The 52,212-nt window shown below is 64.3% G+C and carries 64 protein-coding genes and 1 riboswitch (1 of these 65 only partly in view); of the genes, 30 read left to right on the forward strand and 34 right to left on the reverse strand.

Annotated features, from left to right (window positions below; translation table 11 throughout):
* Positions 1-407 precede the first annotated feature (407 nt).
* Entirely contained in the window at positions 408-2,030 is a 1,623-nt protein-coding gene (locus tag AC0YKC_RS13060; protein WP_488511329.1) for an ABC-F family ATP-binding cassette domain-containing protein, read from the forward strand.
* 9 nt (positions 2,031-2,039) lie between these two features.
* Here the strand turns inward: AC0YKC_RS13060 and AC0YKC_RS13065 are convergent, their stop codons facing one another.
* The 3 genes from AC0YKC_RS13065 to htpG form a co-directional block, all read right to left on the reverse strand.
* Entirely contained in the window at positions 2,040-3,167 is a 1,128-nt protein-coding gene (locus AC0YKC_RS13065; protein ID WP_488511330.1) for a serine hydrolase domain-containing protein, read from the reverse strand.
* A 75-nt stretch (positions 3,168-3,242) separates the two neighbouring features.
* Positions 3,243-3,923 carry a type 1 glutamine amidotransferase gene (locus AC0YKC_RS13070; RefSeq protein ID WP_488511331.1) on the reverse strand — a complete coding sequence of 227 codons (681 nt, stop codon included), beginning with the start codon at positions 3,921-3,923 and terminating at the stop codon, positions 3,243-3,245.
* Positions 3,924-4,046: 123 nt separating this feature from the next.
* A complete protein-coding gene (gene htpG, locus AC0YKC_RS13075) occupies positions 4,047-5,933 on the reverse strand; it encodes a molecular chaperone HtpG (protein WP_488511332.1) in 1,887 nt (628 codons plus the stop codon).
* A 504-nt stretch (positions 5,934-6,437) separates the two neighbouring features.
* Between htpG and AC0YKC_RS13080 the strand changes: the two genes are divergently transcribed.
* Positions 6,438-7,862 carry a coiled-coil domain-containing protein gene (locus AC0YKC_RS13080; RefSeq protein ID WP_488511333.1) on the forward strand — a complete coding sequence of 475 codons (1,425 nt, stop codon included), beginning with the start codon at positions 6,438-6,440 and terminating at the stop codon, positions 7,860-7,862.
* A gap of 36 nt (positions 7,863-7,898) precedes the next feature.
* Here AC0YKC_RS13080 and AC0YKC_RS13085 read toward each other — a convergent pair whose 3' ends face one another.
* From AC0YKC_RS13085 to AC0YKC_RS13095, 3 genes are all read right to left on the reverse strand, one after another.
* Positions 7,899-8,792 carry a hypothetical protein gene (locus AC0YKC_RS13085; protein WP_488511334.1) on the reverse strand — a complete coding sequence of 298 codons (894 nt, stop codon included), beginning with the start codon at positions 8,790-8,792 and terminating at the stop codon, positions 7,899-7,901.
* Between the two features lie 94 nt (positions 8,793-8,886).
* Positions 8,887-10,545: an acyl-CoA synthetase gene (locus tag AC0YKC_RS13090; RefSeq protein ID WP_488511335.1), complete on the reverse strand. Its 1,659-nt coding sequence runs from the start codon at positions 10,543-10,545 to the stop codon at positions 8,887-8,889.
* Between the two features lie 102 nt (positions 10,546-10,647).
* Positions 10,648-11,346: a helix-turn-helix transcriptional regulator gene (locus AC0YKC_RS13095; protein WP_320296200.1), complete on the reverse strand. Its 699-nt coding sequence runs from the start codon at positions 11,344-11,346 to the stop codon at positions 10,648-10,650.
* Positions 11,347-11,466: 120 nt separating this feature from the next.
* Here AC0YKC_RS13095 and AC0YKC_RS13100 point away from each other — a divergent pair, with 120 nt between their 5' ends.
* The 3 genes from AC0YKC_RS13100 to AC0YKC_RS13110 all read left to right on the forward strand — a co-directional run bounded on the left by AC0YKC_RS13100 (position 11,467) and on the right by AC0YKC_RS13110 (position 14,434).
* Complete coding sequence (locus AC0YKC_RS13100; RefSeq protein WP_488511336.1) at positions 11,467-11,871, forward strand: VOC family protein; 405 nt, start codon at positions 11,467-11,469, stop codon at positions 11,869-11,871.
* 161 nt (positions 11,872-12,032) lie between these two features.
* Positions 12,033-13,133: a KamA family radical SAM protein gene (locus AC0YKC_RS13105; RefSeq protein ID WP_488511337.1), complete on the forward strand. Its 1,101-nt coding sequence runs from the start codon at positions 12,033-12,035 to the stop codon at positions 13,131-13,133.
* 425 nt (positions 13,134-13,558) lie between these two features.
* Positions 13,559-14,434 (forward strand): BA14K family protein, encoded by an 876-nt coding sequence (locus AC0YKC_RS13110; RefSeq protein WP_488511338.1) that lies wholly within the window; start codon positions 13,559-13,561, stop codon positions 14,432-14,434.
* Positions 14,435-14,660: 226 nt separating this feature from the next.
* Here AC0YKC_RS13110 and AC0YKC_RS13115 read toward each other — a convergent pair whose 3' ends face one another.
* The 3 genes from AC0YKC_RS13115 to AC0YKC_RS13125 all read right to left on the reverse strand — a co-directional run bounded on the left by AC0YKC_RS13115 (position 14,661) and on the right by AC0YKC_RS13125 (position 16,636).
* Positions 14,661-16,046 (reverse strand): FAD-binding oxidoreductase, encoded by a 1,386-nt coding sequence (locus tag AC0YKC_RS13115; protein WP_488511339.1) that lies wholly within the window; start codon positions 16,044-16,046, stop codon positions 14,661-14,663.
* A gap of 150 nt (positions 16,047-16,196) precedes the next feature.
* On the reverse strand, positions 16,197-16,388 hold the full coding sequence (locus AC0YKC_RS13120) for a hypothetical protein (protein WP_434722032.1): 192 nt from the start codon (positions 16,386-16,388) through the stop codon (positions 16,197-16,199).
* Positions 16,389-16,429: 41 nt separating this feature from the next.
* Positions 16,430-16,636, reverse strand: a complete 207-nt coding sequence (locus AC0YKC_RS13125) for a hypothetical protein (protein WP_320296194.1) — start codon at positions 16,634-16,636, stop codon at positions 16,430-16,432.
* Between the two features lie 195 nt (positions 16,637-16,831).
* Between AC0YKC_RS13125 and AC0YKC_RS13130 the strand changes: the two genes are divergently transcribed.
* From AC0YKC_RS13130 to AC0YKC_RS13160, 7 genes are all read left to right on the forward strand, one after another.
* Complete coding sequence (locus AC0YKC_RS13130) at positions 16,832-17,272, forward strand: hypothetical protein (RefSeq protein ID WP_488511340.1); 441 nt, start codon at positions 16,832-16,834, stop codon at positions 17,270-17,272.
* A gap of 158 nt (positions 17,273-17,430) precedes the next feature.
* Entirely contained in the window at positions 17,431-17,787 is a 357-nt protein-coding gene (locus AC0YKC_RS13135) for a hypothetical protein (protein WP_434722034.1), read from the forward strand.
* Positions 17,788-17,853: 66 nt separating this feature from the next.
* On the forward strand, positions 17,854-18,090 hold the full coding sequence (locus AC0YKC_RS13140) for a hypothetical protein (RefSeq protein WP_434722035.1): 237 nt from the start codon (positions 17,854-17,856) through the stop codon (positions 18,088-18,090).
* Positions 18,087-18,413 carry a hypothetical protein gene (locus AC0YKC_RS13145; RefSeq protein WP_488511341.1) on the forward strand — a complete coding sequence of 109 codons (327 nt, stop codon included), beginning with the start codon at positions 18,087-18,089 and terminating at the stop codon, positions 18,411-18,413. The genes AC0YKC_RS13140 and AC0YKC_RS13145 overlap by 4 nt, the downstream gene beginning before the upstream one ends.
* Positions 18,410-18,685 carry a DUF1488 family protein gene (locus tag AC0YKC_RS13150; RefSeq protein WP_488511342.1) on the forward strand — a complete coding sequence of 92 codons (276 nt, stop codon included), beginning with the start codon at positions 18,410-18,412 and terminating at the stop codon, positions 18,683-18,685. Before AC0YKC_RS13145 ends, AC0YKC_RS13150 begins: the two co-directional genes overlap by 4 nt.
* 81 nt (positions 18,686-18,766) lie before the next feature.
* Positions 18,767-18,949, forward strand: a complete 183-nt coding sequence (locus AC0YKC_RS13155; protein ID WP_488511343.1) for a hypothetical protein — start codon at positions 18,767-18,769, stop codon at positions 18,947-18,949.
* 95 nt (positions 18,950-19,044) lie between these two features.
* The gene (locus AC0YKC_RS13160) at positions 19,045-19,194 is read left to right on the forward strand and encodes a hypothetical protein (RefSeq protein WP_488511344.1); all 150 of its coding nucleotides are present in this window, start codon (positions 19,045-19,047) and stop codon (positions 19,192-19,194) included.
* Positions 19,195-19,501: 307 nt separating this feature from the next.
* Here AC0YKC_RS13160 and AC0YKC_RS13165 read toward each other — a convergent pair whose 3' ends face one another.
* Entirely contained in the window at positions 19,502-19,750 is a 249-nt protein-coding gene (locus tag AC0YKC_RS13165; protein WP_320296187.1) for a DUF982 domain-containing protein, read from the reverse strand.
* Between the two features lie 104 nt (positions 19,751-19,854).
* Between AC0YKC_RS13165 and AC0YKC_RS13170 the strand changes: the two genes are divergently transcribed.
* Entirely contained in the window at positions 19,855-20,016 is a 162-nt protein-coding gene (locus tag AC0YKC_RS13170; RefSeq protein WP_434722039.1) for a hypothetical protein, read from the forward strand.
* Positions 20,017-20,201: 185 nt separating this feature from the next.
* On the opposite strand, the gene AC0YKC_RS13175 is transcribed toward AC0YKC_RS13170, so the two are convergent.
* Positions 20,202-20,636 carry a hypothetical protein gene (locus AC0YKC_RS13175; protein WP_320296186.1) on the reverse strand — a complete coding sequence of 145 codons (435 nt, stop codon included), beginning with the start codon at positions 20,634-20,636 and terminating at the stop codon, positions 20,202-20,204.
* Between the two features lie 262 nt (positions 20,637-20,898).
* On the opposite strand from AC0YKC_RS13175, the gene minC reads away from it, so the two are divergent.
* From minC to minE, 3 genes are all read left to right on the forward strand, one after another.
* Positions 20,899-21,813 carry a septum site-determining protein MinC gene (minC, locus tag AC0YKC_RS13180; RefSeq protein WP_320296185.1) on the forward strand — a complete coding sequence of 305 codons (915 nt, stop codon included), beginning with the start codon at positions 20,899-20,901 and terminating at the stop codon, positions 21,811-21,813.
* Positions 21,814-21,919: 106 nt separating this feature from the next.
* Positions 21,920-22,735: a septum site-determining protein MinD gene (minD, locus tag AC0YKC_RS13185; RefSeq protein WP_042638294.1), complete on the forward strand. Its 816-nt coding sequence runs from the start codon at positions 21,920-21,922 to the stop codon at positions 22,733-22,735.
* Complete coding sequence (minE, locus tag AC0YKC_RS13190) at positions 22,732-23,004, forward strand: cell division topological specificity factor MinE (protein ID WP_042638296.1); 273 nt, start codon at positions 22,732-22,734, stop codon at positions 23,002-23,004. Before minD ends, minE begins: the two co-directional genes overlap by 4 nt.
* A 403-nt stretch (positions 23,005-23,407) precedes the next feature.
* Here the strand turns inward: minE and AC0YKC_RS13195 are convergent, their stop codons facing one another.
* From AC0YKC_RS13195 to AC0YKC_RS13210, 4 genes are read right to left on the reverse strand one after another with little or no spacing between them, the layout of a single operon-like run.
* Entirely contained in the window at positions 23,408-25,180 is a 1,773-nt protein-coding gene (locus AC0YKC_RS13195) for an ABC transporter ATP-binding protein (RefSeq protein WP_488511345.1), read from the reverse strand.
* Positions 25,177-26,208 (reverse strand): glycosyltransferase family 2 protein, encoded by a 1,032-nt coding sequence (locus AC0YKC_RS13200; protein WP_434722042.1) that lies wholly within the window; start codon positions 26,206-26,208, stop codon positions 25,177-25,179. Before AC0YKC_RS13200 ends, AC0YKC_RS13195 begins: the two co-directional genes overlap by 4 nt.
* 40 nt (positions 26,209-26,248) lie before the next feature.
* A complete protein-coding gene (locus tag AC0YKC_RS13205; protein ID WP_488511346.1) occupies positions 26,249-27,358 on the reverse strand; it encodes a glycosyltransferase family 2 protein in 1,110 nt (369 codons plus the stop codon).
* Positions 27,355-28,497, reverse strand: coding sequence for an acyltransferase family protein (locus tag AC0YKC_RS13210; RefSeq protein ID WP_434722044.1), 1,143 nt, complete (start codon positions 28,495-28,497; stop codon positions 27,355-27,357). The genes AC0YKC_RS13205 and AC0YKC_RS13210 overlap by 4 nt, the downstream gene beginning before the upstream one ends.
* Positions 28,498-29,008: 511 nt before the next feature.
* Here AC0YKC_RS13210 and AC0YKC_RS13215 point away from each other — a divergent pair.
* From AC0YKC_RS13215 to AC0YKC_RS13225, 3 genes are all read left to right on the forward strand, one after another.
* Positions 29,009-29,896, forward strand: coding sequence for an EamA family transporter (locus tag AC0YKC_RS13215; RefSeq protein ID WP_320296180.1), 888 nt, complete (start codon positions 29,009-29,011; stop codon positions 29,894-29,896).
* A gap of 375 nt (positions 29,897-30,271) precedes the next feature.
* A complete protein-coding gene (locus tag AC0YKC_RS13220) occupies positions 30,272-30,760 on the forward strand; it encodes a hypothetical protein (protein WP_488511347.1) in 489 nt (162 codons plus the stop codon).
* Positions 30,761-31,130: 370 nt separating this feature from the next.
* Positions 31,131-31,637, forward strand: coding sequence for a hypothetical protein (locus tag AC0YKC_RS13225; RefSeq protein ID WP_488511348.1), 507 nt, complete (start codon positions 31,131-31,133; stop codon positions 31,635-31,637).
* A 137-nt stretch (positions 31,638-31,774) separates the two neighbouring features.
* Here the strand turns inward: AC0YKC_RS13225 and AC0YKC_RS13230 are convergent, their stop codons facing one another.
* From AC0YKC_RS13230 to AC0YKC_RS13240, 3 genes are all read right to left on the reverse strand, one after another.
* Complete coding sequence (locus tag AC0YKC_RS13230; RefSeq protein WP_434722047.1) at positions 31,775-32,419, reverse strand: response regulator; 645 nt, start codon at positions 32,417-32,419, stop codon at positions 31,775-31,777.
* Positions 32,416-33,819 (reverse strand): sensor histidine kinase, encoded by a 1,404-nt coding sequence (locus tag AC0YKC_RS13235; protein ID WP_488511349.1) that lies wholly within the window; start codon positions 33,817-33,819, stop codon positions 32,416-32,418. The genes AC0YKC_RS13230 and AC0YKC_RS13235 overlap by 4 nt, the downstream gene beginning before the upstream one ends.
* 424 nt (positions 33,820-34,243) lie before the next feature.
* Entirely contained in the window at positions 34,244-34,540 is a 297-nt protein-coding gene (locus AC0YKC_RS13240) for a hypothetical protein (RefSeq protein WP_320296175.1), read from the reverse strand.
* A gap of 574 nt (positions 34,541-35,114) precedes the next feature.
* Between AC0YKC_RS13240 and AC0YKC_RS13245 the strand changes: the two genes are divergently transcribed.
* Entirely contained in the window at positions 35,115-35,258 is a 144-nt protein-coding gene (locus AC0YKC_RS13245; RefSeq protein WP_488511350.1) for a hypothetical protein, read from the forward strand.
* Between the two features lie 19 nt (positions 35,259-35,277).
* Here the strand turns inward: AC0YKC_RS13245 and AC0YKC_RS13250 are convergent, their stop codons facing one another.
* The 3 genes from AC0YKC_RS13250 to AC0YKC_RS13260 form a co-directional block, all read right to left on the reverse strand.
* Positions 35,278-35,433 (reverse strand): hypothetical protein, encoded by a 156-nt coding sequence (locus AC0YKC_RS13250; RefSeq protein WP_434722051.1) that lies wholly within the window; start codon positions 35,431-35,433, stop codon positions 35,278-35,280.
* Positions 35,434-35,589: 156 nt separating this feature from the next.
* Positions 35,590-35,967: a YkvA family protein gene (locus AC0YKC_RS13255; RefSeq protein ID WP_488511351.1), complete on the reverse strand. Its 378-nt coding sequence runs from the start codon at positions 35,965-35,967 to the stop codon at positions 35,590-35,592.
* Positions 35,968-36,026: 59 nt separating this feature from the next.
* Positions 36,027-36,209, reverse strand: a complete 183-nt coding sequence (locus AC0YKC_RS13260) for a hypothetical protein (protein ID WP_036258067.1) — start codon at positions 36,207-36,209, stop codon at positions 36,027-36,029.
* A 255-nt stretch (positions 36,210-36,464) separates the two neighbouring features.
* Here AC0YKC_RS13260 and AC0YKC_RS13265 point away from each other — a divergent pair, with 255 nt between their 5' ends.
* Entirely contained in the window at positions 36,465-36,614 is a 150-nt protein-coding gene (locus AC0YKC_RS13265; protein ID WP_140831573.1) for a hypothetical protein, read from the forward strand.
* A gap of 54 nt (positions 36,615-36,668) precedes the next feature.
* Here the strand turns inward: AC0YKC_RS13265 and AC0YKC_RS13270 are convergent, their stop codons facing one another.
* Positions 36,669-37,004 carry a hypothetical protein gene (locus AC0YKC_RS13270; RefSeq protein ID WP_320296171.1) on the reverse strand — a complete coding sequence of 112 codons (336 nt, stop codon included), beginning with the start codon at positions 37,002-37,004 and terminating at the stop codon, positions 36,669-36,671.
* Positions 37,005-37,142: 138 nt separating this feature from the next.
* Positions 37,143-38,078, reverse strand: coding sequence for a GNAT family N-acetyltransferase (locus tag AC0YKC_RS13275; RefSeq protein ID WP_488511353.1), 936 nt, complete (start codon positions 38,076-38,078; stop codon positions 37,143-37,145).
* Between the two features lie 379 nt (positions 38,079-38,457).
* On the opposite strand from AC0YKC_RS13275, the gene AC0YKC_RS13280 reads away from it, so the two are divergent.
* Together AC0YKC_RS13280 and AC0YKC_RS13285 are read left to right on the forward strand one after the other, a co-directional pair.
* Positions 38,458-38,715, forward strand: coding sequence for a metal-sensing transcriptional repressor (locus tag AC0YKC_RS13280; RefSeq protein WP_320296169.1), 258 nt, complete (start codon positions 38,458-38,460; stop codon positions 38,713-38,715).
* A gap of 8 nt (positions 38,716-38,723) precedes the next feature.
* The gene (locus tag AC0YKC_RS13285; RefSeq protein ID WP_488511355.1) at positions 38,724-40,064 is read left to right on the forward strand and encodes a cation diffusion facilitator family transporter; all 1,341 of its coding nucleotides are present in this window, start codon (positions 38,724-38,726) and stop codon (positions 40,062-40,064) included.
* A 54-nt stretch (positions 40,065-40,118) separates the two neighbouring features.
* On the opposite strand, the gene AC0YKC_RS13290 is transcribed toward AC0YKC_RS13285, so the two are convergent.
* Positions 40,119-41,066, reverse strand: coding sequence for an EamA family transporter (locus AC0YKC_RS13290; protein ID WP_488511356.1), 948 nt, complete (start codon positions 41,064-41,066; stop codon positions 40,119-40,121).
* A gap of 222 nt (positions 41,067-41,288) precedes the next feature.
* On the reverse strand, positions 41,289-41,693 hold the full coding sequence (locus AC0YKC_RS13295) for a VOC family protein (protein ID WP_488511358.1): 405 nt from the start codon (positions 41,691-41,693) through the stop codon (positions 41,289-41,291).
* Positions 41,694-41,795: 102 nt separating this feature from the next.
* Here AC0YKC_RS13295 and AC0YKC_RS13300 point away from each other — a divergent pair, with 102 nt between their 5' ends.
* A complete protein-coding gene (locus AC0YKC_RS13300) occupies positions 41,796-42,428 on the forward strand; it encodes a TetR/AcrR family transcriptional regulator (protein WP_488511359.1) in 633 nt (210 codons plus the stop codon).
* 85 nt (positions 42,429-42,513) lie between these two features.
* Here the strand turns inward: AC0YKC_RS13300 and AC0YKC_RS13305 are convergent, their stop codons facing one another.
* The 3 genes from AC0YKC_RS13305 to AC0YKC_RS13315 all read right to left on the reverse strand — a co-directional run bounded on the left by AC0YKC_RS13305 (position 42,514) and on the right by AC0YKC_RS13315 (position 44,199).
* Positions 42,514-43,140, reverse strand: a complete 627-nt coding sequence (locus tag AC0YKC_RS13305) for a hypothetical protein (RefSeq protein ID WP_488511361.1) — start codon at positions 43,138-43,140, stop codon at positions 42,514-42,516.
* Between the two features lie 6 nt (positions 43,141-43,146).
* Positions 43,147-43,887: a CbtA family protein gene (locus AC0YKC_RS13310; protein ID WP_320296163.1), complete on the reverse strand. Its 741-nt coding sequence runs from the start codon at positions 43,885-43,887 to the stop codon at positions 43,147-43,149.
* Positions 43,888-43,989: 102 nt separating this feature from the next.
* Positions 43,990-44,199 carry a CbtB domain-containing protein gene (locus AC0YKC_RS13315; protein ID WP_112100494.1) on the reverse strand — a complete coding sequence of 70 codons (210 nt, stop codon included), beginning with the start codon at positions 44,197-44,199 and terminating at the stop codon, positions 43,990-43,992.
* A riboswitch (adenosylcobalamin (AdoCbl) riboswitch) is annotated at positions 44,199-44,344 on the reverse strand. (Overlaps the previous gene by 1 nt.)
* An 84-nt stretch (positions 44,345-44,428) precedes the next feature.
* Here AC0YKC_RS13315 and AC0YKC_RS13320 point away from each other — a divergent pair.
* Together AC0YKC_RS13320 and AC0YKC_RS13325 are read left to right on the forward strand one after the other, a co-directional pair.
* A complete protein-coding gene (locus AC0YKC_RS13320; protein ID WP_488511362.1) occupies positions 44,429-45,004 on the forward strand; it encodes a histidine phosphatase family protein in 576 nt (191 codons plus the stop codon).
* 145 nt (positions 45,005-45,149) lie between these two features.
* Positions 45,150-45,422, forward strand: a complete 273-nt coding sequence (locus AC0YKC_RS13325; RefSeq protein ID WP_488511363.1) for a PilZ domain-containing protein — start codon at positions 45,150-45,152, stop codon at positions 45,420-45,422.
* Between the two features lie 229 nt (positions 45,423-45,651).
* On the opposite strand, the gene AC0YKC_RS13330 is transcribed toward AC0YKC_RS13325, so the two are convergent.
* Positions 45,652-46,176 (reverse strand): DUF6428 family protein, encoded by a 525-nt coding sequence (locus tag AC0YKC_RS13330; protein ID WP_488511364.1) that lies wholly within the window; start codon positions 46,174-46,176, stop codon positions 45,652-45,654.
* A gap of 42 nt (positions 46,177-46,218) precedes the next feature.
* Here AC0YKC_RS13330 and AC0YKC_RS13335 point away from each other — a divergent pair, with 42 nt between their 5' ends.
* The 3 genes from AC0YKC_RS13335 to arsC are packed head-to-tail and all read left to right on the forward strand — an operon-like array spanning position 46,219 to position 47,700.
* The gene (locus tag AC0YKC_RS13335) at positions 46,219-46,569 is read left to right on the forward strand and encodes an ArsR/SmtB family transcription factor (protein ID WP_320296159.1); all 351 of its coding nucleotides are present in this window, start codon (positions 46,219-46,221) and stop codon (positions 46,567-46,569) included.
* 34 nt (positions 46,570-46,603) lie between these two features.
* Positions 46,604-47,296, forward strand: a complete 693-nt coding sequence (locus AC0YKC_RS13340; protein WP_320296158.1) for an MIP/aquaporin family protein — start codon at positions 46,604-46,606, stop codon at positions 47,294-47,296.
* A complete protein-coding gene (gene arsC, locus AC0YKC_RS13345; protein ID WP_434722062.1) occupies positions 47,293-47,700 on the forward strand; it encodes an arsenate reductase (glutaredoxin) in 408 nt (135 codons plus the stop codon). Before AC0YKC_RS13340 ends, arsC begins: the two co-directional genes overlap by 4 nt.
* Positions 47,701-47,708: 8 nt before the next feature.
* Here arsC and AC0YKC_RS13350 read toward each other — a convergent pair whose 3' ends face one another.
* A complete protein-coding gene (locus tag AC0YKC_RS13350) occupies positions 47,709-48,227 on the reverse strand; it encodes a GNAT family N-acetyltransferase (protein WP_434722063.1) in 519 nt (172 codons plus the stop codon).
* Between the two features lie 46 nt (positions 48,228-48,273).
* Between AC0YKC_RS13350 and AC0YKC_RS13355 the strand changes: the two genes are divergently transcribed.
* Positions 48,274-49,467: an MFS transporter gene (locus AC0YKC_RS13355; protein ID WP_488511366.1), complete on the forward strand. Its 1,194-nt coding sequence runs from the start codon at positions 48,274-48,276 to the stop codon at positions 49,465-49,467.
* Positions 49,468-49,789: 322 nt separating this feature from the next.
* Here AC0YKC_RS13355 and AC0YKC_RS13360 read toward each other — a convergent pair whose 3' ends face one another.
* The 4 genes from AC0YKC_RS13360 to AC0YKC_RS13375 form a co-directional block, all read right to left on the reverse strand.
* Positions 49,790-50,740, reverse strand: a complete 951-nt coding sequence (locus AC0YKC_RS13360) for a S1/P1 nuclease (protein WP_488511367.1) — start codon at positions 50,738-50,740, stop codon at positions 49,790-49,792.
* 207 nt (positions 50,741-50,947) lie between these two features.
* Positions 50,948-51,232, reverse strand: coding sequence for a hypothetical protein (locus AC0YKC_RS13365; protein ID WP_040980340.1), 285 nt, complete (start codon positions 51,230-51,232; stop codon positions 50,948-50,950).
* Positions 51,233-51,314: 82 nt separating this feature from the next.
* The gene (locus AC0YKC_RS13370) at positions 51,315-51,728 is read right to left on the reverse strand and encodes an MAPEG family protein (protein ID WP_320296153.1); all 414 of its coding nucleotides are present in this window, start codon (positions 51,726-51,728) and stop codon (positions 51,315-51,317) included.
* A 58-nt stretch (positions 51,729-51,786) separates the two neighbouring features.
* Positions 51,787-52,212 carry the 3' portion of an SRPBCC family protein gene (locus AC0YKC_RS13375; protein WP_320296152.1) on the reverse strand. It continues 60 nt past the right edge of the window, so the window shows 426 of its 486 coding nt (coding positions 61-486); its start codon lies beyond the right edge, outside the window — the gene reads right to left on this strand; its stop codon occupies positions 51,787-51,789.

The following is a 52,212-nucleotide window of genomic DNA, read 5'->3' on the forward strand; positions in this document are numbered from 1 at the left end:
AAGCACTGGCTCAGAAAGGCCGCAAGTCGCACGGTCGAAACCGTCTGCCAGGCGATCGGACAGATCCTCAACGGTGTCACACCGATCGAGTGCTCAAACTACTTCGCAAACTCTGGATATGACCGGTGGTAATCCCATCCCGCTCTAGCTTCACCTCTCGGCTAAATTTGCGTCTTCCGGGCATCAGTCCCTCTTAGGACTGTCCCTTATACCTCTGTCTCAATTTTGGGGTGCACTCCAGTAGGCAGTAGGCAGTAGGCAGTAGGCAGTAGGCAGTAGGGTTACGTCGAGGCCGCGCAGCGATGAGGGGTTCCCTTATTCGGCGCATTCGCTTATTGGCCCTACTCCCTACTCCCTACTCCCTACTCCCTACTCCCTACTCCCTACTCCCTACTCCCTACGAGCCCATGATCCGCCTTGAAAATATCGGCAAGCAGAACGGCCGACAGATCGTCTTCATCGAAGCCTCGGCCGCCTTGCAGAAGGGCGAGAAGGTCGGGCTGGTTGGCCCGAACGGCGCCGGCAAGACGACCTTGTTTCGCATGATCATCGGCCAGGAGCAGCCGGACGAAGGGCAGGTCGCGGTCGATCGCGGTGTCACCATCGGTTATTTCAGCCAGGATGTCGGCGATATGGGCGGCATGAGTGCCGTCGCTGAAGTCATGGAGGGCGCCGGGCCGGTGAGCGCCGTGGCGGCCGAGATGCGCGAGCTCGAGCACGCCATGGGCGATCCCGAGCGCGCCGACGAGATGGATCAGATCATCGAGCGCTACGGCGAATTGCAGCACCGTTTCGAGGAGCTCGACGGTTATGCGCTCGACGGCCGGGCGCGCGAGGTGCTGGACGGCCTCGGCTTCAGCCAGGAGATGATGGACGGCGACGTCTCAAAGCTCTCCGGCGGCTGGAAGATGCGCGTCGCGCTGGCCCGCATCCTTTTGATGCGGCCCGACGTCATGCTGCTCGACGAGCCGTCAAACCATCTCGACCTCGAAAGCCTGATCTGGCTGGAGAAATTCCTGAAGGACTATGACGGCGCGCTCTTGATGACCTCGCACGACCGCGAGTTCATGAACCGCATCGTCAACAAGATCATCGAGATCGATGCCGGCGCGCTCACCTCCTATTCCGGCAATTACGAATTCTACCAGGAGCAGCGCGCGCTGGCCGACAAGCAATTGCAGGCGCAGTTCGAACGCCAGCAGGCGATGCTGGCCAAGGAGATCGCCTTCATCGAGCGTTTCAAGGCGCGCGCTTCTCACGCAGCTCAAGTGCAGAGCCGGGTGAAGAAGCTTGACAAGATCGACCGCGTCGAGCCGCCGAAGCGCCGCCAGACGGTGACCTTCGAGTTCCGGCCGGCGCCGCGCTGCGGCGAGGACGTGGCGACGCTGAAGGGCATCCGCAAATCCTATGGCAACCGTTCGATCTATTCGGGCCTCGACTTCCAGATCCGACGCCGCGAGCGCTGGTGCGTGATGGGCGTCAACGGCGCCGGCAAGTCGACGCTGCTGAAGCTGGTCGCCGGCGCCTCCGAGCCGGACACGGGTACCGTCGCGCGCGGCCCGAGCGTCAAGATGGGCTATTTCGCCCAGCACGCCATGGAGTTGCTCGATGGCGAGCGCACCGTCTTCCAGACGCTTGAGGATAATTTCCCGCAGGCCGGCCAGGCGCCGCTCAGGGCTTTGGCGGGCTGCTTCGGCTTTTCCGGCGACGAGATCGAGAAGAAGTGCCGCGTGCTCTCGGGCGGCGAGAAGGCGCGGCTGGTGATGGCGCTGATGCTGTTCGATCCGCCCAATTTGCTGGTGCTCGACGAGCCGACCAACCACCTCGACATCACGACCAAGCAGATGCTGATCGAGGCGCTGTCGCAATATGAAGGCACGATGCTCTTCGTGTCGCACGACCGCCATTTCCTGGCGGCGCTGTCGAACCGCGTGCTGGAGCTGACGCCCGAAGGCATCCACACCTATGGCGGCGGCTACACCGAATATGTCGCCCGCACCGGCCAGGAAGCGCCGGGGCTGAGGAGCTAGGGACGTAGCTCAAAGCGCGTCGTAGACGGCGTCGATCAGGGCCTTGCGGCGCGGGTCCACATCGTCGAACCCCACCATGCGGTTGGTGACGTAACCGAACCCCACGCCGGCGTCGGGGTCGGCGAAGCCGATGGCGCCGCCCCAGCCGGTATGGCCGAATGCTTGCGGCGATGCGCGGCCGGCATAAACAGGATCCTCGATCTGAAAGCCGGCAGCGAACGCGGCTGGCAGCGCGAAGCTGTCATCCATGCCGCGAAAGCGCGGCATGGCGGCTTCTTCGATGGCCGCGCGGCCAGTCAGGGCCTTGCCCTCAAAGGTCCCGCCCGCCGCCATCATGCCGTAGATACGCGCCAGCGCAGGCGCCGTGGACTGGCCGTTGCCTCCCGGCACCTCGGCGGCGCGCCAGGCGCGGTCGTTGGGCGCCAAGGCGCGGGGCGTTGGGTTGTCGCATGCGTGGGGAAAGGGCGAAGCGCGCACGAAGTCGACCCAATCGGAGGTCTTCGGCCCCTCGATCATCTCGGCGGCCCGGGAGTCCTCGGCTTGGGGCAGGCCGACATGGAAATCGGCTCCAAGCGGATCCGCGATCTCTTCCGCGATGAAGCGGCCTATGCTGCGCCCGTCGACACGCCGCACCAACTCGCCGGCAAGATGGCCGTAGCTTAGGGCGTGGTAGATACAGCGGCTGCCGGGTTCCCATAGCGGCGCCATGGCGGCAAGCGCGTCGATATAAGGCGTCCAGGCGAGCATGCCTGCCTCGTCCATCGGCACGGCGAGACCGTTCAGCCCTGACCGGTGCGACATCACCTGGTCGAGCGTGATGCGCTCCTTGCCGCCGACCGCGAATTCCGGCCAATAGCGCGCGACCGGCGCGGCATATTCCAGCTTGCCGCGCTCCACCAGCATCGCGATCGCCAGCGCCACGACGCCCTTGGTGGAAGACCAGACATTGACCAGCGTGTCGCGCCGCCACGGGCGGGTGCGCGCGGCATCGGCATGGCCGCCCCAAAGGTCGACGACGGTCTTGCCCTCGGCCACGACCGAGACGCCGCCGCCATGCTCGAGGCCTTGCGCGAAACACCAGGCGAACGCGTCGCGCACCCCGGCAAAACGCGGATCGCAGACACCCTCTATGTTCATAGGCAAAGTCCTACTATGTGCCGAAGGATGAAGCCGTCGAGACCGTCGCGGCTTGACGCGATGTCACAAGGCGCCTCAGCCGAACAGCTTCGTCACAAAGCCGCTGAACCAGGCAAGTTGCGCCGCGTGGTGGGCTTCCATCAGCCGGTCCTGTTCGTCCCGGTCCTGCGCGCCGAGCGTTCCGTAGGGCGCGCCTTGCCGGTCCTGCCAGCGCCGGAAACCCGGCGGGCCTTGCTCGGCATGGAACTGCAGCGCATAGGTCTTGTCGCCGATCCGGAACGCCTGGTTGGGGAAGGTCTCGCTCGAGGCGAGGTGCACGGCGCCCGCCGGCAGGGCGAAGGTATGGAAGTGGTTTTGGGGCAGGAAGAGCGGCCGATCGAGGAAGTCGCCGGCTTCGGCCGTTGGCGCGATCTCGAAATAGCCGAACTCCCTGATGCCGCTTTCCACCGGCCCGACATCGGCGCCGAGGTGCCAGGCGATCTGCTGCGCGCCCTGGCAGATGCCGAGCAGCGGCAGGTCGTTCGAAAGGCAGTGCTCGATGAGCGCGGCCTCGTGGTCGAGGAATGGATGTTCGTCGGTGTCGAAGACGTTGAACGGGCCGCCATAGATCACGGCCCCGTCGACAGCGTCGAGATCGATCGCCTCGCCCTTGAACGGCATTGCGGTCGTGACCGCATGGCCGTTGGCCATGAGGGTCGTCTGGACATGGTCGTCGCCCGGTTCTTCCGAGTGCCTGACGAGAACGATGCGCTTCATCGGGAGGCTCCTGCCGCTCACTCCACCGGGGAATACCCGATACAGCTTAGCGGCCTGTCGGAAATGTGCCAGCGCCCAGTTACGGCTGGACGCCGGCAAGCCGCTGAAGCGCTGCGCCGGGGCTCACCCCTTCGCCAAGCCGCGATCGATCAGCCGGGCAAGGCGCGCCGAGAAGGCCTTGGCGTCGGCCGGCTTGTCGCCGTCGAGCACCCGCGCTTCGTCGTAGAGCAGATGCGCGGCGTCTTCCTTGAACGCCTTTTGGTCGTCGCCGAGCTTTGCCAGCGCCGCGACGCGCTCATGGCGCGGGTTGATCTCGAGGATCGGCTTGGCGGCCTTGTCGAGCCGGCCGGCGGCGTTGAGCAGGCGCTCGAACTGGCGGTCGGGGCCATGCTCCGGCGCGACCAGGCAGACGGCACTTTCGGTCAGCCTGTCGGAGGCTTTCACGTCCGACACCTCCTCGCCAAGCGTCGTCTTCACGAAGGCGAGGAACGCCGCGATGTCCGATGACGTCTCGGCATCCGGCTTCGCCGCATCCTCGGGCAACGGGACATCGGCAAGCTCGGCCGCGCCCTGCGTCACCGACTTGAACGGCTTGCCGTCGAATTCCGGCGTCATCGTCACCCAGAAACTGTCCACAGGATCGGTGAGGAGCAGCACCTCGACACCGCGCGCGCGAAAACCTTCGAGCTGCGGCGAGGCCTCAAGCCGGGCACGGTCGTCGCCGGCCATGAAAAAGATCGCCTTCTGGCCTTCCTTCATCGCCGCCACATAGTCGGCAAGGCTGCGCCAGCCTTCGCCCGAAGCGGTCGAACGGAAGCGGGCAAGTTTCAGCAACTGCTCGCGCCGCTCGTAATCCTCATAGAGGCCTTCCTTCAGCACGACGCCGAAGTTTTCCCAGATTTTCGCATAGGCTTCGGCATTGTTTTCGGCGAGTTTCACGAGGTCGCCGAGCACGCGGTTGGTCACGCCCTTGCGGATCGCTGCGAGCAGTGGGCTTTCCTGGATCATCTCGCGTGAGACGTTGAGCGGCAAGTCGGCCGAATCGACCAGCCCGCGCACGAAGCGCAGGTAGCGCGGCAGCACGTCGGCGTCGTCGGTGATGAAGACGCGCCGCACATAGAGCTTCATGCGGCCCGTGCGGTCCTGGTCGAACAGGTCGAACGGCCGCGATCCAGGCACGAAGGCGAGCACGCTGTATTCCTGCCGGCCTTCGGCACGGAAATGGATCGTGGAAGCCGGCTCGTCATACTGGCCGGCGATGCTGCGGTAGAAGTCGGTATATTCCTCGGGCTTGATCTCGCTCTTCTGCCGCACCCAGAGTGCCGTGCCGTCGGCGATGTCGCGCGGCTCGGCGCCGGGTTTTTCGACAAGCGTGATCGGCACCGGCACATGGCCCGACTGCGTCTTCGCCAGGCTATCGAGCCGATAGGGCGTGGTGTAGGAGGAAGCGTCTTCCATCAGGTGCAGCACGACTCGCGTGCCGCGCTTGGGCGCCGCCTCGAGCGGCGCCGGCGCGATTTCGTAAGTGCCCTTGCCGTCGGATGACCAGCGGAAGGCCTCGTCGCTGCCGGCCTGGCGGCTGATGACGTCGACCCGGTCGGCGACCATGAAGGCCGAGTAGAAACCGACGCCGAACTGGCCGATAAGCTGCGTGTCCGCCGCCGCCTTGCCGGCCTCGACGCGCTCGATGAAGGCGCGCGTGCCGGAGCGCGCGATGGTGCCCAGTGCCTCGGCCATCTCGTCGCGGCTCATGCCGATGCCGTTGTCCTCGACGACAAGCTCCTTGTTGTCCGGATCGGCGGCAATCGTGATGCGCGGCTTGGCGTCGTCACCCAAAAGCTCGGGCCGGCTCACCGCCTCGAAGCGCAGCTTCTCGCAGGCATCCGCCGCGTTGGAGATCAGCTCGCGCAGGAAGACATCCCGGTCCGAATAGACCGAATGCACCATCATGTGCAGCAGCCGCGAGACGTCCGCTTCGAATGTCCTGGTTTCCGTTTTCTGATCCGTCATCTCGACTTTCCCAAATCTCCACTCTGCCTGACGCGCCAGGGCGTTCAGGATCTCATCCCACGATTGTTCAATTATCTCGCGGCCCGCGCGGGGCCGGCTTCGGCAGGACAATATCGGGATGGCAGGCGAAGGCAACAAGAGGCGGCGAGAGGTAAGTGGAAAGGCCGACTCCATCGAACGCTCCACGGTAGGGTCGATAGGGGAGCTCTGCCTTTATGCTCATTTGTGGCTTTTAAAGTCTTCGCATCGGTCATGTGAATGATGACAAGCAGCTCATTGTCTTTCTCTTTTGCGGCGCGTGGTTTCAGCCCATACCCTGAGAGAAGATTGAGATACGCCAGGAGCGGAAGAGGGGATCACTTGGCGGCGGATCCGCATAAGATTGGGAGCGGCGATAACCTTAATTTCGGTTTCTTTTACAGAGGCTTTCCGAGCGGAAGGTAAAGGGATAAATTAGCAATTCGTTAAGTACGACTTGGGGGCAAGCGTAAGGGATGTGCCGTGATGAATTTCAAGTCTCTGATCAAGCGGGCCGAGGACGTCGATAAGGAATTTCAGGAACTCCAATCGGATCTGGCGGAAGCATTCGAGGACGTTCTTGCCGATGAGGAAAAGGCACCGTCGGAGGACGATGCCGTTGCCGGTCAGGAACTGGTGGCAAGCGACGAAAATCCACCGCCTGAACAGCAGCCCGACGCAGCTCCATCGCGGCTGACGCCGCATACCCAGACGCGGCTGGCCGCCCTGGAGGCCGTTGCCGGGCTTTTCCGAGATGGGCAGGGGCATCTGCAGGAGATCGAGGCGAAGCTTGCCGAGATCGCGACCGCGCATCACATGACGCGTGAGGTCCTCAACGTCTTCCATCGCGACGTGTTGCGCTCCAACGAACTGGAACTGGCAAACCTCGCTCTCACCACCGAGCACAAGACGCTCTCGGAACAATTGCTCGAGGCCGGCCGTAGGCAGCGCGAACGCGACGGCGCGGCCGAGGCCTGGCAACAGCGCGAGGCGAGCCTCGTCCAGGACCGGGAGCAACTGCGCTCGGCGCTTGCTGCCGTGCGGCTGGAGCTGGTCGAGACGGGCAATGAGAGCGCCAGGCGCGAGACCGAGTTCGGCGAGATCGTCAAGGCTCTGACGACCAAAACGGTAGAACTCGACAGACGCGGCGCCGAGAACAAGCTGCTGCGCGAAAAGCAGGTCGGCCTATCGGTCGATCTGGAGCAGGCGCAAAAGCGCGAGGCGGAGGCCCGGCACAAATTCGACGAGTTCGCGGCAACCCACGCCAGCGAAACCGCCCATATCGCCGAGCTGATGGCCCAACTCGGCAACCATGAAAAGGAAGAAACCCGACTGCAGAAGACGCTGGAGGCGACGCAAGCCAAGCTTGCCGAAACAGCCGAAGCGGCGCGGATCGCCGAAAGCGACAGCACCGCCGAATTGGCGCGCAGCCAGGCGGAAATGCGCGGTTTGCGTGCCGAGATCCGGGAATTGCAGTCGCGTCTGGATCAGGTCTCGTCCGCTAACGGCGAAGCCACGGCCGAGATCGTCGGGCTCAAGGCGCAGTTGAGCGATGCCGTCACCGAACGCCAGATTGCGGAGGAAAGGCTGGCCGTTCTCAAGGAAGAGAGCGAAGCCGACAAGAAGAGCCTCTCGGTGGTCAGCACCAATCTCTCACAGCTTTCGATGCAGCAGGCGTCCGAGCAGATCCAGCTCGATATCCAGAAGCAGGAATGCGAGGATCTGCACGCCGAGGTCGAAGCGCTCAATGCCCGCATCCGGGAATTGCTGCCTTACGAGCGGCTGCACCGGGTGACGGACGCCAGATCGCGCAAGGATGCCGCGCCTCCGGCCAACGGGATCATCGCGGAGGCGGGACGTCCCGCTCCGCGGCGTGTCCCGCGACGGAACCTGCGCGCCAACGCGAGCTGAGAAAAACCGCCGCGTACCTGTAACCGGTCTGGCGGACTATTTGCCCGCCATGCCGTCGGCAAGGTCCTGCGCCTGCTTGAGCAGCGCCGGAAAGGACGGATCGCCGGGCAGGCGCTTTGCCATGCAGGCGCGGTAGTCGGCATCGCCCTTTTCCCAGGCGGCGTTGGCGGGGTCGGAAGCCGAGCCGTCGTCCTGGTTCGCATCCTGATCTGTCTGCTGGGCTTTCTGCGCGGCGGCGTCCGCAGCCGCCCAGATCGAATCACATTCGGCGATCTTCGGCACCGCCGGCGAAGCGGACGCCTCGGCGATCAGCACGCGGTCGCCTTTGACGACCGCCACCACGACGCGCTGGTCGTAGATCGGCCCGATGTCCTGTGTCCAGCCGCCGAGCCGGGCAACCACCGCATCGGCGCCATCGGGCTTCTTCAGTGAAAAGTCGAGCGTGCCGGCGAAGGCCGCGTCGCTGCCGATGGCCTGGGTGTAGAAACTGTCGAGCTTCAGCGCCGCGCCGATATCGGCGGGCAGCTTGAAATCCGCTTCCGCTTCGGCCGATTTGGATTTCAGCCAGCGCTCGGTCAGCCCGCGTGTCGAGGCGACGATGCTCGGGCTGTCGTCACTCTGGGCATATCGCAGCCCGTCGAGCATGCCGTAGCCGATGTCGGAGGAGTTGAGGCTTTCGATATTGTTGACGCCGGTCGAGGGAAAACCCTTGACCGACAGCGGGCCGAGGATGGCGGCCAGGCGCTGCTGCAGATCGGCAAGCGCCTTTTCGTTCTGGGCATCGATAGTTTCGATCGCCGTGTTGGCGTTTGCCTGCGCGGTGATATCGGCAATCGCCTTGTCGCGTGCGGCGATATAATCGTCTTCTGGCGAGGCGGCGAGCGCCGTGCCGCCCGCCAGTGCAAAGAGAAGCGTTAAGACCAACCGCATGCTGCAACCCCAAGATTAGCGATCAAGAGTCCCTGGCAGCCATCGCCCGACTTGGCGGCTTTTGCGTGGCGGAAATCAGGGCTGCGGCAAATCTTTATTCCGTCTTGCGCTTCTCCACCTCGGCCTTTCTCAGCAGGAACCGCTGGATCTTGCCGCTCGGCGTCTTCGGCAACTCGCCGACGAACTCGATCTCGCGCGGATAGGAATGCGCCGACAGCCGCTTCTTGACATGCTGGGCGAGCTCTTCGGCGAGCGCCTCGCTGCCCTTGAAGGCAGGCGCCAGCACCACGAAAGCCTTGACGATCTCGGTGCGCTGCGGATCGGGCACGCCGACCACCGCTGCCTCGTTCACCGCCGGATGCTCGATCAGCGCGCTCTCGACATCGAACGGCCCGATGCGGTAGCCGGACGAGGTGATGACGTCGTCGGCCCGGCCGATGAAGGACACCGAGCCGTCCGGCTCGTATTCCACCGTGTCGCCGGTGCGGTAATAGCCGCCGGCGATCGCCGGCGTCTCCGCCTGGTGATAGCCGCCGAACCAGCGCAGCGGCGATCTGGCGATATCGACGGCAAGCACGCCCGGCTGGTTGGGGCCGAGTTCGTTGCCCGCATCGTCCAGCACCACCATGCGGTAGCCCGGCATGGCGAAACCGGCGGAGCCCGCGCGGACAAGATGCTTAAGCCCGTGATGGTTGTTGACCATCATGCCGTTCTCGGTCTGGCCGTAATGGTCGTGGATCGGCGCGGCGAGGTTGGCGTCGAACCAGCGGATCACTTCCGGGTTGAGCGGCTCGCCGGCGCTGCTCACCACGCGCAGCCTGCCTTTGACGCGGGCCGCCGCCTCCGGCCCTTCCGCCATCAGCAGGCGATAGGCCGTCGGCGAGCCGGCAAGGCTGGTGACGCCGAGGCGCTCGATGATGTCGTAGGTCGATTTGGCGTTGAAGGCGCCTTCGTAGGAGGTGGTGGCGATGCCCAACTGCAGCGGCCCGGTGATGGCGTAGTAGAGCCCATAGGCCCAGCCGGGATCGGCGATGTTCCAGAAGATGTCGTCGGGCGTAAGCCCGATCGCGTGGCGCATATAGGCGCCGAAGGCAATGAGCGCGCTGAGCGGCACCGGGACGCCCTTCGGGTGCCCGGTCGTGCCGGAGGTCGACATCATCATGAACAGGTCCGAGCCCTTGCGCATGACCGGCTCGCAGTCGGGGGAGGCGGCTGCAATCGCCGCGCGGAAGTCGATATCGCCGGCGGGCAGCGTGTCGCCGGGGCCAAGGATGGTGGCGATGCGCGGACGGTTCTCCACCTCGTCGAGCTTGCCGCGATTGGCGGGGTTGGTCACCACCAGCTTCGCCTTGCTGTAGCTCAGGCGATGCTCGATGGCCTTCGGCCCGAAAGCGGTGAACAGCGGCTGGTAGACCGCGCCGACGCGCCATGTGCCGAGGATCAGCGCCACCAGCTCGGGAATGCGCGGCAGCATGCCGGCAACGACGTCGCCGGGGCCGACGCCGAGCTCCTTGAGCATAGTGCCGACGCCGCCCGACATATCGGCCAGATCATCGAAGGAGTATTCCCGCAATTCGCCGCCGGCTGAGATCGCGCGCAGCGCCAGCCTGTTTTGGCTGGTGTAGCGGCCGCAGCATTCGACATAGGCGTTGATGCCGGTGGCGGGATCGCCGTGAAGGCGCGCGATCTCGTCCTCGATGCGGAATTGCGCAACGGCATCCTCATAGCGCGGCCGCGCTTGCGTCCTAGTCATGGCATCCTCCCTCGGCGGTGGATCATCTCCCCAAGATCGCCGCTGGGAGAGATTGCCTGAAAAGAGGGCGCTGGTCGATTGCGGCGAAAGTCGGCCCCTGGCTCAAGGCAGACGCACCCCTTGCGCCTGCATGTGCCGTTTCCAGCGGTTGCGCAACTCGGCGGGACGGCAGCCGATACGCTCGTCGAGAAAGATCGCGGCGGATATCCGGTCGGTGCGGAAATGGCGGAAATCCTGGCGCAGCTCGCACCAGGCGGCGAGCAGGCGCACCGTCTCGGCATAGCCGATCATGGTCGGCCAGATGACGCGTTCGCTCTCTTCGTCGCGTTCGTTGCGGTAGCGGATCCGGATCTTGTGACCTTTGCGGATCGATTCTCGCGCCCGCGAAATATCCAGCCCGTCCAGCAGGCTCGCGCGGCTGAGCGGCGCGCCGACGGTTGGATTGCTGACGAAGGGGCGCAGCCGCTCGGGCACGACGGTGGCAATCTTGGCGATCAGGTCGCGCGCGGCGCTGGCCAGCACAGCGTCGCCCTTGTCGGCCACCCATTGCGCGCCGAGCACCGCCGCTTCCAGTTCGTCCGGCGTCAGCATCAGCGGCGGCATGTCGTAGTCGCGGTCGAGCACATAGCCGAGGCCGGCCTCGCCTTGGATCGGCACGCGCTGTCCGATGAGATCGGCGATGTCGCGATAGACCGAGCGGCGCGAGATTTCGAGCTCTTCGGCAATCTGGCCGGCGGTGATCGGCCGGCTCGATCGCCGCAGGATCTGGATGATCTGGAACAGTCTGTCGGCACGGCGCAAGGCATGTCTCCTGTTGCCACTATGGTGGCAGCAGGCCTGGTCCACAAGTCGGGGCAGGGCGCCTGAACGGGCGCGTCCAGCCGCGGAGATGTCCGTCGGCCAGCCACGGAGAAGACTTGGATGAATTTCGTTTCGACCCGCATCATCACCGCCGACGTCAAGCGGCTCGTCGCCTTCTATGAGACGGTCACGGGCATCAAGCTCACGCTCTACACCGAGGATTTCGCCGAGCTCGTCACGGGAGCCGGCACGCTGGCGATCGGCAGCACGCGCACGCTCCGGCTCTTCGGCGACGACCACGTCGCGAGCCCCGCCGAGAACCGCAGCGCCATCATCGAGTTCCGCGTCGCCGATGTCGATGACGAGTACCGGCGACTGGGCGATTTCATCGACGGCGCGCTGGTGCAGGCGCCCACCACCATGCCCTGGGGCAATCGCTCGCTGCTGTTTCGCGATCCCGACGGCAACCTGGTGAATTTCTTCACGCCTGTGACGGCGGAGGCGATTGCGAAGTTTGAAAGGTGAGGGTGTTCCAAGTAAGAGCCGGCGCCGAAGCTGCCAATCTCCCCCAAGAGAGGGAGATGTCCGGCAGGACAGAGGGTGCGCGAAGGAACGCGGCGTAACGTGGTAAGCGGTTGACCACATCGACCATCCGGCCGATAGGGACGGCGAACCAGAGAGCCGCAATGACCACCGACCTCAAACAACCGGCCCCCGACGCCGCCTGGCAGGACGACATCCGCGCCGGCGTGCGCCATGTCCGCGACCTGGCGTCCCTGCCGCTCTCGCCGGCCGAGCGCGCCGCCGCGCAGGAAGCCGCGGCCGCGCACAAGGTGCGCGTGCCAAAGCCCTATCTCGACCTCATCGACTGGAACGACCCAGCCGACCCGATCCGCGCCCAGGTGATCCCATCGCCCGACGAACTGGTCGCAGCGGAGGGCGAGCTCGACGATCCGATCGGCGACCACGCCTTCAGCCCGGTGCCCCGCCTGACCCACCGCCATGCCGACCGCGTGCTTCTGTTCCCGACCTATCAGTGCGCCGTCTATTGCCGCTTCTGCTTCCGTAAGGAGTCGCTGACATCGATCGGCCGCGGCTATACGCTCGAGGCGCTGGAGCCGGCGCTGGCCTACATCGCCGGGCACCCGGAAATCCGCGAGGTGATCCTGACCGGCGGCGATCCGCTATCTCTGCCCGACAAGGCGCTGGCCGAAATCCGCGCCCGCCTGGAGGCGATCCCGCATCTCAGGCTTCTGCGCATCCACACCCGTGTGCCTGTGGCGCTGCCGTCGCGCATAACGGCTGGCCTGGTCCAGGCCTTGCAGGGCCGGCTGATGGTAACGGTGGTGACCCACTTCAACCACGCGCGGGAAATCACACAAGCCACAGAGGCGGCCTGCCGTACCATGCGGCAGGCGGGCTTCGTGCTGCTCAACCAGAGCGTTCTGCTCAAAGGCGTCAACGACAAGGTCGAGATGCTGGAGGAGCTCTGCCGCGAGCTGATGTATCGGCTCGGCGTAAAACCCTATTACCTGCACCATGGCGACCTCGCGCGCGGCATGGCGCACCGCCGCACAACGATTGCCGAAGGCCAGGCGCTGGTCGCCGAGCTGCGCCAGCGCCTCTCCGGCATATGCAACCCCACCTATGTCATCGACCTGCCGGACGGCGGCGGCAAGGTGCCACTGGCGGCGAGCCATATCGAGGGCCGAGACGGCGACACCTGGGGGATCAGAGGCCAGGACGGCAGGGTGCGGGAGTATACCGAGGTGGTGGTGGACTCATGAAAGGAGGGCCGGGCCCCGCTAGCAAGCGGCCCGACAGCTCTGTTTCGGGGGAAGGTGCTGGGTGCCGGGCCTAACCGGCGGCATGAACGCTGGCTAAACAAGCATGAATCCGACCCGTCGATGCCGCGCCATGTGAACGAAGTATTTGCTGTTCCTTCGTTCGGAGGATGCGGCGGTCCAGGAAAAGTTCGACACTGACGATGATCCTGTTGGATCATCGTTGATCCTGTTGGATCATCAAAAAGTCTACACAGTGAGAGTCCCCTGCCAGGTGCCTTCCTGGCGATCCTTGGGCCCCGCCTGCTTCTCCCCGGAGCACGCGGGGCCCTCCCGTTCAACGCGGCCTTGTCGCAACATTGCCCTCTTCCTGTGGGAACCGGGTTCCTCGCCCTGCATTCTATGAGCGGGAACTGAAGGAGCGTTGCGTGAAGGCTTTGTTGGGAATTGCCGGCGGCTTCGTGCTGACGCTCATCGTGTTTGCCAGCGGGCTTGCCTTCGCCACCTGGCTGCTCGCCGCCAAGCCGGTGCGCCAGGCAACGCCCGCGATCGGCGTTTCCGAGCTCTGGACGAAGGATGCGCAGCCGGTCGATCAGCAGAAGCAGAACCTTGAACGCATTCCCGCCCGGCAGCTTGCGGCTGCACCCGCCAAGACTGGCGACAAGACTGGCGAACCGGCCCCAGGCCAATCGATCAAAACGGATAGCGGAGCGCAGACCACCGCGCTCGCAGCGCCGGCGCCTGCTGCAGCGCCGCGACTGCAGCCATTGCCCGACGTATCTGGCCCGGGCCAGCCCACGCCCGATGCCGGCGCGGCCCAGCGGCCGGCGACAGTCGACCAGCAGGCCGAGCCGCAACTGCCCGTTGCCCATCTGCAATGGTGCGCCACGCGCTACCGCAGCTACCGCCCGGCGGAAAACAGCTACCGCTCCTATGGTGGCGAGTTGCGTCCCTGCATCTCACCCTATTACGACCCTGGCGGCGACCGCACTGCCTCGACCGGCCAGAACGATCAAGCCGACGATCAGGCAGCAGCGAACGATCGCCAGAACGCCACCACCGACGACTGGACGAGCGATGATCAGGCCGAGATGGAAGGCTACGCCCCATCACGCGGCGGCTACGCCACAACCTATGGCGGCCCGCCGGAAGAAATCTCGCCGGAGGCTGAGGCCGCCCAGGCGTCGGGCCGCGCTGTCTCGGGCGACCACGTCGATTACTGCTTCAGCCGCTACCGCTCCTACGATCCGCAAGACAACACCTACCAGCCCTTCGACGGCGGCCCACGCCGCCAGTGCGAGTAGGGGAGGAGTCGCGTTTCTGAGATGCTGGCGCGAGGCGCCCCCTCTGTCCTGCCGGACATCTACCCCGCTTGGGGGGAGATTGGCAGATCCGACGCCGCGCTCACCTCTGCAGCGTCGGTGATTGGCGAAATCCGGCGTGACATCCGATCTCCCCTCTTGTGGGGGAGATGGTCGGCAGATCAGAGGGCGCGCTGTCCCGCCAGCCTCTCGCGCCAACCCGCCAATATCACCCCACAACCTTCCCGGGATTGAGGATGTTGTTGGGATCGACCAACTGCTTGATCGCCTTCGCCAAATCCTGCTTCACGGGATCCGCATGCCGCTCATAGGCGTCGCGCTTGTCGAGTCCCACGCCATGCTCGGCCGAGAATGAGCCGCCGGCCTCCCGCAGCCCCTCGTAAAGCACGTCCTCGATCGCCTCGTGCCGCTCGCGCGAGACAGGGCCATCGCAATTGATCGATATGTGCAAATTGCCGTCGGCGAGATGACCGTAGACATAAGGCGCGTAAGAAGCGTCGACCTGCTTCAGCCCCGCCTCGATGCGCGCCACGTAGGCGTCCAGCCCGCCGCCGGGCGCCGATACATCGAAGGAGGGCGCCATGGGATGCGCGCGCTCGATCTGCTCCGTCTCCTCGCGCAGCCGCCACATCGCGGCGGCTTGCGCCTCGGAGCTCGCGACCAGCCCGTCGATGATGCCTGCCTCTTCCCAGATCGCCGCCAGCCCGTCCTCGAGCGCGTGTCGCGCCGCCTCGATATTATCGGCGCCGAGCCCCAGCACCAGAAGGCACGGCGCCTCGAGCGGCAGGCTGCCCGGCGCATAATTCAGCGCCCGCTGCATCAGCGAGGCAAAACTACGCCACAGGATTTCGGCAGCGGTGAGCCGGGCGCTGGTCGAGGCCAAGAAATGCCGCACGATGCGCTGCGCGCTGGCCGCATCCGGCACGCCGACAAGCGCGGTGGCGCTGGCCCCGGCCACCGGGTCGAGCCGCACCGCCACGCGTGTAACGATGCCGAGCGTGCCCTCGGCGCCGATAAAGAGATGTTTCAGGTCGTAGCCGGCGCTGGTCTTCAGCACCCGGGTGAGATCGGAAAACACCCGCCCGTCCGGCAGCACGGCCTCCAGCCCGAGCACGCGGTGGCGCATCGTGCCGTTGCGAAACGCCATGATGCCGCCGGCATTGGTGGAAACCATGCCGCCGATGGTGGCGCTGCCGCGCGCGGCAAGGTCGATGCCCGGGTCGAGCCCATGCTCAGCCGCCGCTTCCTGCAGCGCCCCCAGCGTCACGCCCGCCTGCACGATCGCCACGCGCGCGAACGGGTCGATCTCCTCGATTTGGTTGAGCCCGCCGAGGTCGCAGATCACCTGACCCGCCGAAGTCGCCGCCCCGCCCGCCAGCCCCGTGCGCCCGCCCTGCGCGACAAGGCTGACGTCGTGCTCTGTACAAAAACGCACCAGGGCCGCGGCTCCCTCGACATCGCGCGGCCGCACCAGCGCCGAAGCGCCGAAATTGCGGGGATCGAAGCCGGGATCGCGGGACGCGAGCGCGGCGGCGTCCCAGACTGTGGCGTTGGGAAGGGCGGCGCGGAGGGAAGATAAAAGGCCGTCGCTCACGCTGGCGGACTCCTTCTGAAGCTGAGCCTCCAACCTATAGAGGCGGTGGCGCAGTTGAGCCACACTCGGACAATGATTGCAGGGCTAAATTTCGCTCGTGCCAGCCGCGCTGCTTGGATTGCGGTGTGGCAACTTTCGCATCGGCGCGGATCAGGATGTTCTGCCGGCCTGTTCGCGCCTTTGGGCGTCCTGGCTATTCAGCTTGGCAACAAGCTTTTCGGCGCGCCGCGTCCTGATTCCAACCGTCGGCTTCTGCTCGAACTCGGCAGGTTGGCCGGTAAAGACATCGAAAACGGTCCAACTGTTCGGCTCGTCCATCCTCAGTGCGTAGCGGTTTGCCATGCTTGCATCCTTCTGGTCTCGCGCCGGCTAGACGAGCCCGCTCAGGCCCGTAGGACAAATACCGACGCCAGCACAGCTGCAATCCACAGCGCAACATAAAGCGTCAAGGCGAGTCGTCCGTGTGCGAAAAGCGCTCCGCGCATTGTCTCCGCGGCATTTTCCATGCGTTTCGATCTGGCCGGCTTCACCGCGGCCTGAGGCTCCGTCGCGCCAAACTTGCCAAAGCCACGGGAGATCCGCTTGGCCATGGATACGACCTCGAATGTTGTTGCAATGCCGGAAGTGGAGAGCGGAGCGCCGGACGACCACATGGCCGCTATGTGCTCGAATTTCTCGATGGCCTTTTCGGGACAGGCCTGTCGTCCTATAGACGGCTTTGGATGTGGCGGATAGGAGTGAAAAAATAATTACAGGGAAGCCCAAAAATATTTGGGTGAAATAATTTGAAGATTTCAGCGCTTACAAATCGATTTACCGCTGTTTCAGGCCCGGATTTGGGATTTCTATTTATCCGGGAAAAAAATATTAGGCGTGTAAGTCTTGCTTTGAGCGCAATTGAGGCGCATACAAAAAGTGTTGATTTGGTTGAGTTTGGCTTTCGCCCCGTCGGAGCCGCGCCAATCCTTTCCGAATTTTCGATAGCGAAGCGTTGCGTCGTTCCGGCGCGGCAGCTTGCTCGTTTGAACCCTGGAACGATGCAGGGCGCTGACCACGGATGTACTGGCAGCACCGAAAACCGTTCCAGCGGTTCGACCGAAATAATGCGGAAATCCATCCTGGCATGTTTTCACGGGAAAGCTGCAATCGTGGCCATTCGCATCGCGTCGTTCGTCGCTTCGGCTCTGCCGCTTCAGACGGGCCGCAACCGCAGGGTATTTTGCTGATCTCGACGAAAAGGCCTGGAAGGGTCTTTCCCGCGCCGCGCAACGCGGCCGCTTTCATTCACCTGCCGGCGATCGTCCGCACTGTGGGGCTCGCACGGTAAAAGTATCGATCAACCGGCCTCTCTCGAGGCGGCGCTCGATGACGACCGGAGACAATCATGACAAGCCTTATGCAGCGCAACACACGGCCGATACGGCACGGCGCCCCGCCGCGGTTGTTCGACATCGGACAGGCGGTCCGTCTGAAGGGAGATTTCCGGACATCGACCGCGGAAGTCTACCACGTCACCGGCACGCTGCCGCCAAAAGAAAACTCGCCGCAATACCGCATCCGCAGCGACACCGAACCGCATGAGCGGGTGGTGACCGAGGACAGGCTGGAATCGGCCGGAACCCCGGCGTCGGACCTCGGCCTGATGCTGATCGAAAGGACGTTCGGACATGGCCAAGGGACAGCAGCGCTCCAATCGCGAGGTGAGGAAGCCAACGCAGGAAAAAGTTCCGACCAAGCCTGAGAGCCCGTTCAATCAAGGTACTGGCCTCAGCGCGAAGGGCTCGATGCCGTCGCGCGGCGGGTCTCGATGAAGGTCGTGATCGAATTCTATCGCACGCGCCTCACCGACGACGCGCATGCCGTCATCGGCCGCGAGACGGTGCTGGCAACCGATCTCGACGATGCAATCGAGATCGCGCGGCTTCTGGCGAGGACGCTGAACATGCCGCAGTGGCCGGACGCGGTCACAATCTCCGAAGCGGACGGTGCGGCGCTTTATTCGGAGATTATTGCCGCGCAGGAACGCGAGGAAAGACCGGTATGAACAGCCCCATGACCAACGGCGGAATCGAGGCGGGTCACAAGGCCGTATCCGGCTGCTCGCAAAGCGATGGAGGCCTGTCAGCCTACGTCTTCAGGGATCGTCAATACGGCCGCCGCGTCGAAGCGGATCATTCCTGGACGGTCTACCATGTCTTCACTGGAATTCCAGCGCATGTCGACGGCACTCCGATGGTCGGGCTAACGCGTGCGCATGCGACGAAGAGCATGCTGGATCTCAACCGTCGCAATGTCGAGGCTCGAAAGGAATGGAACAGAGCCCGGCCGGCAACTGAATATGCCGAAATAAGGGTGGGCAACCCATGACGCTCGCCTTTCCAAATCCCAGCCGGAGCTTCGATCAAACGCGCCGCGCCGTCTGCTTCATTGGCCATGACGGCATGTTCCAGGTTCGCTTCTTCGTCGAGGTCGAGGCCCTTGGGACATTTAACGACAATGCTGGGGGTGGGGAAACGGCCGAGACAGCATACCTTTCGGCATTCGACGCCCTGCGCAGTTCCATCCAGGACGCCGCCAGCAAAGCATATGCGCGCGAGCGCCGAAACTCCTACACGCTCACTGCTTCCGGCTTCCGATAGGCAGGAAGCCAATATCGCACGAAAGAGCACGCAACCGCGAATAGCCTTAGCCCTTGGCTGCTATAAGAAAGGATAATGCTGATGCGTTCCATGAAAACTCCCGAGGCGCCGCCGGCCGCGATGAAGCCGAGCCTCAGGCCGTCAAGCATCATGTCCGCGCGGCTGACCATCAGGAAGGACGAAGCAGCAAGGCGCAAGCTCGCTGACACCGACGGCACTGTGCGGCGGGCACGCCAGATCGCAGAACGCAATCGCCTGATTTGACGTACGGCCACCGACAAGTGTCTCGGGAGCTGGCTTTCCCGGTCCTAGGCATGTCCAATCCCAAGGCGTTCATGCCCTAACCCGGGAGAAATACCATGGCGATAAAGCCCAACTATCGATACGAGCGCAGTCAACGCGACAAGGCGAAGGCGGCAAAGAAGGAAGCCAAGCTCGCGGCCAAAGTGGCGAAAGAGAAGGTAGCGGAGCAGCAAAGCGAGCGGGAGCAGAGCACTGATAGCGGATAACGTCGCGTTAGGCCGGCCGGCCTTGGAACCGAAAATGACAAAACGAGAGTCGGATCACTTCGAAATCGATGTGGAATGCCCCCGGTGTCGGCACCAGGCGAAAACGCGCGTGGGCTGGATCCGTGCTCACACCCAGATGGAGTGCGAAAATTGCGGCGAGATCATCGACATCGAAAGTAGGAATTTCAGAGCACGCGAACAGCCTTAAAGCATGTCTCCCGAAAGTGGGGCCCGGTTTCGGGACAAAGACATGCTTAAAATCAAAAACTTAAAGCAGGTAGCGTGATCCATTTTCACGCGAGCTGCTTTAAGGCGTCACAAGAATGGCCGCCTCGCGGGCTGCGGCAATGAATGCCTTGCGCGCGAATGAAGCTGGTCGGCGTCCGCTGTTTGTATCTGTGCAGGCCTGAATGGCTGCACGGTGCTTATCGCTTCGCTTGCCGCGCCATCGTCGCAGCAGGAAGTCCAGGCAGGCGGCCGCATCGCCGATTGCCTCCTGTCCGCCGGCCGGATCAGCGATGATCGTTACCGGCTGGTCGAATTTTTCATTTGCCATCACTGCGCTTAGGCCGGGGCGCGCAACATAGCAAGCGCCTTTGTTTCCTGTGTGGCCAGTGGAACCGCTGAAAATGAGAGCCGTTGAGTATCAAGGGGTGCCTTATGGCGAACGATTACGGTCAGCCGCTTGACGAGATTGTCAAGCGGCTGATGAAGCAGACGGGCATTACCGAGGCTCAAGCGCTTGAGCTTGTCTATCGTGTTGGCTTGAATTGGCCGTCTCTCGTTAGACAGGCGAAGGCGCTTAAAGTCGGGAAATCATAGCAGCGTCTCTCGGGGTGCGCCTGGAATTGAATGCGCGAAGCAGATGCTGAAAATTGTGATGCGGCCCGCGACAAAATTAGTCGCGCCGTTTCGTTGGCGATTCCGAGCCCTGACGCCGGTACCCTAGCCGTCCACTGCGACCTCTTCAGAGGTTCGATCGCATCGGCAATTCGGTTCCCTAATTCCTAACCCGCCCAGATCGAGCATCCCACCTTCTGCCCCGTAGCCGCGTCCCGCGTCGCTTTCGCGAACACCCGCCGCAGCCCAACCCTGTTGGCCTTCACTTCATCGCTGGCGAGGTAGGTCGGATCGCCGATCTCCCAGTGGTAGCGTGTGTTGGCCGGCGCGCGCCTCCAGGTGAATTTCGACAAGTAGGCCACCTGTCCCGGCGTGGTGTCGGCGAAACGACAGTCGATGGTCGCCGGCATCAGGCCTTTCGCGCTCATCGCATTGACGACCTTGTCGGCGTCGGCCGTCGCCAGCCATTGGTCGATGCCGCTCGTCTGGTATGCGTCTATGCCCCTCGGCTGGTGCGTCATGCACCCGGCAAGCAGCATCAGCGCGGCCATTGTCGCAATTGCCTTGCCTGCACGCTTGCTGTCTTCCCGATCGATGCCCATTGCCCGTCTCCTTGTCCGAAAGTATGGAAAGTCCCGGGCAAGAGGATGGTCCGCGCGCACCGCTTCGTATATTAGCCGTTTCACATGCTTGCGCTGTCCGGCCCTCAGGTCCTGGGCGGATCGCGGGTGAAGGCGGGCGCTGTGACCGCGCCGCCACAGAAGTTAGCCGCGTCAGCCGTTAACGGCTCCGATCCCCAAAATTAACCTTTTGTTAACCATTCGCCCGGCACCCTTTAACCATTGAGTAAGGATTCGCTTGGACGTGACCTTCGCCGCCCCTTTGCACAACAAATCGATCCGCTTTCGCGCCCGCTCATTCGTCGCTTTCACGCTGACGCCGGAGGCGCCGATCGCCGACTGGCTGGAGGGGTTGGATCACTGGATCGCCAACTCGCCTGGCTATTTCAACGGGCGCCCGGTGGTGCTGGATCTAAACGTCCTGCAGCCGGGGCCGGAGGAGATTGGAGCGCTTGTCGGCGTGCTCGGCTCGCGCGGCATCCGCGTCTATGCCGTCGAGCTTGAGGGCGCCGAGCTCGGGCCTGAATTGCCGCCGTTGCTCGCCGGGGCCAAGGAGGCGACCGCCGAGGGGCTGCTGGGCCGGGCCGCACGCAAGGCGCGGGCGGAAGAGCTGGAAATGGCCGTCGCCGAGGAGCGGGCGCAGGTGGCCCAAGAAACTATCCAGGCGGCGGCGCCTGCCGAGGTTCTGCAGGCCACCGGCGATGAGCCGGTGGACCCCGAACTGGCAAGGCTGGAAGCGGTCAGGATCGAGCCGGCCCTAACCGAACCGGAAAGGCCCGGACAGGCCGAACCGGAAAAGCAAGGGCAGGGCGCGGTCCCGGCGCCTTCCGCCGGCACGCTGATGATCAAGGCGCCGATCCGCTCCGGGCAGTCGGTCTTCCATCCGCATGGCGACGTGATCGTGCTGGGCTCGGTCGCATCCGGCTCGGAGATCGTCGCCGGCGGCTCGATCCATGTCTATGGCACGCTGCGTGGCCGCGCGATCGCCGGCTCGGAAGGCAATATTTCGGCGCGCATCTTCTGCCGCAAGAACGAGGCCGAGCTGCTCGCCGTCGACGGCTGGTACACCACGGCCGAGGAGATGGAGGGCGTCTCGCGCGGCAAGGCCGTGCAAGCCTTCCTCGACAATGATGCGCTGTGCGTGGTGCCGCTCGGCTGAGTTTTGCGTCGCAAGCTTCGGACCGGTTTCGCGTGCGAGGCTGACAAAGAATCCCGCCGTGCCCGGCACGGCCAGAGAATAAAAACCGCCAATGGAGGCTGGATATATGGGCAAGGTAGTCGTGGTCACTTCGGGCAAGGGGGGCGTCGGCAAGACAACCTCGACGGCCGCGCTCGGCGCTGCCGTGGCCAAGACCGGCAAGAAGGTGGCGCTGGTCGATTTCGACGTCGGCCTGAGGAACCTCGACCTCATCATGGGCGCGGAACGCCGCGTGGTGTTCGACCTCGTCAACGTCATCCAGGGCACGGCGAAGCTGTCGCAGGCGCTGATCCGCGACAAGCGGCTGGAGACGCTCTACCTGCTGCCGGCCTCGCAGACGCGCGACAAGGACGCGCTGACCGAGGAGGGTGTGGCCGAGGTCATCGCCCGGCTGCGTTCGGTGTTCGACTATGTCTTCTGCGACAGCCCGGCCGGCATCGAGCGCGGCGCCCAGCTCGCCATGCGCTTCGCCGACGAGGCGGTCATCGTCACCAACCCGGAAGTGTCGTCGGTGCGCGACTCCGACCGCATCATCGGCCTGCTCGACGCCCGCACCATGAAGGCGGAGCAGGGCGAGCTGGTGCAAAAACACGTGCTGGTCACCCGCTATGACGCGGCGCGCGCCTCGCGCGGCGAGATGCTGTCGATTGACGACGTGCTGGAGATACTCTCCACGCCGCTGCTCGGCATCATCCCGGAAAGCCAGGATGTGCTGCGGGCCTCCAATCTCGGCTCGCCCGTCACGCTCTCGGAACCGCTCAATGGTGCCGCAAAGGCTTACCTCGAAGCGGCAAGACGCCTGGAAGGCGAGGACCTGCCGGTGGTCGTCCCCTTCGAACGCAAAGGCTTCCTCGACCGGCTTCTCGGAAGGAGGGCCGCATGAGCATCCTCGACCTCTTCAAGCGGCGCACCAGCGCGCCGGTGGCGCGCGAGCGGCTGCAGCTGCTGCTCGCCTATGAGCGCCAGAGCCGCGGCCAGCCGGATCTCGTCTCCATCCTGCGAGAGGAGATCATGGCGGTCATCGCCAAGCATGTGCAGATCGACCAGGACTACCTCCAGGTCTCGATGGACCGCGGCGCGACGATGTCGACGCTGGAGATCGACATCCAGATCCCCAACAAAAGCGCCGCGCCGCTCGCCATGGCGGGGTAGGACTTGGGTTCCTCGCCCTCGCCAAAGGCGGGGGAGAGGTGCCCCGCGCAGCGGGGCGGAGAGGGGACCTACGACGTTGGCGGGTTTCCTCCGATTGCTTTCCAGGGCCGGCGCGTTTCCGTGACTGGCGTGACTGGTCGGCCGAAGGGCTGATTGCTACGTGGTTCCCCCAATCCGTCGCTGCTTCGCAGCGCCACCTTTCCCCCCTCCGGAGGGAAAGGAAGGGGGCGTTGCTGGACGGAGCGTTGACGACAAAAAGCTTGGCGCCTTTCCTCTACCCCGTCGATCGGGGGAGAGGTGGCTCGGCGAAGCCGAGACGGAGTGGGGGTCGACCAGCGCGGCATAAGAAATGCATGCGCCAAGCTGCCATGCACGCTTGAAGCGCCGCCGTCCCGCACGCCCCTCACTCCGGCCTGTACAGCTCATCCATGCTGCGCGCCGCCAGGTCCGCGAACGGCGCCTGCTTCTTCACCCGTCCATGCTCCAGGATCACCAGATCGTCGCAGAACGAGATCGTTGAGTGGTGGTGGCTGATGACGATCGTCGTGCGGCGGCCGGCGCGCGATTTCAGCGTTTCCACGATCGCCGCTTCCGACAGCCCGTCCACCGCGTTGGTCGCCTCGTCGAGGATCAGGATGTCGGGATCGCGCACCAGCGCGCGGGCGAGCGCGATGCGCTGCCTTTGTCCGGCCGACAGGTTGACGCCGCGATAGCCGACGACCGTCTGGTAGCCTTGCGGCAGCCTCTCGATGAATTCATGCGCCTCGGCAAGCTCGGCGGCGCGCCGCGCCTGTTCCATGCTAGCCATGTCCTTGCCGTAGGTGATGTTGTCGAGAATGGTGCCGTCCACCAGTTCCAGCTCCTGGCTGGCCAGGGCGATATGCGCCCGCCATGCGACCGGGTCGATCTCGCCGAGCGCCGTGCCGTCGACGAGGATCCGGCCCTCGTCCGGGTCGACGAAGCGGCAGAGCAGGTTGACGATGGTGGTCTTGCCGGCGCCGGAGCGGCCGATCAGCGCCGTCGAGCGACCGCTTCGGATGTCGAAGCTTGCGGCATGCAGCACCGCCGCGCGCTGCTCCTCATTGGCATAGCTGAAGCTCACACCCTCGAAGGCGATTTTTTCGCTCAAGGCGGCGAAGGCTCGGCTGCCTTGCGGGGGAGCCGGCTTGTCCGTTGGGTCGAGCAGCCAGGTCACCTCTTCCAGCGAGCCGGAAAGCCCCTGCAACTGGCTCCACGTCATCTGCAGCGCCCGCACATGCGGCTGCAGCCGGTAGAGCAGGATGAGGAAGGCGGCCACCAGCGGGAAGCTCAGGCCCACGAGCCAGGCGCCGATCACGACCGCCAGGAACAGCATGGCGTGCAGCACTTCGGTAAGCGGTCCCAGCGCGCCCTGGCGGTTGGCAAGCTGGAAGGCCGCCCGGCGCACGCTGTCCGACGCCGTCTCGAATGCCGCCTTCTCGCGCGCTTCCTGGCCGAAGATGCGGATCAGTCGGCCGGCATGCACCAGATGCAGCATCCGCGAGGCCAAGGCGCTGTTGCGCGCGGCAACGCTTCGGCTCGGCTTCCTCAGATGCGCCGACAGCGCCATATGCGCCATCTGCACCAGAGCCAGCCCGAGCATCACCAGCAGCGTCATCTGCCAGGAGAGCAGCATCAGGAAGACGAGCAGGATGAGCGCCGCCGAGGCGCTGACGATCGAGCCCAGCATCGCCTGGATGGCGTCCGACGCCCGCCAGGATTCGCTGGAGATGATGTTGAGCAGCCGCCCGGGGCTCTCCCTCAGGAAGAACGTATAGCCGACCTCGAGCAACCGCCCGGCGAGCGCGCCGCGGATCGCCTGGCTGGCCTTGCCGTAGATATGGGCGGTGAGCACCGAATTGGCGAAGGCGAGCAGGTTCTTGAGCAGGATCGAGCCGAGGATCGCGGCCGCGATGGCGATCAGCCGCTCGCGCTCGCCAAGCCCTGCGCCGACCTTCTGCAACAGGGCCGAGAAGCCCGCCATGCCGGCGGTGTCGCCATGCCCCATGATGATGCCGAGCAAAGGGATGATCAGCCCGATGCCGAACCCTTCCAGCGCCGCGCTCGCCAGCCCGAGCGCGACGACGATCGGCAGCAGGCCGAGCTGCCGGCGGCCGAGCGCCTGGCGCAGCATCGACAGTGTCGGGCGCTCGGTCATCGCGCGCCGGCCTCCGCGCTGGCCTCGGGCGTTTCCTGGGCGCACCGCGCGTGTCGCGGCGGCCGCCTGGCCAGCACCAGAAACGCGAATTTCGCCGCGCCCGCGAGGTTCATCAGAACGATGGGCCAATGCGATAGCCTGAGATCGCTATCGAACCTCGGGCCGCCGGCAAGCTCGCGCAGAGCGGCGCGTGCGGCCCAGTAGAAATGTCGCAGCAGCCAAGGCGCGTGGCCGATGTGCTTGAGGCAGAGCGCGCCGTTGCCGAAATGATAATCTCGGTGCAGCCGGTCGATCGCTTCGCGGTCGCGCCGGCCATGATGGTGGAAGATCGTCATATCGGGCACGTACTCCACTGCCACGCCGGCAAGCATGGCACGCACCAGATAGTCCGTGTCCTCGGCCGAGCGCAGCGCCCCGCCGGCGCCAAAGCGCTCGTCGAAGGGACCGATCAAGGCGGCGACCTCGCGGTGCATGGTCATATTGCAGCCCAGCACGAAGCCGCCCGGATGGACGGCGGGCGTCAGTCGCTCGCGTTTGTCGCAGCGCTTGATGGTGAAGGGCAGGTCGCGTGCGTCGCCGATCTCGACGCGGCCGCCGCGGATCAGCCATTTCTCGCCGTTCGCATAGTGCCGTTCCAGGTCGACGAGGTAGTTGCCGTCGAGCCGGCAGTCGTCGTCGACGAACACCAGCACCTGCCCGCGTGCCCGCGCCAGCCCCGCATTGCGCGCTGCCGCCAGCCCGGGCCGCGGCTCCGAGACTGCCGTCAGCGCGATGTCGGAGGTCGCGGCGGCCGCCGAAATGTACTCGGCCGTGCCATCGCAAGAGCCGTTGTCGACCACCACCAGTTCGGCCGCGAAGGCCGGATGCGCCCGGCAGGCGGCGCGGATCGAGTCGATGCAGGCTTGCAGCACCGCGAGGCGGTCGCGCGAGCACACAATGAAGGAGACCTGAGGCCGCTGCCCCGGCCAGGAAGGGACGGGCAGGGCGGGGCGAAGATGCCGAAGCAGCGGGTGACGCTGATCGCTCATGGCGAGGCCTCGGCGTCAAGACGTTGCAGGACGCCCGTTCTCATGCCGTCCCCGTCCTGTAGGGTGCGAGCACCGACGCCTCCGGCGCGGATTTGAAGCGGTAGGCCACCCAATCGGCGCGCTTGCCCGCCCACATCGAGGCCTGGCTCAGCCAGGGCGCCCGGACGCCGGGGCTGAGCGCATATTTCTCGCGGCGGCGGATCACGTTCCATTTCCCCGTCAGCGTCAGCAATTCATGCGACAGCGCCGGCTGTTCCTCGTCGTTGACGAGTTGGTAGAGGAAATAGAACAGGTTGAGCGCGCCGGCCTCGAAGCCCGGCCTCGTCGTATCGGGAAGGGCGGCGATCCGCTCCTCCAGGGCACGGATGAAAGCGGCTGCCCGGGCCACGGTGTCGAAGGTGACCGTCTCGCCGATGGCGCATAGGCTCCGGCCGTCTTCCGTCAGCCCCTCGCTCTCGAGATTCTCGCCGACAATCTTGAGATGCGTGCGCCGCATCTCCTTGCCGTGCATGCTGGTCACGCTGCCGGGATGGACGCGGTAGACCAGCAGGCTCTCGGGCATCAGCGCCGCCGGATAGCGCTCGGCCAGCCGCCGGAAGAGGTCGAAATCCTCGGCATGCCGATAGAGCTGGTCGTAGTGGAGATCGACCTCGGCGATGACCTTGCGGTTGTAGACCACTGTCGGGTGCATGAAGATGGTGAAGAATTTCGACAGCACGGGCAGACCGAGGCGGAACACCGGATCGAGCCGGCCCGGGGCGATGCGGCCGTGCAGCAGCGTATCCACGAGCGCGCCGCAGAAGCCGAGCTCCGGCCGCGCCGCAAACAGCGCCGCCTGACGCGACAGCCGCCAGGGATAGGCGAAGTCATCGGCGTCCATGCGCGCGACGAGCTCGCCCTGCGCGACCGCCAGTCCCTCGTTGAGGCTGGCGACGAGGCCGCGGTTCTCGCGTGAGATGATGGAAACGCGGCTGTCGTCCCTGCGGCAACGTTCGAGGATCTCCAGCGACCTGTCGGTCGATCCGTCGTCGATGGCGATAAGTTCGATCCGGTCGTAGTCCTGCCGCAGGATCGACTGCATCGCGGCGGCCACGTAGGGCTCGGCATTGTAGACCGGCAAAAGCACGGAGATGAGGGGCGCTGCGGTCATGGTCGGCCCCGGTCCGTCGGCCGCAGGTCGAGTGCCGGGGCGGTGCCGAATCCGCGCGTCTCGCTCGCGCCGCGCCGACGCGAGGGCGCGACATAGGGAAAATAGCGCTTGAGACCGTTGAGTGGCTTTTCGAAGAACACCCAGGAGAGCGAGGCGACGACCAGCGTGGCGGTGCCCGCGACAATGAACCGCCCCGGCCCCTGCTCCGAGACGTCGACCGGGATCCATGACTGTGCCCTGACGGTCAAGGCGAGAAGGATCGAATGATAGAGGTACACGCCGTAGCTGATGCGGCCAAGCGCTAGCAGCGGGGGGAACTCGGCCAGCCGGCCCAGCGTGCCGCGCAGGCCGTTCGAGCACGCGGCGACGATAGCCAGCATCGGTACCAGCGGCAGCACCTGCACCAGCGTCCAGCGTGGCCACTCCCAGGCGGAATTCGCTGGCCCAGGATCGGACCAGACGACGAACAGGAACATCGCGGCCAAGACCGGCCAGCCGAGCCGCATCCACTTCGGCGCATCCGCGCCCCTGGCGCGGCGGACGGCAAGCAGCGCGCCGCAGCCAAGCGCATCCATCGAGGCCGGCGGCAGCAGGTCGCGAGCGAGCGCTGGGTTGGCGGCGATCGGCCAGTAGAACCGGTAGGCGAGCGAGAAGGCGATGACGGCGATGGTGATCGCCTCGAGGCGCTTGCGCGGCGCCAGAAGCACGATCAGCGGCCAGACCAGGTAGAACTGCTCCTCGATGCTCAGGCTCCAGAAATGGCAGAGCAGCCAGGGCGTCCAGTCATTATGCCGCGCATACCAGAAATTCGAGAGGTAGAGCGCGTGCCAGGCGAGCGAGGGCCTGGATTGCTCCGAGGCGAGCCACACGAGCCCCAGCACCGCGAAATAGGGCGGGAATATCCGGATCATGCGTCTGGCATAGAAGGAACGCAGCGCCGGCCCGACCTCGAACAGGGAGGCATCGCGCGCCTCCAGCAAAAGCCGGGTGATCAGGAAGCCGGAGAGTACGAAGAACAGCCTGACCCCGAGATGGCCGACGAAGGACGAGCCGCCGGCGGCGAGGAGATGCGAGTAGAGCACCAGCGTCACAGCAATGGCCCGCAATGCGTCCAACTGTATGTCGCGCGCGTTCGCCATCGGCGGCTTCCGCTGCGCATCGTGCGGGACGCTGTCGCTGCGGCTCAGCGGAATGCCCATCGGGGTCAACGTAACGGCATCCTTCACTGCATAACCGTCAAGGGTTTCTCGCGGTCCATATTGCAGCGCAACACAAAATGCTTATGGCTTTGAAATAAATATGTGATGGATAGAGGCGGGGATAATATTTGCCAGGTGAAAATATTCGCTGAGATGCCCAATGGTCCCATATGTTTATGGGCAGTTGGTCTGATTTTTTGAAAAGCACTTATCGCTGATGGTGTTGATAAATTGGTCGGCAACCAGAGCGAGAGCGTTGGAAATATCAAAACTGTCGGCTTTGTACCTCGCAAATCTATTCGAGGATCCGCGAAAAGAATCTTGAATTTCAAAGCTTTGTGCGCTGCAGCGGACGGATGCCTTGTCCCACTATCCGTCCGCTCGTGCCTCACGACAGCGCGACCGCCAGGCTTTATCTCCCGCGACACGCGGGCAAGGGGATGGAGAGAAAGTGACGTCGACGCCAATTGCAAAACCGGAGACCCCTGTCGGCGCCATGCCGGTGCTTGGCCTGCTCGGCGCAATGCTCTCCGTGCAGGTCGGCGCCGCCTTTGCCAAGGGGCTGTTCCCGGTTCTAGGCCCGGAAGGCACGACCATGCTGAGGCTCGCCATCGGCGCGCTGATGCTGGCGGCGGCGCTGAGGCCCTGGAAGGTGCTGCCGTCGCGCCGGAACCTACCCTGGCTCGCCGCCTACGGCATCACCGTCTGCGCCATGAACATGTTGTTCTATGCCGCGCTCCAGCGCATTCCGCTCGGCGTTTGCGTGGCGCTCGAATTCACCGGGCCGCTGTTCGTCGCCACGCTCGGTTCCAGGCGCCTGCTCGACCTTGTCTGGGTGGCGCTGGCCGTCGTCGGCATCGTGCTTTTGTCGCCTTTTGCCGGCATCAGTCGCGGGCTCGATCCGATAGGCGTGGCGCTCGCGCTGGCGGCGGGCGCCTGCTGGGGGCTCTACATCATCTTCGCGCAGAAGGCCGGCGCCGAGCTCGGCGTGCGCACCTCCGCCTATGGCATGGCGATCGCCGCGGTGCTGGCGCTGCCTTTCGGCTTCAGCGCCGCTCAGCCCTATCTCGCCGACCCGCACATCATGGCGGGCGCCGCCGTGGTCGGCCTGTTTTCAAGCGCTCTGCCCTTCTATCTGGAAATGCTGGTGCTGGCCCGCATGCCGGCCAAGGTCTACGGCATGCTGGTATGCCTGGAGCCGGCGGGCGGCGCGCTGACCGGCTTCTTGTTCCTGCATGAGAAGCTCAACCTTGTGCAGTGCACAGGCATCGCCGCAGTCATTGCCGCCGCCTTCGGCACGGCGGTTGCAGCACGGCGGCCGGTGGCTTTGCCGGCCTGAATCCATCTTCCGAACCCGGGTGGTTCCAGGAAATTGGCGAACGGTCAGGCCCGGCGCCTTGCCCGTGGCCTTCCGTCCGGAACTGCTTGAAAACAAGAGGTGCTGGTTCGCCGTTTCCTTGAGGCCTCGCAATGCCGTGGTCGTTAAGGGATTGGTCGGCTTTGGAAAAACACCGCTGCGGTGGCAACGTCCGACCGCATCCGGTGGTTGAAATAAGACTTAGGTCCTATAATAAAATTGCAATAGGTCCGAGTGGACAAGACAAGGGTCGTGGGCCACTTCCTTATGCCTTGCTGATTGGGGATGCTTATCATGCGACATTGCCGGTGGGGTAGTTCGGCCGACGGGCTGAAGGGCTGGCATGGGGAGAACGGAATGCACGCATCGCGCGTGGGCTGCAGGCTAGTCTTGCCGGCGCTGGCTGCGTTGGCGCTTGTCGTCACGCCTTTCAGTCTCTCCATCGATGGTCTCGTTGTGACCAAGGCCTATGCCGGCAAAGGCGGCGGTGGCGGTGGTAATGGCGGTGGTGGTGGAAACGGGAACGGCGGCGGCAACAGCGGGAGCGGTGGCGGGAATAGCGCCGGAAACGGCAACAGCGGTAACGGCAATAGCGGCAACGGTAGCAAGAGCAACAACGGCGCGAGCGGCGCCAGTGCGACAAGTACCGGGGATGTCGATAGCCATGTGAACGCCGCTACCGGCGACAAGGTCGAGGCCACCAGCAACAGCATCCAGGTCACGCACCGCAATGGAATGAAGGAGACGATCGAGAACGGCCGGTTCAGGATGGAAGACAAGTACGGACGCACCATCGTCGACCGCATGGCTACCATGGTCGATCTCAATCGCCTGAAGAATTTGTGAGACAAAGTTTGTGAGAGCGAGGTTTTATCCGGATTAGATCTTAAGGGACCGAAGGTCAGCGCTGCAAAATCAGGTTGCCACCTTTTGCTTCGTCTCTACGGTCCTGATCGTCTTGCGGTAGAACCTGGCTACTCACCTTACCCCCGCCTTCGTGCGGGGGTAATTTTTTGCGCGGCAAAGCTTAGCCGCTGCGACATTGGTCAACGATGGCGCCGGAAATGGTCCGACTGGCCGGGGCATGGGTCGTGGGCCGCTTTTGTCGCCCCGTCGGATGTGAATTCCTGCCCGGGTCAGGACACCGGTTCGGCCTTGGCTGCGCCGTGAGCGGAACTTCGGCCATGCCGAGGTGGAATCGGAATGAAGAGAAGATATGCGAAACCGCCCCTTCAGCAGGCTTGCTTGGCTCGGGCTGCGTGTGCTTGGCGCGCTGGCGCTGACCTTTGCGCCATGGCACGTCACCTTTGATGGCGCGCTGAGGATTACCGCCGCCACGGCCGATGCCGGCAACGGCAACAGCGGCGGCAACGGCAGTGGCGGCAATTCGGGTTCCGCCGGCGGCTCGAATGGCGGCAACAGTGGAAACAGCAATGCCGGCGGCAATTCCGGCAACAGCAATGCCGGCGGCGGCAACCCCAATGCCGGGCCGGGCAACAACAGCGGCAAGGGCAATACCGATCCCGGCGGCAAGAACAGCTACACCAATGCCGCGACCGGCGACACGCTGTCCATCGATGGCGACAAGATCACCGTCGTTCATCGCAACGGCATGAAGGAGCAAGTCCAGAACGGCCGTTTCGAGATGACGGACGCGCAAGGCCGCACCATCATCGAGCGGCAGGCGACGGAGGAGGATCTGTCGCGCCTGCTGAATCTGTGAAGGGATCAGAACTGGGAACTGACGAACTGGGGAATTGAAGAATTGAAGAATTGAAGAATTGAAGAGGGAACCTCGTTCCTCAGTTCCTCAGTTCCTCAGTTCCTCAATTCTTCAGTTCCCCAATTCCCCAATTCCCCTCAATTCCTTTCCCTCGCCTCGTGCATCAGCAGCGCCGCCTCGGTGCGGTTGCGCACGTTGAGCTTGGCCAGCACCCTGGTCATGTGATGCTTGACCGTCTTCTCCTGCAGCGACAGCCGGGCGGCCACCTCCTTGTTGCTCAGCCCCTCCGCCACCAGTTTCAGGATCTCGGCCTCGCGTCCAGTGAGTTGGCTGAGCGGGTCGGGCTTGCTGCCGGTGGGCTGCAAAAGGTCGGAAAGCAGCCTGGCCGAGAGGCTCGGCGATACGTAGCTCTGGCCGTTCGCGACGTCGCGCAGGATCTCGGCCAACGCCTTGGAGCCGACGCCTTTCAGCACATAGCCGCGTGCGCCGGCCTTCAGCGCCTGGGCGACGTCGGCATTGGTCTCCGAAACCGTCAGCATGACGATCTTCTGCTCGGGCATCGCTGAAAGGATGCCGGCCAGCGCGTTGAGGCCGCCGCCCGGCATGCTGATGTCGAGCAGGAGAATATCGGGCGTGCTGGCGCGCGCCAGCCTTTCGGCGTCCTCGGCGCTGGCGCCTTCCCCGACAAGTTCGAAGCCGCCGATCTCGCCGAGGCTGCGCGCCACACCCTCGCGAAACAGGGGGTGGTCGTCGACTATTGCAATGCGGATGGATGTGCTCACGGTTGCTCCTCGACAGACAAGCTGATCACCAGTCTTGTTCCTCCCGGACCGGACAGCGTCTCGAACTGTCCGCCGATGCTTTCGATGCGTTCCCTCAGGCCCGCAAGCCCAAGGCCCTCGCTTCTGGCCGGGTCGAAGCCGGGACCGGTGTCCAGCACCTCGACCAGGAGTTTGCCGCCCTTCGTCGTGGCCTTGACCTGCTGGCCCTTGCCCTTGCCGTGGCGGTAGGCGTTGTTCAGGCCTTCCTGCACGAAGCGGTAGATGCTGATCTTTTCCGAGGTGCCGAGTTCCGGCAAGCGCTCAGGCAGAGTTAGCAACACATTGGTGCTGGTGCGGCGCTCATGCTCGCTCACCGCCAGCCGCAGGATGTCGGTCACGGCCTGCGTCTCGATCTGCGGCAGCACCAGCCCGTTGCAGATGCCGCGTATCTCGCGCATCGCTTCGCCGAGCGTCTTGTGTATGCCGGCGATCTCCGCCTCGCGCAGCGTGCTCGACGTGGCCGGATCGACCAGCACCGGGCTGTCCATCCTGAGCGCGGCGAGCGCCACCAGCTGCGCCGGTCCGTCATGCAGGTCGGCGCCGATGCGCCGCAGATACCGCTCGTTGATGGCGGTAGCGCGGCGCGAGGCGCGCTGCACGCGCTGGCGCAGCGACGAGTTCTGCGCCAGCGCGGCCTGTAATTCGGAAACCTTGGCCTCGAGCGCTGCCTGCTGCGTGACGATGGTGCGGCTGCCGCGGAATACGATGCCAGAGAGCAGGGCAAGCGCCGTCGCCGTGGCGCCTGCCACCACCAGCCAGCTCCCCAACAGGGCCGAGTGCAACGATTCCTCGAAATCGCCGGACAACTCGTAGAATTCAGACACGGCCACGACCTCGCCCGACCAGGGTTCGCGCACCGGGTTGTAGATCTCGAGCAGCGGCACCCCCATCGACCGTTCTTTCTCGTCTTCCTCGTCTGCGAGCCTGTTGGAGTTGTATTTGACCATGACATTGCCGGCGAAAGCGGCGACGAGATTGACGTTGGGCGTGATCCGCCTGCCGATGATGCTGGCGTCCTTCGAGTAGAGAATAGTGCCGTCGCGCCGCCACAGCTTGAACGACACCAGCCTTTTCCCAAGCGCACCTTGGCCGAGTGTCTCGTCCAGCGCCCGCTTGACGGTGTCGTCGAGCTCCTGGCTCTTGCGCATGTCAGGCAGCAGCGGCGCGATCACGCTGTCGACATAGAGCGCGGTGGTCGCGGCGGCATTGTGCATGACGCCGTCACGGATCTGCGACGTGACCCACAGTCCAACCACGAGCATCACGGCCAGAAGGCCGATGCCACCCGCGATCACGAACTGCCAAGCCAGCGAAAGCCTGCTCCAGATTCGCGCAAGTCGCTTCAAATATCTCCCGAACATCGGCCCTGTTCACCCACCCGCTTGCAAGATTATAGGCGAGGGAAGGCAATTGCGACACCGACCTTGGTCCGTGCCGATGGGGGAAGGTTAATGGCGGGCGGCTTGCGCGCTCGCCAACGGGCAGGCGCTTGGCTTCGCAAGCGGCGAGGGTGGCGCTCCCGAGCGGCAAAAGCCCGCGTCATTCCTCTTGGCGGAGAAGACGCGGGCCGGCTGCCACCTGAAATTACAAATGGTTTTTGCGAGGCCAACACAACCACCAATCGAGCTTCGGGTCCATACCAAAAGACGTATAACTTGCAAGATACAGCGCCACGCCGCCGATGCCTCGGCCCGAGACGGTGTTCTTATCGGCCGTTGTAGGTGCAGACATATAGCGGCGGACCTGCCGGATGGACGGCTTGCAAACCCTGTTCGCATCGGCAGGTCAGGCCCGGCAGAAGACGCGGACGCGGCGGCAAAATTTGCCCCCAAAAGAAGTCAGGACCAGGATGTTGATGGGTCGAACAGCCACCGCATATACATGGGTATGCATGATGAGCTTCACCCGGTTCTTGGCAACGTTATGGACGCCGGCACAAAAAAGCAAAAAAGAAACCAGCGGCTGTCGGTTTTTGAGCTCGAGGCTCTGCGGGAAGCTTTCAGGCAGTCCGTTCGCGACAACGACGTTGGGGAAGCGGAATGGGCGCAGCACGCCGAGCTTTTCGTCAAAAGAGCGCTTCAAAAAGGCAGCCGTCTAACGCAGGCTTGAACGGCCGGGCGTAGAGCAATTCCAGGAAAAGTATGAGCGGATAGGTTCGGCGTCTTCGCCGTAGCCTTCCGTCCGGAACTGCGGCATCACGCTTCCAGCCGGTCGGACCATTGCGCCGGCGCATAGGACCTCAGCGACAATTGCGGGCGCAACGGGAAACGGACACGTTATCCCTGCGCCGGCTCTCCCCCCAAGGAAACCCAATGGCCGGCGCTTTAGCCCGGCTTGTCTGTCAAAGAGCCGTACTCTTTTACCGCCAAGGCAAGCCGGGCTACCCCAACCGCCGATTCGGTTGGCCCTCGCTCGATGCTGCTTGAGAGACGGCGCAAATTAAACAAATACGCATGCGGTGCGGTGATTGTAGCGCGCAAAAATCCTGGCGCGTCACCCTCAAACAGGGGGCGCGTTATTATGGAGCATCCGATCCTTCACTTTCGACGGAACGAAAGGCAGGGCAAGCGCGTTTTCCGCCGCTATGTCGAGGATACTTGACCGTCACAAGGCCGAAAGGCCTTCTCAGGTTACCGAGGCCGAGCGTCTGGCACGCGTGCAAAAGAATGCCAGGCTGAAGCAGCTTCGCACCCACGCTTCGTGGCTGGTGCTCGATCCGCAGGCTCACTTTCAGGAGGAGATCGACTGTTCGGCGTTGCTCGGCGACATGTCGATCCGAAAGGTCGTCCGCGATGGCTGAACCCTTGCTGCTTTCAGCCTCAGGCCGCCTTCAGCCCGGTATCCTCGCGCGATATTTCGACCAGCCGCGCGATCGCCCATGGCGCCATCAGCGCAAAGAACGCCGTGACATCGAGAAAGATCGACCGCGCGAGGTCGAACCCGCTGTGGTCGTAGCAGACTGCGAACTCCATCACGCCTGATCCCTTGTTGACCCCACCCATTGCGCATGTCGTTTCACGCGCTCGATGAGCATGATCCTGATTTGCAACAAATACAAGTGGACGCTAATTTAGAGGTGTATATCTATTGATGTGCTCCTCACACATGCGAGGCCACGCTGGCTGAAGCACCTAAGCCTTGGGCCAGAACAGCCGGGCGAGCCCCAGCGCCGCCAGCACCCAAAGCGTGATGATGAAGGCGAGCCCGGCCTTGCTCACCGGCTTCTCGCGCCGCGTGGCCTCTTCGCGGAATTCCTGCATCAGATCGGAGGGGACCAACTTGACCGCGAGCATGATGCCGACAGGCACGATCAGCAGGTCGTCCAGGTAGCCGATGATCGGGATGAAATCCGGGATAAGATCGATGGGGCTCAGCGCATAGGCAGCGACGGCGCCCGCGGCGGCTTTTGCATACCAGGGCACACGCGGATCGCGGGCTGCAATCCAGAGCGCAACCACATCGCGCTTGATCTTGCGCGCCCGCCGCTTTGCCGCATCAAGGATAGACATGCCGCTTATATATGGGTGCTTGGATCGTCAGGCCATTGGGCTGTCGATGGCTCGGCCTCTCAGGCGCAATCCTTCAACTCGACCACCTCGACGCCGAGGCGGAAGGCCTGGCCATCGGCATAGGAGCGCGCATATTGCTCGGCTTCGAATGGAAAGATGAGCGTCGTGCCGTAGGCGGTAACGCGCACCGTCCACTTCTGGCCCCTGACGAGTTCAACGCCGTGAAGCTTCGCCGTAACCATCTCACCCTCCTCAGATCCGGCACTCCAGCGACATCCGCATAACGTCGCTAAAGTCATTTGAATACAAATAATCCGACTTAATCGTGTCGTTACGGTGTCGATTCCGACATTGGGTCGTTTGCGTCCGTGAAATGGTTCACCGAGAGCGGCGCTTTTTTTGCGGCCGGCCCCCAAGCGGACGGGATGGCTAGCCTGGAACCGCGACGGCCCAGGCGGGTTAGGTTCATGATTCACATGGTTCACAAGGAGATCGCCATGATCCGTAAGCTGAAATCCGGCGAATACAGGCTCTATTCGCGCAAAACCGATCCGAGAACCGGCAAGCGCCGCAATCTGGGCACCTTCAAGTCGCGCGAAGCTGCGGAAAAGCACGAACGCGAAGTGCAATATTTCAAGCGCCATTAGGCGCCTGAATTTGCCAGAACGCGACGGGCGCGAGGGAAGGGCCGAGATCCCTGTTCACCCATGCGGTGTCGGCGGGGTGCGCGGGCGAGGGTGGCCAGGCACGTTGGAGCCGATATGATCGAGGTCACAACGCCGCGTCACCATCTCGACCGACTTGGTGTCGACGGTCACCCGTCCCAGCACCTGCACGGTCGTGCGTCCGAGATCCTCATCGATATGCACGACGTCACCCTCGAGTCTGAGCTTGTCGCCCGCCTTGGCATTGGGCTCGACCATCGAATATTTATGGCTGTCGCCGTCGAGCCTCAGCGTCACGCGGTCGCCGGTGCGTTTGACCACCGTGGCGATGACAGCCACCCTGTCGCCTATCTCCACTGCCGGCCGTGTCATCTCGGCCTCCTTTCCGCCCCGTGCGGCGTCTCATCCGACGGAGCCGGCTGGCGCCACGCCGAGTGCCGGCAGCCGCTGAAATAAACGGCAAAACAAGCATTTGGTTGCCGCCGACTGCCTACAGCCGCGGGCGGCCGATCACATGAAGCCGGGATTTCGCGGTAGATATTGCGTCCAGTCGCCAAAGCCGGGCGATGCCATCAACAGCATCGGGAAGGTGATGCGCATGCCTTGATCGACCGCAAGGCCGAGCGCGCTCTGGCATGTGCCCGGCAGGAAGGCCGATACCTTTTCGGCCGAGCGATCCGCCGCTGCCAGCAACGCCGTTGCAAAGGCATCCCGAAGGATATCGGGCCGCGTCACCGCCAGAGGGCCGATATGCCCGCTCGCGCTGAGGTAGCCGTAGCCGACAGCATCGCTGCCGAAGAGGAAGAAGACGCCTGTCGTCGAAGGATCGGCGCGCAGGTAGCGATGATGTTTCTCTCGCGAGACACCCAGGGCGCGGACGTCGATCTCGACCAGTTTTTTCATCGTCGCGGCGCTACCGTCCATTTCGACGGCGCGCAATCGCGGCTGAGGCAATGCCTTGGTCACGCGTTCGCGCGCGGCGCTGAGAAGGTAGATCGGCGTTTTGGGAAACAAGCCGTGCCGCATGTAAAGTCCCTGCGACACACGATTGAAGGTGAACGTGATAAGCGCCTTGTGGGCTGCGCCTGATCTGCGGGCATGCTCCATAGCCCGTTCCAGCAGCGTGTTTCCGATGCCGTGGCCTTGTCGGCCAGGATCGACGAACAACTGGGCGAGGAACCAGATATCGCCGCACGCCCAGCTCCAGGCGAAGCCCACAATGTCCCCGCCGGCTTCCGCCACCCACAGGCCGCCAGGGTCGTCCTCGAGCGAAAACAGCTGGAAGTTGGGAGGGCTCGTCGCCGCCATCGGGCCAAAGCCGTGCCGAACGGTAAGCTCGTTGATGCTGGCGACCACCAGCGCATCGGTCGCGGCCAGGTCATCGGCGCGAGCAGGTCTGTAAGCGAGCGACATTGAACAACCCCAACCACAGAGCGCGAGCCGCAACGCCGATCATATCAGCTGTCCATGCTTGCCGTCTCGGCCACAGTCAGCGGTTTCATCACGGGTACCGGAGGCCGCATTGACCTCCGGCGTTGCCCGCTGCCCGTCAGGCCGCCCGTGATAGTGCGTTTCACCGTTTCACGGAACCGGTGAACGCCCTATCTCTTTGTTTTTACGCAATTCCGGACGGGAGGCTACGGCGAAGTCGCCGAGCCCGACCGCTTACACTTTTCCTGGAATTGCTCTAGCGACAGGGCAGGGGCCACGCTGCCGACGGCGTGAGCCGGCCGACACTTGCCATTGCGGGCGACGTATCAAGGAAGCGAAGTGGCCGGGCTCGGTTGCACGTTGCCATATCCTACCCTGGAGGATAGGATATGGCATGACAATACACAGCCCTCATCCCGATATCATCGCCCGGCTCAAGCGCGCGCACGGCCATCTTGCGGCCGTGCTCACCATGTTCGAGCAAGGCCGGTCCTGCCTCGACCTCGCGCAACAGCTTCACGCCGTCGAAAGCGCCGTCGGCAACGCCAAGCGGGAACTGATCCACGACCATATGGAACATTGCCTTGTCGAAGGCGGCGAGCCTACCAGGGACGCGCTCAAGGAGCTGAAGCAGCTCACCAAATATCTGTGAGGCATTCGATGTGGAGAAAAATTCCGGACTGGTTCGGCTTCGGCGCTCACAGATACGACCACGGCGGGCACGACCACGGCGGGCACGGCCATGACCATCACGGACCGCATGGGCATACACATGGCGTGATCGATGCGACGATCGCCACGACGGAGCGCGGCATCTGGGCGATCAAATGGTCGTTCGTCATCCTGGCCATGACGGCCGCGCTACAGATCGCGGTTGTCGTCTTTTCAGGCAGCGTGGCGCTGCTCGCCGACACCATCCACAACGTCGGCGACGCCACCACGGCAATCCCGCTCTGGATCGCTTTCGTGCTGGCGCGCCGCAAGCCGACAAGAACCTTTACCTACGGCCTTGGCAGGGTCGAGGACCTTGCCGGCATAGTCATCGTGCTCATTATCCTGGCCAGCGCGCTGGTCGCCGGTTACGAGGCGATCAATCGCCTGTTCAATCCGCAGCCGGTCCAGTTCCTGGGCTGGCTTGCCGCGGCCGGCATCATCGGCTTCCTCGGTAATGAGGCGGTGGCGGTATTCCGCATCCGCGTCGGCCGTCAGATAAACAGCGCGGCCTTGATCGCCGACGGCTATCACGCCCGCACCGACGGGCTCACCAGCCTCGCCGTCGTTGCCGGCGCGCTCGGTGTCTGGTTCGGCTATCCGCTGGCGGACCCGATCATCGGCCTTTTGATCACCGTCGCCATCTTCGGCATCGTCTGGCAATCGGCGCGCTCGGTTCTGACGCGCATGCTGGACGGCGTCGAGCCGGGTCTTGTCGATGAGGTTCATCACGCCGCCGAACATGTCGCCGGGATCGAAAGGGTGGTCGGCGCCAAGGCCCGCTGGCTCGGCCACAAGCTGCACGTCGATGTGGAGATCGCGGTGAATGACGGGCTGCTGCTTGCCGCTGCGAACAACATCGCCGCTTCGCTTAAGGCCGAGCTCTTCGCGCATATTCCCGCGCTCGACGTCGCCACCGTGCGCTTTGCCGAGCCGGAGGCGGAGGGCGGCCACCATCACGCGCCGGATCCTTTCCTGGTGTCCGGCAAGCTCGCCAGCGGGCTGCTCGAAATCGTCGACACGCCGCAGGGCGAGCGCATGCGGCTGCGCCTGTCGCGTCACGCCGAGGGCTTGCAGGCCGGCGTTGCCATTGAGCGGCCGGGAGGCATCGAGCGGCTGGTGCTGTCTCCGGTCGGTGGCGACCATCACTATCTGCAAAGCCTGGTCGCTCCGGCCGAACCGCACGAATTCAGCGCCAGGCTGCAACTGGCGGCTGGTTCCGACAGCGAGGACCTGCCCTTCATGATGGCCGAGCCGGCGGGCCATCATCATGGGCACACGCATGGCTGAGACAGGCACTCTTTGAGTGCTGGCGCGGGATTTACGAAATGGTGGCGGCTCAGCTCACCTAACGCTGATCAGCGCCGTGCCGGCGATCGCGAGCAGCGCGCCGGCCCAGGCGGCTGCGGTCGGCCGCTGACCGCTGCGCAGCCACACCATCGGCAGGATGATGACCGGCGTCATCGAGGACAGCGTCGAGATGATCCCGACATTGCCGGTGCGCAGCGCGGCCATCAGGCAGGACATGCCGAGCGAGGTGCCGACGAAGGCGGAAAGCACCGCAAGCCCGACCGTACCGAACTGGACGGCTTCCCGCTTGCCCCTGCCGAATGGCGTTGCAGCGAGCGCGATGAACAGGATCACGGCGAGGCCCGAGCGCAGCGCCATTGCGCTGAACGGTTCGACGCCGGCGGCCATGGCCGGCCGCGCCAGAAGGGTGCCGATCGCCTGGCCGAGCGCCGTCGTGACGCCGAGCGCGATGCCTGGTCCCATGCGGCCGGTGAGCGGCGGCCCGGGCGCGGTGCTGACCGGCACGGTGGAAGGGGTGACGACCGGCATCGCCGGCGCCAGGTCGCCGCGCTTGAGGAACCGCCGCGGCATGCCGATGGCAAGCACGATGCCGGCCAGCACCAGCGCCACGCCCAGCGCCTGCCAGCGGCTGATGGTTTCACCGAGCACGAGATAGCCGAGCGCGAGCGCGAAAGGCGAGGTGAGCGAGAACAGCAGCGCCGTGATGCGCGGGCCGACCGAATAGATGGTGGCGAAATAGGTCGTGCTGGCGATGCTGATGCCGGCGAAGCTCGATCCGGCAAGCAGCCAGAACTCCCTCGGTCCGATCGTGTGCCAGCCGCCGATCGCCAACGACACCGAGCCGGTCATCACGAAGGTTGCGAGCATCTGCCAGCGGGCAAGCTGGAGGAGGGGAACGCGGCCCTTGAGCTCGCTCAGGAACATGGAGCTCAGCGCGCTGCATATAGCGGCGGTGACGGCGAAGGCTTCGGGGGCGAACATGGCTGCTGGCGGCTGCGAATCCGGAGGCCGGACAATTGCCGATGCTTACGCCAGCGCGCCGCGATGCGCTAGCCGGACTGGCGACGGCACGCCGCCGGCGTGGACACAGAGATGCCAAGGTTGGTCGAGGATGATGGCAGGCATTGCCCGGCCATGGCAGCGACGGGACGAGTGCCCGTCGCTTCCATGGCGTCATTCCGGCATAGGGGCGCTACAGACGGTCTATTGCATGGCTGCGGGGTTCATCCACAGGAACTCCCAGACATTGCCGTCCGGGTCTTCTATGTGGCGGTTGAACATGAAACCGAGATCCTGCACCGGGTTGGGATCGGCGCGGCCGCCGGCCGCAACGCCTTTCTCGATTACCGCATTGACCGCGTCCTTGCTGTCGACGGTCAGCGCGATCAGCATCTGGCTCTCGCGCTTGGCGTCGCCGATCGGCCGGGCCGTGAACTGGCTGTATTGTTGGTGCGTCAGCAACATGACCCCGATCGATTCGGAGAACATGATCGAGCTGGCCTGGTCATTCGAGAACTGCGGATTGAGCGTGCCGCCGATCGCGAGATAAAACTCGGTCGCTGCCGGCAGATTGCGCACCGGCAGATTGAGGAAGAGCATCTGGGTCATCGGGTTGGACCTCCAATTCATTGACGGGTACTAGTCAGTCTAGTACTGTGGCGATGACTATCATGCGGGAACGGTACCGTCTAGTACCGATCGAGAGGCGCTATGGAAATTACCGTTGAGACCAGATCGGCCCGCAAGGATCGTGAGATCATCGAGGCGGCGACCGCCGCGTTCATCGCCAAGGGCTACGATGGGACCAGCATGGAGGAGATCGCCACCAGGGCGGGCGCTTCCAAGCAGACCGTCTACAAGCATTTCAAGGACAAGGAGACGCTTTTCAGCGAAGTTGTGGAGTCCACCGCTTCCCAGACCAACGACGTTGTCGAGTCCGTGACGATGCTGCTTTCCGAGGCGAAGTTCCTGGAGGGCGGCCTGCAGCAGCTTGCCCGGCGATTGACCACCACGCTGATGAACGACGAGTTGCTGAGGCTCCGGCGTCTGATTATCGCCAATGCCGATCGGATGCCGCAGCTTGGCCGCAGCTGGTACGACAAAGGCTTTGAGCGCATGCTTGTCTCGGTGGGGGGGTGCTTTCAAAAGCTCACCAGCCGAGGCCTGTTGCAAACCCCTGATCCCCGTTTGGCGGCCAGCCATTTCTTTGGGATGCTGCTTTGGATCCCGATGAACGAAGCCATGTTCACCGGAAGCAACCCGCGCTCGAAAGCCGACCTCGAGCGCCATGCCGATGCCTCGGTCGAAGCGTTCCTTGCCGCCTATGGGGTGCGCTCGAAGTAGTCGCGCTGCCCGGCGCGATCTGCGCAGCACAACGAGCCGCGTTACTTCGCTTGGTATCTCGACGCGGTCAGCCGGCCTGAGTCGGTTAAACAGCGCGTACCCGTCTCGCGCCGAAGATCGACCACGCAGCCGTCATCAGCGCCGCGGTCGTGGCCAGGACGACGGCCAGGCTCGGCAGATGGAAGAACATGTCCCGCCATCTGGGCTCGACGACCGCGCCGGTGCTGAAGGCCTCGCCGCTATACTGGCACAGGATCCAGGACGCGCCGCCGCGCACCATGTCGGCATCGATGTCTGAGATCAGCGCCTTGGCCTGACGCGTGGCCGCCGGCATCGTCGCCATATAGGTCAGCAGCGCCTTGGCAGTGGCGAGATAGGCATGGCTGCATTCGTTGAAGGGGCTTTCCTCGTCGCCGAGGCTTCCCGGCATCAGGCCCCAGAGGCAGTAGGTGTATTGCAAATTGCCGTGATTGTAGAGCCGCCGGAAGGTCGGGTCGGTCACGGTCTGGCGCTGGGCAAGATCGATGATTTCACCACGGTAGCGCGCGATCACCGCCATCTGGCCATGCGTGAGGCTGGGGATCTGGATGCCCGGGGGAGGCGGGGCCGAGGATCCGCTATGCGCCTCGGCCGGAATGGCGATCAGAAGCGACCGCCAGATCGTCAAAAGGAAAATGGCCGCCAGGGCAAACAACCGTGGCGGCCGATGCATCGGAATTCAGGCGTAGCGGCGGGCAGGGCCGCGCTGGTCGCGCACCGCGACCACGCGCTCGGCAACCGCGCCGAAGCCGAGCCCGACGACGGTCCAGAGCACGAGCTGGATGCCGAGCGAGGCGACGCGGAACTGCCACAGCACCGTCGCCGAGAAGCTCTCCGGCACCTCATTGATGTCGGGAAGTGCTGCCTTCACCAGAGCGAAGACCACCAGGAAGGCGAGCCCTGCCACGATCGAAGCGTTCCAGGCGCCGAGCCGGTTCCACAGCCGCTGCGCCAGCCCGGCCGCCGCCACCATCGCCGCGATCGAGATCACGATCATGATGAAGAACAGTTCCGTGCGGTAGGCGATGGTCTCGGGGTTGCCGACGGCCGGCGGGTTCGCCGGATATTTGAGGCTGGGCACCACGATCACGGCCAGGAAGCCGAGCAGCGCCAGTAGCGCCGAGGTCCCGCGCGGCCCAAGCGAGCCCAGGCGGCCATAGGCATAGGCAAAGACCAGCGAGAACAGCCCGCCGAGCGCCGCGCCATAGACCAGCACGCCGGTAGCAAGGCCGATGCCGGCCTGCGTGGCGCGGCTGACCATCTCAGGCTCCGGCGCTTCGCCGGCGGCCTGGGCCTGCTGTTCCTCGAAGGCGATCGCCTTGTCGACCTGCGGCTCGCCATAGACGCGCGCGAAGGCAAACGCCAGAATCCCAGCGACCAACCCGACAAGCATGCCGCGCAGCAAAAGTTTTCCGACCATGTCAGCAGCCTTTCAAACAATCCGACGGAAAAACGCATAGCGATTTTCCGTCGGAATTGCGTTAGACCAAACCTTAGGACGGTTCAGCGATGCCGAACCGCTTTAGTGGCAGGGGAAGCCGAGCAGGTGGCGGCCGTCATGCACGAATTCGTGCACCGCCGTGCCGCGGATAAGCGACGTCGCGCCTTCTTCCGCGCCGACGAAATAGATCATCAGCATCAGCATCAGGCCGGCGAAGATTGCCCAGGGCAGAAGCTCGCGGACCGGAATAGCAACCGGACCGTAGCTGGGGGCGAAGGTGGTGTCGGACATATTGACCTCCCGTGGGATACTGCGTCCCGTTGATCGAACAAATGCTGCGGAATAAGGCCTGACTTTCGGCTGGTGCCGATCACAGTGGCGCGACCGTGCCGGACTCGCACCGGCTTCCAATCCCGTATAGCGCTAAAACACTTGTCAGCACTTCGTTCGCCTGTCAACGACATGTAATGGCCAACAGGCTTCGCGCGGCCGAAATTTCACTGGACCACGGAGTTTTGGGATGCTCGCCCGCCTGACGATGATTGCAAGCGGTGCGACGCAGGCCACGCGCAAGGGTCGCTTTCCGAACGACGAGGCGCCGGAGCCGCGGGCTCTCGATCGCGCCGGCGCACTGGCCGCTTCGCTGCGCCGCGCCGACCGCGTCTGGACGAGCCCGGCGCTTGCCGCGCGGCAGACCGCTGAGGCACTCGGCCTTGACGCGACGGTCGAGCCGCTGCTTGGCGAGCAGGATTTCGGACGCTGGGCCGGCAAGGGCTTCGAGGAGGTGCAGGTCGAGGACCCGGAAGGCATGGCGGCCTGGTTCGCGGATATGGACGCAGCACCCCATGGCGGTGAGTCGCTTGCCGCCGTCGCCCGGCGGGGTGCCGCGCTGATGGAGCGCCTGGCCTCCGAGAGCGGCCACACCATCGCGCTCACCCATCCCGTGCCGATCCGCGCCGCCATGGTGCATGTGTTGGGCGCGCCGCTTTCCTCGGTCTGGAAGATCGACATCGAGCCGCTGTCGCTCACCGAGTTCCGCGGCGACGGACGCCGCTGGGTGCTGCACGCCAGCGGGGTCGTTGTCGGCACGAAATAGCGCTGGGATCCTCCACCTGCCGACCAGCGGCAGCAGGCCAGGCCGAGCTTCGCCGTTTCAGTGATCGCTAACGGAACGGAAACGCCTCGCGGTTATTATACTGGTTCGTGGCGAGGAGAACTTTTGCCTGAGGAGCCCGCCGGATATGGCCGACTATCCCGAGACCGAGCGTCGTCTTCATGCGCGCGAATTCGTGCTCAAGGAAGCCACGATCATTGCCGCCGGCGTCAGGATCGGCTGCTCGGTCAGAAACCAGCACGAGCAGGGCGCTGAATTGCGCGTCGCCCCCGATGCGAAAATCCCGGACCGCTTCCTGCTCGAGGTTCCGGCCGACGATATGGTCTATCGCGCTTTGGTGCGGTGGCGGCGCAACGACCGCGTCGGCGTGGCGCTCTACAGCAACGCGCCGAAGGACTGACGCGCGGCCGTCCCCAATTCACCACTTGATCCTGCCCCAGGCGGCGTGCAACCCGGTACACATGGAACGCAACCGGCGCGCGCGCGTTCATTGCCGGATCAACAGGGATTTGCGAATGAGCAGGACAGCCGTTTGGGTGGCGCTGATCGCCATCGTTCTCGTGGGCCTTTACCTGTTGCAGGCCAACGGCATGATCAGATTCTAGCAGCGTCGCGCGACCGTCGCAGGATCAACAGCAGCGGCTCGCGCCGCAGCAAGGCTGGCTTGCTGCCGCCGCCTGTTGCTTGAGCCAGCGGTCACGCGGCTTGCAGCTTGACGGTCGTGGCGACAGCTCCACCTCGACGGCCCCGCCGACGAGGCTCGGCTGGGCCGCCCGGTGCAGTTCCATCGGGCGCACGCCGTCGCTGACCTCGAAGGTCAGCTTCGCAGCCTGATCGAGCGCGACATGGTCCGCCACCTTGCGGATGATCGCTGCGAACTTGCCGGCCGGCATGTGGACCGGCCCGCCTTCGTCCACGTCCCATAGCTGGACGAAGATTTCCGACCATGATTCCGGATTCGCCTCGCAATCCAGCGCCGAGAACTGTCCCGCTTTCACCTCGGTGACATGGTAGCCCGGCTTTACCGGCCGCCCGTCATAGCGGAACACCAACGGCCTGTCCTTGTGATCGGCCAGTGCCATCAGCAGGTCGCCGATGGTCAGGTCGGATGGATCCGTCGGAGCGACGTTTTTCCGATTGTCAGAAGAGAGCATGTCGGCTATTCCTCATTTCAATATTTCAAGGATTATTGAAACGTGGATGAACGTCAAGCCCTGATCGCCTTTGGCGCGCTGTCGCAGGAAACGCGCCTGCGCCTGCTGCGCCTGCTGGTCGTTGCCGGACCGGAAGGTATTGCCGCCGGTTCGCTCGCCGAAAAAGTCGAGGTCTCGCCTTCCAATGTCAGCTTCCACCTCAAGGAACTGGAGCGTGCCGGCCTCGTGACCGCGCGACGTGATGCCCGCTCGATCGTCTACAGCGCCGAATACGACGCGCTGTCCGGGCTGATCCGTTTCCTCATGGAGGATTGCTGCTCGGGTCGCCCGGAAATCTGCGCACCGGCGCTTGCCGCCCCTTGCTGCCGGCCGGGCGAGAGGAGCCGGCAATGACCGCCGCACCCGTTGCCCGGCCGAAGGCCAGCCGATGAATGCCTTCGATCTCTCGCGCCGGTTCGTGGCTGAAGCGCTGGGCACCGGCTTGCTGGTGGCGACAGTCGTCGGCTCCGGTATCATGGCCGAGACCCTGACGCATGACACGGCGCTGGCGCTGCTTGGCAACACGTTGGCAACCGGCGCTATGCTGGTGGTGTTGATCACCATCCTCGGGCCGATCTCCGGCGCGCATTTCAATCCGGCCGTTTCGCTGGTGCTCTGCCTCAACCGGTCGCTGCCAGCCCGCGATCTTCCCGCCTATCTCGTCGCGCAGCTCGCCGGCGGCATTGCCGGCACGATCGCTGCGCATCTCATGTTCGCCCTGCCGATGCTGGAGGTCGCAACGAAGATGCGCGCCGGGCCGGCACAATGGTTCTCCGAAGGCGTCGCGACATTTGGGCTGGTCGCCACCATCCTTGCCGGACTGCGCTTCGATCTCAAGGCCGTGCCCTGGCTAGTCGGCCTCTACATTACCGCCGCCTACTGGTTCACCGCTTCGACGTCCTTCGCCAATCCGGCCGTCGCCCTGGCGCGTTCGCTGACCAACACGTTTTCCGGCATCAGGCCGCTCGATCTGCCCGGCTTCGTCGTCGCCGAACTGCTCGGCGCCTTGATCGCGCTGGCGCTGATGGGTTGGCTGCTGCGGCCCAGGATCATCCAGCAACCTTCGAAAGCAGAGCCATGACGGTCACCATCTATCACAACCCTGACTGCGGCACCTCCCGCAACACGCTCGCCATGATCCGCGCCAGCGGCGAAGACCCCGTCGTGATCGAATATCTGAAGACGCCGCCGGACCGCGAAAGGCTGCTCGAACTGATCGGCGCGATGGGCATAACTCCGCGCGAACTGTTGCGGGAGAAGGGAACGCCTTACGCCGCCCTCGGCCTTGCCGACCCGAAATGGAGCGACGACGAGCTGGTCGATTTCATGCTCGCCCATCCGATCCTCATCAATCGACCCATCGTCGAGACGCCGAAGGGCACAAAACTCTGCCGGCCGTCGGAGGCGGTGCTCCCGCTGCTCGACAATCCGGTGCGCGAATTCGTCAAGGAGGATGGCGAGAAGGTCTACACGCCAGCTACCTGAAAACAGGGCTAGGGCGTTAGATGCTTCATGAAATAGATCGAGGCTCTTGGCTTGCCGAACGGGTCTACGAAATGATGCGGCACGACGCCGACTTCCCGCCAATTCATCCGCCGATAGAGCCGCTCGCTCGCTCCGCCTTCGGCGGTGTCGAGAAGGAGCAGGGAGCGCTTTCTCTTCCTTGCCTCGTCTTCGACGGATGCCATGAGCGCGGAACCGATGCCTTGCCGTTGAAAATCTCGATGCACGAGAAGCATGTAGACCTCCGCCCGGTGCAGCGCATTCGGCTCCGGCGACAGATAGAGCTGGACGGTGCCGACCAGCTTGTCCTCGAGATAGGCGCAGATGAGCAGGCGCTCTCCTTCCGCCACGGAGCTGAAGACCTCTTGCCAATAGGACTGCGCCTGTTCGGCGCTGAACGGCAGGACGAAGCCGACAAGCGCCCCGTCCTCGATGCTCTGCATCAATATCTCGGCGAGGGAGCCGATCTGGGCCTTTGCCTCTGCCTCGTCGATCACCGCGATACGCATGTGCTCTCCCATTTGAGCTCGACAGATAATGGGCTTTGAGCGATCCGTGAAGGCCGAAGCGCCTGTTTCGACCGCGCGCAATCGCCATGGCCTCGTTTCCGCCCTCGGCATCACGCAGATTCTCGCCTGGGGATCGTCCTACTACCTGCCCGCGGTGCTTGCCGCACCGATTGCCAGGGATACCGGTTGGTCGCTCGCCTCGGTCGTCGCCGGCCTATCCTGCGGGCTCCTGCTTGCCGGACTTGCGTCTCCCGTCACCGGGCGGTTGATCCAGCGCCATGGTGGCCGGCCGGTGCTTGCCGCGAGCTCGTTGCTGCTGGCGGCCGCGCATTTGTTGCTGGCGACGGCAACCGCTTATCCCGTTTACCTGATTGCCTGGCTGCTCATGGGGCTGGGCATGTCGAGCGGCCTCTACGATGCCGGCTTCGCCACGCTGGGTCGGCTCTATGGACAAGGCGCGCGTGGCGCCATCACCAACCTGACGCTGTTCGGCGGCTTCGCCAGCACCGTCTGCTGGCCGCTCAGCGCCTTCCTTGTCGGGCATGGCGGCTGGCGCAACGCCTGCCTTGCCTATGCCGCGATCCATCTGGTGATCTGTCTGCCGCTCCATCTCTGGATGATACCGGCGCCCCCGGCCGCCGCGCCCGCGCCGATGAAAGACAGGCCGAACGAGGCCTCGGCTTCGGGCAGGACGCGGGCACGCTTCATTCTCCTGGCTTCGATCCAGACATTGGCCGCGATCATCGCCTCGATGCTTTCCGTCCACCTGCTGACGCTGCTGCAATTGCGCGGCGTGGGCCTGGCAGCCGCCGTCGGCCTCGGCGCCTTGATCGGCCCGTCACAGGTCGGCGCGCGCGTGGCGGAACTGCTCATCGGCCGCAACCGGCATCATCCGATCTGGACAATGCTGACATCCGTATCGCTGCTTGCCGCCGGCATCTGGCTGCTCCTGGCGAGCCAGACATTCGTTGCTCTCGCGTTGATCCTCTATGGCGCGGGCAACGGCATCCATACGATCGCGCGCGGCGCGCTGCCGCTGGTGCTGTTCGATCCACACCAATACGCCGCGCTGATGGGCAAGCTCGCAACGCCGAGCCTGATCGCCCAGGCGGCGGCGCCCTCGATCGGAGCGCTGCTTTTGGGCGCGGGCGGCGGCAATCTCGTCCTGATCGCGCTCGCGGCTGCCGCCACCGTCAATGTGGGGCTCTGTGCCGGTCTGATGGCGGCAGTGCGCCGATGACCAAGTCCGCCTGCCCACCCGCCGGCGCCCCGTTGAGCGCGGGCGGATGCAGCCCGCGGGGCTGGCAAGACGCCACGACGAAGAAATGCTCGGTGGTTTCCACCAAGCCGGACGGCAAGAAAATTGACCGATGCCGGGACGAAAGCCTACACGTCCCAGGCCAATGCCGAAAAGGCGCTGAAGCTGCTCAAAGACTGCAAAGTAAGCTTGCCGCTTTGAAAACTTTCTCCCGCTCCGGCTTGCCGGAGCGGGCTTTTCTCCGCCGGGATCGCTTCGGCAAGATATCATCGGCGCACGGTCGGCCGGGGCCCATCGGCTCCGCCTACTTGTCCGTCGCCAGCGTCTCGTTGAGCACGGCGGCCAGGTGCAGGCCGCCGAGCGCGAGCTGCTCGACCGCCACCGGCGAGAACTGGTCGAAATAGGCCTGGTCAAGGATCGCCGCGTGCGGATTGTCGGACTTGATCGTCGTGCCCTTGGGCAGCGCGCGATAGGCGTCTTCCGCTTTCTCATGGCATTCGGTCAGCCATTTCTCCGGCGTCTGGTCGGCCACCGGCATGGCGGGCAGATGCGGGATGACGTCGGTTTCGAGGTCGAGCGCGACCTTGCCCCAGTCGTAGTATTTGAACAGGATGAGGCTTGAATCCCACACCGCGTGGAACGTCGTAAGGTCGCGGTAGGTCGAGCCGTCCGGCTTCGGCCGGTAAACGTTGAAACTCACCGTCAGCGTGTTGCCGCCCTGGTCGCCCTGGCTGCCATCCAGGCGCTCGACGCAATGCAGCGGCTGCGACAGATCGCCGACCAGATGGATGACGAAGGCCAACGCCTGCCAGCGCTCCTCGTCGCTCTTTGCCGGATCGGCCAGGATCTTCTCCTGCGCTGGCAGCGCCCGCATCAGGCAGAAGCCGAAACTCGTATTGTCCTTGCAGTCGCGCGCCGGATCATAGGCGGTGGCGCTGGCGCTCGCGTCGCCGGGTTTGGAGGCCAGCGGAATGTCGATGAAATGCCAGTTCGACGTCTCCTTGTGATTGTCGGCGCGATAGTCGTCGGCCCAGCTTGCCACCGAGGCCAGCGAGACGGTGGCCGGCGGCTTGAGCTTCAGGTGCGAGCGCAAAAGCTGCTCGATGACGTCATAGGCGTTCCGGCTGAGCCTGTGCTGCGCGATCTCGGCGATCACCGCATGCCCCTCCTGGCCCCAGGCCAGCGCCTGGCCGCAAATCGCCAGGCTCGTCGACATTGCCGCCAGGGAAAATGCCGCCGCAGCTTTCCACCGCATCGCCTTGCCTCCTCCAGGGTTCGATCCGTGAAGTACAATAGAGGCCTGTGACACGGACATGAACAATCTCACGGACGCAAGATTTTGCGACGCAGGAGGCAATCTGCTTTGACGCTCGTCAGGCGCCAAAATGTGCCGCGTAGCGCAAAAAACGACCCGGCAAATTGCCGGGCCGGTCTTCTGAACACTCACGATCGCGAAGCTTCGTCAGTCGCGATGCTCCGGCATCGCCTTGAGTTGATCCTTCGTCCAGCTTGTGACGGCATGCACGTCGCCGTCCTCGTCGCGCATGAAATCGAGTTGGCTGGCGGTGACGGCCACCGGCTTGGCACCGATGCCGAGGAAGCCGCCGACATCGATGACGACCTGGCTGCCGTGCAGGTGGTCGACCGAGCCGATCTTCTCGTCATCCGGGCCGTAGATGGTGGCGCCTTCGAGGATGTCGGGCGTGAGCTCTGCGTTGGTCAGTCTTACGTGGCTGGTGTGGTCCATGGCGCATCTCCTGTGGTTGTACAGGGATGAACCTCTTTTCGGGCTCCGGGTTCCGGCGACGGAGCGAAAAGCGGGGCGCTGCTCAGCGAAGCGCCGCCCAGCCTGTCACGAGGATGAGGACAAGCGTGACCAGCGCTCCGGAGACATAGAGGATCGTCCTGACGCTGCCCCCCTTGGCCGCGTTCCCGCCGCGCAGGTAGATGATCATGTGGACGAGGCGTATCGCCACGTGCGCCCAGACCAGCACGGCCAGCGTCAGCGGCCCGACGCCGACCATCATCGCCAGCACCACGGGCACGACAAAGGGGGCCAGCGCCTCGACCGAGTTCATGTGGACGCGGTCGATCCTGTAGAGCGGGTTGTCGTCATCCGCCGGGATCACCGGTCCCGAAAGCTTGCCCGCAAATCCCTTGGACGAGCCGGAATGGACCGCCAGCGCCACCGACAGGAGACAGAGCGCAAGCACGCCGAGGGTGCTCAACCAATAGGCTTCCATTCTTTGCGCTCCTCGATCGCTGCCGTGCGGGCCATACCCCTCGAGCACGGCGCTGCCGTCACCCCGCCCGGAGAAAAAGCGCCTGGAACCGCTGCAGGTAGAGCGGCCAGCCCTGATCGCTGTCGACCCCGCCGCGCACGCTTTCCCAGCCCTGGCCGTGGCGCTCGATATGGCGGTGCTCGATTTCGACCCGGGTGCGGTTTTCCGCCTCGGCGGTGAAGCGGACCTCCCACTCGCTTGTCCTGGCGAGGTCGGTCTCGATCTGCCAGCGCGGGTTGATGTCCCAGCTCAGAAGCAGCCGGTTGGGCGGCTCGTAGGCCAGCACGCGGGCGAAGCGGCATTCGCTACCGTCGACGCCGCGGTCGTAGACGTGGCCGCCGACGCGCGGCTCGAAGATCGTTTCCGCGATCGGGACGGCAAGCAGATTGTGCTCGCGCGGCTTGAAGCTGCCGAAATCCTCGGTGAACACCTTGAAGGCGCGCGC

This window comes from Mesorhizobium sp. CNPSo 4661 (assembly GCF_057784215.1).

Excerpts from the sequence above, each read along its gene's own strand:
- AC0YKC_RS13060 (WP_488511329.1), top strand. The coding sequence starts at position 408 with ATGATCCGCCTTGAAAATATCGGCAAGCAGAACGGCCGACAGATCGTC.
- AC0YKC_RS13065 (WP_488511330.1), bottom strand. The coding sequence starts at position 3,167 with ATGAACATAGAGGGTGTCTGCGATCCGCGTTTTGCCGGGGTGCGCGAC.
- AC0YKC_RS13070 (WP_488511331.1), bottom strand. The coding sequence starts at position 3,923 with ATGAAGCGCATCGTTCTCGTCAGGCACTCGGAAGAACCGGGCGACGAC.
- htpG (WP_488511332.1), bottom strand. The coding sequence starts at position 5,933 with ATGACGGATCAGAAAACGGAAACCAGGACATTCGAAGCGGACGTCTCG.
- AC0YKC_RS13080 (WP_488511333.1), top strand. The coding sequence starts at position 6,438 with ATGAATTTCAAGTCTCTGATCAAGCGGGCCGAGGACGTCGATAAGGAA.
- AC0YKC_RS13085 (WP_488511334.1), bottom strand. The coding sequence starts at position 8,792 with ATGCGGTTGGTCTTAACGCTTCTCTTTGCACTGGCGGGCGGCACGGCG.
- AC0YKC_RS13090 (WP_488511335.1), bottom strand. The coding sequence starts at position 10,545 with ATGACTAGGACGCAAGCGCGGCCGCGCTATGAGGATGCCGTTGCGCAA.
- AC0YKC_RS13100 (WP_488511336.1), top strand. The coding sequence starts at position 11,467 with ATGAATTTCGTTTCGACCCGCATCATCACCGCCGACGTCAAGCGGCTC.
- AC0YKC_RS13105 (WP_488511337.1), top strand. The coding sequence starts at position 12,033 with ATGACCACCGACCTCAAACAACCGGCCCCCGACGCCGCCTGGCAGGAC.
- AC0YKC_RS13120 (WP_434722032.1), bottom strand. The coding sequence starts at position 16,388 with ATGGCAAACCGCTACGCACTGAGGATGGACGAGCCGAACAGTTGGACC.
- AC0YKC_RS13125 (WP_320296194.1), bottom strand. The coding sequence starts at position 16,636 with ATGGCCAAGCGGATCTCCCGTGGCTTTGGCAAGTTTGGCGCGACGGAG.
- AC0YKC_RS13135 (WP_434722034.1), top strand. The coding sequence starts at position 17,431 with ATGACAAGCCTTATGCAGCGCAACACACGGCCGATACGGCACGGCGCC.
- AC0YKC_RS13140 (WP_434722035.1), top strand. The coding sequence starts at position 17,854 with ATGAAGGTCGTGATCGAATTCTATCGCACGCGCCTCACCGACGACGCG.
- AC0YKC_RS13145 (WP_488511341.1), top strand. The coding sequence starts at position 18,087 with ATGAACAGCCCCATGACCAACGGCGGAATCGAGGCGGGTCACAAGGCC.
- AC0YKC_RS13150 (WP_488511342.1), top strand. The coding sequence starts at position 18,410 with ATGACGCTCGCCTTTCCAAATCCCAGCCGGAGCTTCGATCAAACGCGC.
- AC0YKC_RS13155 (WP_488511343.1), top strand. The coding sequence starts at position 18,767 with ATGCGTTCCATGAAAACTCCCGAGGCGCCGCCGGCCGCGATGAAGCCG.
- AC0YKC_RS13160 (WP_488511344.1), top strand. The coding sequence starts at position 19,045 with ATGGCGATAAAGCCCAACTATCGATACGAGCGCAGTCAACGCGACAAG.
- AC0YKC_RS13165 (WP_320296187.1), bottom strand. The coding sequence starts at position 19,750 with ATGGCAAATGAAAAATTCGACCAGCCGGTAACGATCATCGCTGATCCG.
- AC0YKC_RS13170 (WP_434722039.1), top strand. The coding sequence starts at position 19,855 with ATGGCGAACGATTACGGTCAGCCGCTTGACGAGATTGTCAAGCGGCTG.
- AC0YKC_RS13175 (WP_320296186.1), bottom strand. The coding sequence starts at position 20,636 with ATGGGCATCGATCGGGAAGACAGCAAGCGTGCAGGCAAGGCAATTGCG.
- minD (WP_042638294.1), top strand. The coding sequence starts at position 21,920 with ATGGGCAAGGTAGTCGTGGTCACTTCGGGCAAGGGGGGCGTCGGCAAG.
- minE (WP_042638296.1), top strand. The coding sequence starts at position 22,732 with ATGAGCATCCTCGACCTCTTCAAGCGGCGCACCAGCGCGCCGGTGGCG.
- AC0YKC_RS13195 (WP_488511345.1), bottom strand. The coding sequence starts at position 25,180 with ATGACCGAGCGCCCGACACTGTCGATGCTGCGCCAGGCGCTCGGCCGC.
- AC0YKC_RS13200 (WP_434722042.1), bottom strand. The coding sequence starts at position 26,208 with ATGAGCGATCAGCGTCACCCGCTGCTTCGGCATCTTCGCCCCGCCCTG.
- AC0YKC_RS13205 (WP_488511346.1), bottom strand. The coding sequence starts at position 27,358 with ATGACCGCAGCGCCCCTCATCTCCGTGCTTTTGCCGGTCTACAATGCC.
- AC0YKC_RS13210 (WP_434722044.1), bottom strand. The coding sequence starts at position 28,497 with ATGGCGAACGCGCGCGACATACAGTTGGACGCATTGCGGGCCATTGCT.
- AC0YKC_RS13220 (WP_488511347.1), top strand. The coding sequence starts at position 30,272 with ATGCACGCATCGCGCGTGGGCTGCAGGCTAGTCTTGCCGGCGCTGGCT.
- AC0YKC_RS13225 (WP_488511348.1), top strand. The coding sequence starts at position 31,131 with ATGCGAAACCGCCCCTTCAGCAGGCTTGCTTGGCTCGGGCTGCGTGTG.
- AC0YKC_RS13235 (WP_488511349.1), bottom strand. The coding sequence starts at position 33,819 with ATGTTCGGGAGATATTTGAAGCGACTTGCGCGAATCTGGAGCAGGCTT.
- AC0YKC_RS13255 (WP_488511351.1), bottom strand. The coding sequence starts at position 35,967 with ATGTCTATCCTTGATGCGGCAAAGCGGCGGGCGCGCAAGATCAAGCGC.
- AC0YKC_RS13260 (WP_036258067.1), bottom strand. The coding sequence starts at position 36,209 with ATGGTTACGGCGAAGCTTCACGGCGTTGAACTCGTCAGGGGCCAGAAG.
- AC0YKC_RS13265 (WP_140831573.1), top strand. The coding sequence starts at position 36,465 with ATGATCCGTAAGCTGAAATCCGGCGAATACAGGCTCTATTCGCGCAAA.
- AC0YKC_RS13270 (WP_320296171.1), bottom strand. The coding sequence starts at position 37,004 with ATGACACGGCCGGCAGTGGAGATAGGCGACAGGGTGGCTGTCATCGCC.
- AC0YKC_RS13280 (WP_320296169.1), top strand. The coding sequence starts at position 38,458 with ATGACAATACACAGCCCTCATCCCGATATCATCGCCCGGCTCAAGCGC.
- AC0YKC_RS13285 (WP_488511355.1), top strand. The coding sequence starts at position 38,724 with ATGTGGAGAAAAATTCCGGACTGGTTCGGCTTCGGCGCTCACAGATAC.
- AC0YKC_RS13290 (WP_488511356.1), bottom strand. The coding sequence starts at position 41,066 with ATGTTCGCCCCCGAAGCCTTCGCCGTCACCGCCGCTATATGCAGCGCG.
- AC0YKC_RS13295 (WP_488511358.1), bottom strand. The coding sequence starts at position 41,693 with ATGACCCAGATGCTCTTCCTCAATCTGCCGGTGCGCAATCTGCCGGCA.
- AC0YKC_RS13300 (WP_488511359.1), top strand. The coding sequence starts at position 41,796 with ATGGAAATTACCGTTGAGACCAGATCGGCCCGCAAGGATCGTGAGATC.
- AC0YKC_RS13305 (WP_488511361.1), bottom strand. The coding sequence starts at position 43,140 with ATGCATCGGCCGCCACGGTTGTTTGCCCTGGCGGCCATTTTCCTTTTG.
- AC0YKC_RS13310 (WP_320296163.1), bottom strand. The coding sequence starts at position 43,887 with ATGGTCGGAAAACTTTTGCTGCGCGGCATGCTTGTCGGGTTGGTCGCT.
- AC0YKC_RS13315 (WP_112100494.1), bottom strand. The coding sequence starts at position 44,199 with ATGTCCGACACCACCTTCGCCCCCAGCTACGGTCCGGTTGCTATTCCG.
- AC0YKC_RS13320 (WP_488511362.1), top strand. The coding sequence starts at position 44,429 with ATGCTCGCCCGCCTGACGATGATTGCAAGCGGTGCGACGCAGGCCACG.
- AC0YKC_RS13325 (WP_488511363.1), top strand. The coding sequence starts at position 45,150 with ATGGCCGACTATCCCGAGACCGAGCGTCGTCTTCATGCGCGCGAATTC.
- AC0YKC_RS13330 (WP_488511364.1), bottom strand. The coding sequence starts at position 46,176 with ATGCTCTCTTCTGACAATCGGAAAAACGTCGCTCCGACGGATCCATCC.
- AC0YKC_RS13340 (WP_320296158.1), top strand. The coding sequence starts at position 46,604 with ATGAATGCCTTCGATCTCTCGCGCCGGTTCGTGGCTGAAGCGCTGGGC.
- arsC (WP_434722062.1), top strand. The coding sequence starts at position 47,293 with ATGACGGTCACCATCTATCACAACCCTGACTGCGGCACCTCCCGCAAC.
- AC0YKC_RS13350 (WP_434722063.1), bottom strand. The coding sequence starts at position 48,227 with ATGCGTATCGCGGTGATCGACGAGGCAGAGGCAAAGGCCCAGATCGGC.
- AC0YKC_RS13360 (WP_488511367.1), bottom strand. The coding sequence starts at position 50,740 with ATGCGGTGGAAAGCTGCGGCGGCATTTTCCCTGGCGGCAATGTCGACG.
- AC0YKC_RS13365 (WP_040980340.1), bottom strand. The coding sequence starts at position 51,232 with ATGGACCACACCAGCCACGTAAGACTGACCAACGCAGAGCTCACGCCC.
- AC0YKC_RS13370 (WP_320296153.1), bottom strand. The coding sequence starts at position 51,728 with ATGGAAGCCTATTGGTTGAGCACCCTCGGCGTGCTTGCGCTCTGTCTC.